Below are 57,671 nucleotides of genomic sequence, written 5' to 3' on the forward strand. Positions count from 1 at the left end.
TCACACCGCGATGCTGTTCGGGGACGCGAAGAAATCGGTCGGCGCGGTCACCGAGGAACTCAAAGCGCTGTAACCCGGCGACACTCTCGGCCCCGGTGCGGGCTCGGTCCGGACAACCGAGCCCGCACCGGGGCCGTGTCGCCTGTTACGGTCGGCCGATGGCGGATCTCGGTGTGAAACTGCTGCGGGCACGATGGTTCGTACGAGCGCCGATCTGGGCTTTCCGGGTTCGGCTGGGTTTCCTGTTCGGCGGGCGCCTGCTGCTGTTGGAGCACCGCGGCCGCACCTCCGGGCAGCCGCGGTACGTGGCATTGGAAACAGTGGACCGCCCGGACGCCGATACGGTGGTGATCGCTTCGGGATTCGGGGAGACCTCGCAGTGGTACCGGAATCTGCTGGCCGAACCGCGGTGCCGGGTCAGTATCGGTGCGCGCTACCAGGTGCCCGCGTCGGCCCGCACGCTGGACCCGGCGGCGGCGGAGGTGGTGCTGGACGCCTATCGGACCAGACATCCGAAGGCGTACCGGAAGCTGAGCGGGATCATCGAGGAAGCCACCGGTCGCGGTATCGATACTGTGCCGCTGGTCGAGTTGTCCCTGCGTTCCTGAGTCCGTCCGGCGCGCGCGGGCCACGGTTCGCGGAAAAGGGGTGGACGCCGCCATCGCGGTGGGCAGATCATGGTCGGCGATGCCCGAACGCAACGAACCCCTGCGCCTGATCGAATTCGACAGCACTGCCGCCGACCCTGCCGATGCTCTCCCGTGGTCGGCCGTTCTCGATTCCTATTCCACCCCGCGCGATCTGCTGGACATGCTGACGCTCAGCCTGTTCGGCCGTGGCGTGCAACCGTTCTACCGGAAGCGGCAACTGGAGCGGGTGCGGGCCGACGCGCCGCTGCGCCCGCCGGGTTCGGCGGTCGCGCGACAGGTGGTCGAGGCCGAGGCGCTGTCGATCCTCGTGTTCGGGGACGGCTGGGCACTGCGTGCCGATCGGTGGACGGATAAATCGGCCACGGTGGAAGTGACCGCGATCAGTGACGAACTGGCCGAACGTATAGTCGCGGAAGCGACTCGTGATGCCGAGGAGGCGGCGCCACCCGACCTGGCCTCGGTGAAGATGGGCTTCTGGCACCAGGGCGACCGCGGGGCCAACCGGCGGATTCTCACCGTCACCACACCGGAGTGGGCGGAGATCCGCGGGAACTACAGCAGAACCGTGACGAGTGCGCTGGACCGCCTGATGGCATTGCGCCCGGCCGATATCCGCGGTCGGCTGCTCTTGCTGCACGGTCCGCCGGGGACGGGCAAGACCACCGCGCTGCGGGCGCTCGCCAGATCATGGTCCGATTGGTGCCAGGCCGATTGTGTACTCGATCCCGAGATGCTGTTCGCCAAGCCCGGGTATCTGATGCGTGCGGCGATGGGAGCCGAGGGCGAGGACGAACAAGCCGACCGTTGGCGGCTACTGATCCTCGAGGATTGCGACGAGCTCATCCACGCGGAGGCGAAGACATCCTCGGGACAAGGTCTTTCCCGTTTGCTCAATCTCACCGACGGGATGCTCGGACAGAGCCGCGATGTGTTGGTGGCGATCAGCACCAACGAGGATCTGTCGCGGCTGCACCCCGCGGTCACCCGCCCCGGCCGCTGCCTGGCCCAGTTGGAGATCGGGAAGCTGTCGGCCGCCGAGGCGCGTACCTGGCTGGGCGATCACCCTGCCGCCGGGTCCGCCACGGAAGCGACTCTCGCGGAACTGGTCGCGCTCCGCGACGGCCGGGGAGATATCGCGGTCACGGCGGCCGCTCCCGATTCCGGTATGTACCTGTAGTTTCGCGAAATCGCTGTATCGCACGGTAGGAACGAGAGGAACCGGCCGGGGTGAGCCGCAATCCCCTGGAGAGAGCGCGAAACGCGAACTCTCTCCAGGGGGCGGTGCGGTTCACCCTCGGCCGGCAGGGCCTTCGGCCGGCCGATCAGATCTCGGGCGGCGCGACGTAGGTGAAGGCACCGGTCCCGGTGGCGCTGCCGCCGCTGGTGGTGACGACCACGTCGACCGCACCGGCGGCTCCCGCGGGCGTGACCACCGTGACCAATGTGTCGGATACGACGGTGAACGCCGCCGGCGCACCGCCGAAAGTAACCGACGCGGTGGTGGTCAGTGCCGTGCCGGGGATGGACACCGAGGTCCCACCGGCGGTCGGTCCGGCGGCAGGGGACGGTGTGCCGATTGTGGGCACGGCGACATAGGTGTAGGCGACACCGTTACTGGTGCCACCCGCGGTGGTGACCGTGATCTGCACCGTGCCGGTTCCGGCCGGCGCGACAGCGGTGATCTGGATGCCGGAGTTCACGGTGAAACTCGTTGCCGGGGTGGCGCCGAAGGTGACCGCGGTGGCTCCGCTGAGCCCGGCCCCGACGAGGGTCACCGTAGTGCCGCCCGCCACCGGCCCCGCGGTCGGACTGACGGAGATCAGCGCGGGGACCGCGATGTAGGTGTATATCAGACCGTTGCTGGTGCCTCCCGCAGTGGTGACGGTGACCAGTACGGTTCCCGTGCCGGCCGGGGCGGTGGCGGTGATCTGGGTGCCGGAGTTCACGGTGAAACTGGTGGCGGGGGTGGCGCCGAAGGAGACCGCGGTGGCTCCGGTGAGGTTGGTGCCGGTGAGGGTCACCGTGGTGCCGCCCGCCGCCGGTCCCGAACTCGGGCTGAGGGACGTCAGTGCCGGTGCCGCGACGTAGGTGTAGGACGCGCCGTTGCTGGTGCCACCGGGAGTGGTGACCGTGACCTGCACGGTTCCGGTGCCGGCCGGGGCGGTGGCGGTGATCTGGGTAGCGGAGTTCACGGTGAAACTCGTTGCCGGTGTGGCACCGAAGTTGACCGCGGTGGCTCCGGTGAGGTTGGTGCCGGTGAGGGTCACCGAGGTGCCGCCGGCGGTGGACCCTTGAGTGGGGCTGATGCTGGTCAGTGTCGGGACCGCGGCATAGGTGTAGGGCAGTCCGTTGCTGGTGCCTCCGGTGGTGGTGACGGTGACCTGTACCGTTCCGGTGCCGGGCGGGGCGATCGCGGTGATCTGGGTACTGGAGTCGGTTGTGAATGTGGTTGCCGTGGTGCCGAAACGCACTGCGGTGACAACACCGACGAATCCGGTGCCGGTGAGCGTGACGCTGTTGAGTCCGGCCGCGGGCCCCTGATTCGGGTTGACGGAGGTCAGCGTCGGGACCGCGACGTAGGTGTAGGACGCGCCGTTGCTGGTGCCACCGGGAGTGGTGACCGTGACCTGCACAGTGCCGGTTCCGGCCGGGGCGGTGGCGGTGATCTGGGTAGCGGAGTTCACGGTGAAAGCGGTGGCGGGGGTGGCGCCGAAGGAGACTGCGGTGGCTCCGGTGAGGTTGGTGCCGGTGAGGGTCACCGAGGTGCCGCCGGCGGTGGGCCCTTGAGTGGGGCTGATGCTGGTCAGTGTCGGGACCGCGACGTAGGTGTAGGACGCGCCGTTGCTGGTGCCACCCCCGGTGGTGACGGTGACCTGCACGGTTCCGGTGCCGGCCGGGGCGGTGGCGGTGATCTGGGTAGCGGAGTTCACGGTGAAAGCGGTGGCGGGGGTGGCGCCGAAGGAGACTGCGGTGGCTCCGGTGAGGTTGGTGCCGGTGAGGGTCACCGAGGTGCCGCCGGTCGTGGGTCCCTGGGTGGGGCTGATGCTGGTCAGTGTCGGGACCGCGGCATAGGTGTAGGGCAGTCCGTTGCTGGTGCCGGCCCCGGTGCTGACGGTGACCTGTACCGTTCCGGTGCCGGGCGGGGCGATCGCGGTGATCTGGGTACTGGAGTCGGTTGTGAATGTGGTTGCCGTGGTGCCGAAACGCACGGCCGTGACGATACCGACGAATCCGGTGCCGGTGAGCGTGACGTTGTTGAGTCCGGAAGTGGGGCCCGAAGTCGGCGCCAGGGAGGTCAGGGTGGGGGCCATGGAGTTTTGCTCCTTTCAGAGCGGGGCCGAAGAGCCCCCGTCCGGCCAGGAGCAGGGGCGGAATGATGTGCTCGGGGAAGCCGGTCCCGGGCAGAGCAGCAACGACTACCCTGCCCGGGATCGGCGGTACGGTCCGGGCCGTCGGCGGCCCGGATATCCGGTCAGATACCGGGTCCGGCGACGTAGGTGAACGCACCGACCGCGGTGGCGCTGCCGCCGCCGGTGGTGACCTCGATATCGACGGCGCCGACGGTTCCCGGCGGCGTGACCGCCACAAGAGTCGTGTCGGAGAGGGCGTTGAACGGCGCCAGGACACCGTCGAACGTGACCGACTCGGTGGTGGTCAGATCGGTGCCGGGGATAGTCACCGCGGTGCCGCCGGAGGCCGGACCGGAGGCAGGGCTCGGGGTACCGAGGGTGGGCGCGTCCACGTAGGTGTACGAAAGACCGTTGCTGGTCCCACCCGCGGTGGTGACGGTTACCCCGACCGGACCCTCTGCCGCGCCCGCAGGTACGACCACGGTCAGCACACCGTCGTTCACCACGGTCGGCGTCGCGGAATTGGCGCCGAAGGACACAGAAGTAGCTGTGGCCAGACCGGATCCGGTGAGCGTGACCGTATCGCCGCCGGCGGTGACCCCCGAGACGGGGGACAGGCCGGATTTGAACGGCGGGCCGATGTAGAAGAACGACAGTGGGTTGCTGGTCCCGCCCGGCGTGGTGACGGTGACCCCGACCGTGCCGGCCCCCGAGGGGGAGGTAGCCGTGACCGAGGTTGGCGTATTGGCTGTGATGGTGGCCGATTTGGTGCCGAAGCGTACGGCTGTGGCACCGCCGAGGTTCGTGCCGGTGATGGTGACGGAGGTACCGCCTGCGGTCGACCCCTGGTTCGGAGAGATGGGCATGACGCTGTCCTTCTGATAGATATGTTCGGTGGGCGCGACAAACCGAGACCGGACGGCCGATTCCGCCAGTCGAGTTGTCGCGCAGAAGTTGTGGTCTGATTCGCCCGTTGCCGGTTGTTCGGCTGTCGGCGGGCGCAGACGAGGACGCTGCCCTGGCCGGGCTCTCGTCCCGAACGTCACCGGGAAGTGCCGGCTCGGACGGTTTACACCACCCGAGTTCGATGGCTGCCACCACGAGAATGGTTTCGCCGATGGGATTGCCGGCGGCCGGTGGCGTGGTGCACCGTTGCCGGTGACGTAATTGCACTCCGTATAGGCGCGCCGCGTGTTTCGGCCGACCGCCTCTCGCAATTATGAGTGATCCATATTTCCCTTCGCATTAATGAGTCGGAAACAATCCACTCGCAAAGATACGTCTCCCGAACAACGAGTGCAACAGTGGATTTCGGTAGATCTGTCCAGGTCAAAGCGGCCGCGGAGGCTGGTGTGGATCGATTTATCGCCGATTCCGACGGAATTATCGCGAATTCCGACGGAATTATCGCGAATTCCGGCTACGTTTTCTCATGAATTCCGGGGATGTTTTCTCGCCAAGTTCGACGGAGGTGAAAAGGAGTACCGGTTCGTTTGTTTACGACGCTACCGGTCCGGGGCCTCCGGCTGCGCACGAGAGGTTTTCGCGACGAACAGATGGCGGGTGGTCGCCGGGCGGCAGATGAGCACGGCGCCTGCCACGGCGAGCCGGAACCCAGCGGGATCAGCGAGGAGTGTCGGTGGGTGCGCTCGGCCGGGAATGGGCCCGGCGATAGCTTCGGGATCCGGTCCGGACGATCGTGCCACCGAACGTGAGCCGGTCGATGATCGCGGCTCGCAGCCGAGGGTCGGGGAAGATCTCCGACCAGTTGGCGATATCGCGGTTGGACACGATCGCGACCGACTTCCTCTCTTCCCGTTCGGTCAGCACCTGGAACAGTAGTTCGGCACCGCGCCGGCCCAGCTCGGTGTAACCGAGCTCGTCTATACAGAGCAGATCGACGCCCCGGTAGCGGCCGATGGCCCGGGAGAGTCTTCGCCCGTCGGCGGCCTCTACCAGTTTGTTCACCATTCCGGCGGCCAAGGTGTACCTGACCCGGTAGCCGGCTCTCGCCGCTTCGGTACCCAGCGCGATCAGTAGATGGGACTTCCCGGTGCCGGAATCGCCGATCAGGCACAGCGGCAGACCGTTGCGGATCCAGTCGCATCCGGCGAGCGCATGGATCATCGCCGGATCGACGTTGGGATTGGCGCCGAAATCGAAGTCCTGCAGTGTTTTCCGGAGCGGGAACCCGGCTGCTCCGACCAGTCGTTCGGTTTGGCGGCGCGCGGTCGTCTGTTCTGTACGCAGCTGGGGTCTGCGTTCGCGGATGTAGGCGCTGACCCGCTGATACGACACGTCCGCCATGCCCTGCTCGGTCAGCAGACGCTGATAGATCCGGGTGGCCGTATGACGTTGCGTGGGAGGTCCGTCCAGGTCGGCGCGCAGTACATCGTCGATGAACGGCTTATAGGGGTCCAATTTCTGTGGCCGCGGCGGATACTCTTTACGCGGCTCGGGCAGCACCGACTCGGTCGCCCTGGCCACCGTGCGCCACCCGACGCCGTACTTGCGCTCGATGGCGCGTTTGGACAGGCCGGCCCGGAGGTCCTGCCGGATCGCGGCGTAGAGCTCGACTTTCGACATGTCCGACATCAGCACCCCTCCCCTCGCCCCCCACTTATTCCATATCTACATGATAGGCCCGTACTGTTACACCCTCCGTGGCCGCCGAATCGAAATCGACCGCACGGCCGTCGATTCCGGTGCGCAACCGCCGTCATAATTGATGAGCGTCGGCGGAGACGACCGGAGATTCCGACGGCCTCTCCCCACCCCACGGCGGCCGCGGCCGAGCGGCCGCGCCGGGGTATCGCACTTCCCGCACCGGGCGACCCGGACCTGTCACGGGCCCGGCACCGCGGCTATCGTTTGCCCAATGGATGCGTTGGCCGGGCTGCTGGAGGGCCCGAGGGCGCGTGGTGCCTTCCTGCTGCGGTCGTTGCTCAGCCCGCCGTGGTCGCTGCGCATCCAGGACGAATCCCCGCTCACCGTGGCGGCGGTGATCCGGGGGCACGCGTGGATCCTCACCGAGGACGGCGGCCGCCACCGGATCGGTGCCGGGGACGTGGCGGTTTTCCGGGGGCCGAGTCCGTACACCGTCGCCGACGACCCCGCCACCGAGCCGCAGATCCTGATCAATCCGGGCCAGGTCACCACCACGGTCGACGGTGAAGTGCTCTGCGAGACGATGAGCCTCGGTGTGCGGCAGTGGGGTAACGACCCTCAGGGGGAAACCGTGCTTGTCACGGGGTCCTACGAGCAGGCGGGCGCGGTGAGCCGGCGCCTGTTGCGCGCGCTGCCGCAGACGTTGCTGGTGCCGCGCGGACGTTCCGACGAGCGGGTGCTGAGCCTGCTGGTGGAAGAAACCGTCAAGGACCAGCCGGCGCAGAGCGCGGTGCTGGATCGGCTGCTGGATCTGCTGCTCATCGCGACGCTGCGCACCTGGTTCGCCGGGAACGAGGCTCCACCCTGGTACCACGCCTACGGCGATCCGCTGGTCGGCAAGGCGTTGCGGCTGTTACAGCACAACCCCGCGCACAGTTGGACCGTCGCCGATCTGGCCCGCGAAGTGGGAGTCTCCCGCGCGGCGCTGGCCAGGCGTTTCACCGAACTGGTCGGCCAACCACCGATGGCGTTCCTCACCGAATGGCGGTTGGATCTGGCCGCGGATCTGTTGCAGGGTAGCGAGGACACAGTGGAGACCATCGCCCGCCGGGTCGGGTACGGCAGCGCGTTCGCCCTGAGTACCGCGTTCAAACGTCAGTTCGGGGTGAGTCCCCGCGATCACCGACTGGGCGCCGTCGCGGTGCCCACGGCCGGCTGACCCCGGTATCGTCGGCCGGGTGACCCAGCAGTATCCGGTGCTCTGGCCGGTGCCCACCCGGTGGGCCGACAACGACCACTACGGCCACGTGAACAACGTGACCTACTACGCCTACTTCGATACGGCGGTCAACGCCTGGCTCATCGACGCGACCGGCACCGATATCCGGGAACTGCCCGCCATCGGGATCGTGGCGGAGACGTCCTGCCGCTTCCATGCCTCGCTGAGCTTCCCCGACCTGTTACGGGTGGGTCTGCGGATCGCCCGGCTGGGCCGGTCGAGCATCACCTACGACCTCGCGATCTACCGGGAGGCGGGCGACGAGCTGGAACTGGCGGCGACCGGCACGTTCGTTCACGTCTATGTGGATTCGGGAACTCGTAAGCCGGTGGAGATCCCCGAGGTGATCCGTAAGGCCGCTACGGCGCTGGTCACCGACACCACCGAGCAGTAGCGGCGAAGGCGGTCTGCGCCGAGCACTCGGGAAGCGTCCGGGTACCGGCCGCGCGGGGCCGATGGGTCGTCGAACGCTGCCGCGCCCACCTTTCAGCGGGCTCTCCCACCGGTCCTGCGCAGGGCGTACCGGCGCGGCTGAGGGCCGGTTTCCGCAGGGCCTCGAGGGGCTGCCGAATGTTCCGCACGTGGACTGGTGAATTCACCGATGAACAGGCGATAACCGTGTTACTGTCGTGCCGCTGGGCGGCTCGGAACAGGGGCGGGATCAGCGGGGCAGAGTGGCCGGGACACCCCTCGGTCGCACGGAAGGGCAGTACCTGTGCAGGTGATCGTCGATGGCGTTGCGGGCGAGGGATATCCGGCCCGGTGCGGTTCGCCGAGGCCGGTCGGGCACCTGCCGGGCGGCGGTAGGCGGACAGCTCGGCCCGCGCTTCCCAGGGCGGCAGCCGCCGGGGTTCCGGTACGCCGCAACGGGCGGAGCCCGTTGATGTGCCCGCGGCCTTCGCGCGTTCGCGGGCCGCGACGGCCGACGGTGTAGTTCGATAGAACGGAATAGCAGTATGGCAACGCGATTCGCTGTTTCCGGAGACTTCGGGAGTGAAACGACACGGTCGGCCGGTCGCTGGGCGGACCGGCCCGGACCGCGGCCGATGTGCAACCGTGCCACGGTCGTGGCGGCCACTGTGGCCGAAGCCGTGGACTCGCTGGGTGGTTGGATATTCGACCGGACGGCCGCCGGTTGCGAGACCCTCGTGCTCGTACCGGGTTCCGGGGATACCCGCGCTCTGGAGATCCTGGGAGCGACGGCGATCGACCTCGGCGATGCCTTGACCCATGCGGAATGGGCTACCGGCCTCGATGTACTCGCCGCCGCGGCGGATATGTATCTGGCCGATGCGCGGATCCGCGAGGCGTTCCGGGCACGCCGCGATCGCGCGGCGCAGCAGACCTATCTGTGGGGCCGGGGGCCCGCTGTCGAGTTCGGTGACGGATTCGCGCTGGTCAACACCTACCAGGTCAGCCTGGCGGGCCAGGCTTTCAAGCGAGCGGCACTGGATGCGGCCGGCGTCTCGCCCGGGCCGCATTCGGCGGCGGAGATGCTCTGGGCCGACCACGGGCATCGGTAGGCGCTCGCGTCGGCCGGAGCGGGAGTTCCGGGGTCCGGGCGGAACAGTCTCGCCATGGCGTCGTGTAGCGGGTTCTTCTGCCGCCGGTGCGCTACGGGGTGGTCCGGTCGGTGCCGGGGGCGGCCCGGCCGTCCTTGTTCGCACCCGGGTCGCTCGGCTCACCGATACCGGGACCGAACAGCGAGAACAGTGAGAAATCCAGTGTCGGTGTGCCCGATTGCGCGCCCGCGGCCGGTCGCTGTGTCGCCAGCCGGGTGTTGTCACTGGTCAACCGATGCATCACCCGTTCCAGTGAGGACAGGATCGTGGGCACGTCGGCTGTTCCGTCGACCAACCGGCCGACCATGGCATAGCACAGGTTGATCATGACCAGCGCGATATCGGTCACGTAGTCGCGATCCAGGCCCGCCAGCAGGTGGCCGGCGGCGGGGAGAACCGCTTCGAAGCCCTGACGATCCAGCCGGTGCCCGCCGGGGGTGGCGCGGGCACGGAAGAAGGCACGGGCCATCTGCGGACTCTGCTCCCAGGGCTGGAACACGCACCGGATGAGCCGCATCAACCCGTCGGCCAGTTCCTCTTGCGGGTGCTGTGTCAGTTCGACGTAGGAATGGGCGGCCATCCATGCTTCGACCGCTGCCAGAATCAGCTCGTCGCGGCTGCTGTGCAGGGCGTAGATCGTGGTGAGCGATACCCGGGCCCGTTTCGCGACGGTGCGTAACTGCACCGCGTCGTAGCCGTCGGATTCGATGATCTCGACCACGGAGTCGAGGATCCTCGCCGCCGCGTCCACCTCACCGGACCCATTCACCGGGTTATGGTAACCCGGCATTTCGGTCGGACCCGTGTGTATCCCTCGCGCACACCGGCCCAGCCGGAACCGGGCCCGGAGTCCGGCCCGTATGCGGCGTCGCCGGGGCCCGAGTGTTCGAACTCGTTGCGTGACATCGTCACCGGCCCCGCACGCTACGCACCGTCACTGCTGGGAGCCGGGGTTCTCCAGTGTGTTCTGGAAGCGGCGCATACCGCGGATCCAGCGGTCGTAGTCCGAACCCTTGTGCTGGTACATCGTCAGCACTTCCGGATGCGGGAGGATCAGGAACTGCCCGGCCGCGACTCCGGCGAGCACGGTATCGGCGACCTCTTCCGGGGTGAGTACAGCGCCCGCGGACTTCACGGCGTTGATCGCCAGCCGGCCGGCTTCCACATTGTCCGGCGGGATCATGCCCTCGCGCAGTAGCGCGGTGTCCACGCCCATGGGGCATACACAGCTGACCTGTATTCCTTTGTCGCCGTAGGTGATCGACAACCATTCCGCGAAGCCGACCGCAGCGTGTTTGGAGACCGAGTACGGCGCCGACCCGAGTTGTGTGAGCAGTCCGGCCGCCGATGCGGTGCTCACGAAATGACCGCCGCCGCGGGTCAGCCAGCCCGGGACGAGCAGCCGGGCGGCGCGGATATGCGCCATGGTGTTGACCTCCAGTGCCGCCGCCCACTGTGCGTCGGTGCTGTCGAGTCCGGCGCCACCGCCGATACCGGCATTGGCGAAGTACAGGTCGACGGGACCGAAGGCGGATTCCGCGGTATCGATCAGCCGCTGGATCACCGCGGGGTCGGCGGCGTCGCCGGCGGCGGATACCGCGGCCGCACCTATCTCCTCGGCCACGCGTTCCGCGCCGGCCGGATCCAGATCGGCCACGACGACCTTCGCGCCGTGGTCGGCCAGTCGCCGCGCCAGCGCCGCGCCGATACCGGATCCGCCACCGGTGACGACGGCGGTCCGGCCCGAGAAGGTGTCCGATACTGTGCCTGAGAGCTCCATGCCGGCACCTTAGCCGGTCTATGCGACATTTACCCAGATATGTCGCTTAATCGTCCTGTTCGCCGTGGGGCGCCCGGGTCGTCGGCCGGGACAGCTCGGCGAGCCGGCGCAGCAGCGGGGCGGTACGTGGGCCCACCGATTCCTGCATCACCAGGGCCATATTCGTGCGGACCACCCCGGGGATCTTCAGGATCTGCCCGGTGATCCGGTAGAGATCGTCGGCGTCGCGGGCCACCACCCGCACGGTGAGGTCGGTGGGGCCGGTCATCCCGCACACCTCGGTCACCTCCGGGATCTCCGCCAGTTCGTCGACCACCGCCTCGAGCCGGTGCTGGTCCACGACCACTGCCACGAAGGCCGACAGGCGGTAGCCCAGGGCGCGGAGTTCGACCCTGCGCTCGAAACTTCCCAGCACCCCGGTGGCCTCCCAGCGGGTGAGCCGCGCCTGCACAGTATTGCGCGACAGCCCGAGCCGGGCGGCCAGTTCGACACCGGTGGCCCGGGGGTTGGCGATGAGTTCCAGTAGTAGTCGCGCATCGGTGGCGTCCACTACCGCTTCGGTGGTCTCAGGACTGGTCATATGACGCAGTATGACAGCGGGTACCGGTCCGTAACCGTGCATTCTGCTCAGTTTCCGGATCGGGACTTGCGCAGATCGCTTAAGGGTGGATGCTATGTGTTACAGGCCACATCAGCGCGTGACCCGCGTGAGGAGGCGAGGCCGATGCCCGGCACAACCGAGTATCCGGTGCAGTTGATCCAGCCCGACGGCGCTCGGGTGCACCATCCCGAATATCAGGCCCTGGTCGCCGATATCGGTCCCGGCGAACTACGGCAGCTCTACGAGGACCTGGTGATCACCCGGCGTATCGATACCGAGGCGGTAGCGCTGGCCCGGCAGGGACAACTCGGGCTGTGGGCGCCGTGCCAGGGGCAGGAAGCCGCCCAGGTGGGTTCGGCCCACGCGCTGCGTCCCGACGATTACGTGTTCGGCAGCTACCGGGAGAGCGCCGTCGCCTACTGCCGAGGGGTGCGGCCCAGTGCCCTGACGGCCATGTGGCGGGGAGTAACGCATTCCGCGGGGGATCCGGCGGCGGTCAATATGGCCAACCCGGCGATCGTGGTCGGCGCCCAGGGACTGCACGCCACGGGTTATGCCTACGCCGCCCACCTCGACGGCGCCGAAATCGCGACCGTCGCCTATTTCGGCGACGGAGCCACCAGCCAGGGTGATGTCGCCGAGGCACTGACCTTCGCCGCGAGCTGGAGCGCGCCCGTGGTGTTCTTCTGCCAGAACAATCACTGGGCGATCAGCGAACCGGTCCAGTTGCAGAGCGCCACCCCGATCGCCCGGCGCGCGCTCGGATACGGGATCCCCGCGATACGGGTGGACGGCAACGATGTGCTGGCCGTGCTAGCCGTCACCAGGCAGGCCGTCGCGCGGGCCCGCGGCGGTGGCGGGCCCTCGTTCATCGAGGCCATCACCTACCGGATGGGACCCCATACGACCGCCGACGATCCCGGCCGCTACCGCACCGCCGCCGAAACCGAGGAGTGGGCGCGACGGGACCCGATCCTGCGGATGCGGCTGCTACTGGAAGCCGAAGGTCTGCTCGACGCCGAGTTCCGGCGGCGGGTGGACGAACGCGCCGACGAGGTGGCGCACCTGATGCGCACCGAAACCATCACCATGGCCGACCCCGAGCCGTCGGAACTGTTCGACCACGTCTACGCGACTCCGCACCGGGGCCTGGACGAACAGCGCGCCGACTACTCCGCGTACCTGGCCGCCGATCCGGCCGCTGCGCTCGTCACCATCGCGCCCACCCCGCGCGAGGAAGGAGTCCGCTCATGATCACCACCTTCGCCGCGGCGCTCAACGCCGGGCTGCGCACCGCGCTCGAGGATGATCCGAAAGTGGTGCTGATGGGCGAGGACATCGGCCGGCTCGGCGGCGTCTTCCGGGTCACCGACGCGCTGCAGAAGGATTTCGGCGACCGGCGCGTGATCGATACGCCGCTGGCCGAATCGGGCATCATCGGCACGGCGTTCGGGATGGCGCTGCGCGGCTACCGCCCGGTGTGCGAGATCCAGTTCGACGGTTTCGTCTATCCGGCGTTCGACCAGATCGTCTCCCAGGTCGCCAAGATCCACAATCGGACCCGGGGCGCGGTCCGGGCACCGCTGACCATTCGCATACCGTTCGGCGGCGGTATCGGATCGGTGGAGCACCACTCCGAATCGCCCGAGGCGTATTTCGCGCATACGGCCGGCCTGCGGGTGGTGTCGCCCAGCAACCCGGCCGATGCCTTCACCATGATCCGCCAGGCCATCGCGCTGGACGATCCGGTGATCTTCTTCGAACCCAAACGCCGGTACTGGGACAAGGCGGAATTCGATCCGAGCGCCGCACCGGAACTGCCGCTGGACCGGGCCCGGGTGTGCGTGCGCGGTACCGACGCCACCGTGGTCGCCTACGGGGGCACCGTCGCCACCGCACTGGCCGCCGCGAAGATGGGCGCCGAGGAAGGGATCTCGCTCGAAGTCGTGGATCTCCGGAGTCTGGCCCCGCTGGACGTGGATACCGTCGCGGAATCGGTGGACCGGACCGGCCGGCTGATCGTGGTGCACGAAGCGCAGCGCACCGGCGGTATCGGTGCCGAGCTCACCGCCCGGATCACCGAACGGTGTTTCTACCGTCTCGAGGCGCCGGTGCTGCGGGTCGCCGGGTTCGATATCCCCTACCCTCCGGCTAAGCTCGAGAAGCATCATCTGCCCGACCCGGACCGGATCCTGGAGGCGGTCGATCGAACGCTTGCCGCCTGAAGGTGTGATCCCACCCTGACGCCAGCCGGAGGTGCCCGAAACCGTGGACGAAGACGCCCGCGCCGACGAAGGTCGTGCCGCAGATACCGGCGAGATCCTGGAGTTCCGTCTCCCCGATCTCGGCGAAGGACTCACCGATGCCGAATTCCAGAACTGGTCGGTGGCGGTGGGCGACGAGGTCGCGCTGAATCAGACCATCGCCGAAGTGGAGACCGCGAAAGCTGTGGTCGCACTGCCGTCCCCGTTCGCCGGGACCGTGGTGGAACTGCTCGCCGAACCGGGGGAGACCATCGAGGTCGGTGCGCCGCTGCTCCGGATCCGCACGACCGCGACGGAATCGGGTTCCGGCAGGCGGCCGTCGGTACTGGTCGGGTACGGGCCCTCGGAGGAGCGGGTCAGCCGGCGGCGGCGCGGCGGGCAGCGCCCCGAGGATGCCGCGGCGCCGCCCGCGCAACCTTCTGCCGGCAACGGGGTGCCGTACGAGAGCGGAGTCATCGGGGGCGCGTCGAACAGTTCGGCACACCAGCCGGTGGAACAGGCGCCGGAGCGCGCCGGTGACACGGCCCGCGCGGCCGCGGCCGAATCGCAGCGGGTCGCGGCGACACCGGGTGCGCGAAAGCTGGCCCGGGAGTTGGGCATAGATCTCTGGTTCGTGGCCGGATCGGGGCCGGACGGCGCGGTCACCGTAGCCGATGTCCGTGGTGCGGTACCGGTTTCGGAGCCGGATATCCGCGACAGCAGTCCCGGGGACACGGTGGCTACCGAACCCGTCCCCGGGTCGGCCCGCGAGGAGCGGACGCCGATCGCGGGGATCCGGAAACGGACCGCCGATGCCATGGTGGCCAGCGCGCGCACGATCCCGCAGGCCGATACCTCGATCACGGTCGATGTCACGGCCTCGCTCGAACTGCTGGAACATCTACGCGCCACCAAGGCTTTCGAGGGGATCACCCCGACGCCGCTCGCGCTGGTAGCGAAGTCGGTGCTCGCCGCGGTGGCGGAATTCCCTGTCGTCAACACTTTCTGGGACGAGGCGAACGCGGAGATCGTCACCCGGCACTATGTCAACCTGGGTATCGCGGTGGCCACCGGGCGCGGGCTGCTGGTGCCGAACATCAAGGACGCGCAGACCCTGAGCCTGCGCGAATTGTGCCGCGAGATCAACTGGCTGGCCCAGACCGCGCGCGACGGCCGGTCGGGCCTGGCCGATCTGCGCGGTGGCACGTTCACCATCTCCAATGTCGGTATCTTCGGCGTGGAATCCGGTACGCCGCTGGTGAATCCGGGTGAGGCCGCGATTCTGTGCCTGGGTGCGGTGGTGAGGCGACCGTGGGTGTTCCGGGACGAACTGGCGATCCGCTCGGTGGCGACCCTGACCCTGAGTTTCGACCACCGGATGATCGACGGCGAAGCCGCGGCGCGTTTCCTGGCGGCCGTCGCCGGACTGCTGGAGGACCCGCTGACATTGCTCGCCCGTATCTGATACCGAAAATCGCCGGCCTATATCCGTGTACGCATGGACTTGGCCGACCCTCCCCGCGTACGGTTGCGAAATCTGTTCCAGACACTTGGACGAGGAGCTGCGTTGAACGCGGTATTGATCTCGGCTGAAGATCTCCGGGAATCAACAGAGAAGAATCTGCGCCTACTGGATGTGCGCTGGCAACTCGGCGACCCCGACGGGCCGCAGCACTATCAGAACGGTCATATCCCCGGGGCGGTGTTCGTCGACCTGGATACCGAGCTCGCGGCCCTGCCTTCACCCGCCCACGGCCGGCATCCGCTACCGAATCCGGACCAATTGCAGAGATGCGCTCGCAGCTGGGGTCTCTGCACAGGTGACCCGGTGGTCGTCTACGACGCGATCGGCGGTATGTCGGCCGCGCGGGCGTGGTGGCTGCTGCGCTGGGCGGGCATCGCCGACGTCCGGATCCTGGACGGCGGGCTACCGGCCTGGATCCGCGCCGGCGGCGAATCGGCCACCGGAGTGGAACCCGATCCGGCGGTGGGCGATATCGAATTGGCACCGGGCCGATTGCCGGTGATCGATGCGGACGCGGTCGCGCGGTGGGAGGGCGTACTGCTGGATGCTCGTGCGGCCGAGCGGTACCGCGGTGAGCAGGAGCACGTAGACCCGCGCGCCGGGCATATCCCCGGTGCCATCAGCGTGCCGACGAGCGATAATCTCGACCAGGACGGGTACTTTCTGCCCGCCGCCCTGCTGCGCGAACGCTTCGGGGAGATCGGCGAGGCCCCGGTCGCGGTGTACTGCGGATCGGGTGTCACGGCGGCGCACGCCATCGCCGCGCTCGCCGTGGTGGGTGTGCAGGCCGCCCTGTACCCGGGGTCGTGGTCGCAGTGGGCACACGATCCGAAACGGCCGGTCGCCACGGGCGTGCACGCCGGGTGATCATCCGCAGGCCGCGGCGATCCGGCGCAGTGCCATATGATCGGCCGCGGTGACCGGGAGCTGATAACGCAGCGCGACCGTGAGGTAGCGGCCCGCGTAGTAACAGTGGCCGGGCCGGGAGGGCGGTAACCAATCGGCGGGGGTGCTGTCGCTTTTATCGGTATTGGCCGCGTCATCGGTGGCCTGCAGGTTGTAGTCGATATCGTTGGCGAAGCGGATCCGCTGCGCGATCGGCCACTCGGACGCGCCGAAATCCCAGGCGGCGGCCAGCGGATAGATATGGTCGATCGGGATCCGCCGGGCGGTCTCCCTGCTGAACACGATCAGGGCCCCGGTGTAGGGATCGGCCAGTGTGCCGGACCGGACGACGCACCGATGAGTGCCGGGCCGGTAACCCACCCCGGTGAGCTGGCGGGCCAGCACATTGTTGCGGGTATCGCAGCCGTCCCGGCCGCCCGGACCGTCGTGGTCGTCGGACCAGGCGGGGCCGAACACACACCCCTGCCCGGCACCGCAGCCGCGCTCGTACCCGCCCGGATGCGGACGTCGCTCGACCACCCGGACCGCGCCGAGTAGTTGTTCTAGCCGGTCCCGCCCGGGACTACCCGGTGCGGGCCGCTGCCCGGCGACCGCCGCGCACCCGGTCCCCGAAGCCAGTAGCAGAAAGGCGGTACACAGAGCGGTAACCGCGTGAATCATCCCCCGTGTCAGCACGGCTACCGGTATACCGGACCCCTCCGACAGCTACCGGTGATTCGGATCTACAACCAGGCGCGGGCCAGCAGCTCGTCGTTGTCGACCCTGCTGTTGCGGGGTGGGAAACGCGTGGCGACCAGAGATTCGATATGTACCCCGTCGTGGCCGATCACCCAGGAACCGCCGATATCGGTGCATTCGGCGATCTTGGAGAATGCGGTGAGCAGGAAGGTGACCGCCTCCTCGGGCAGGGCGGTATGGGCCAGCCGCTGCGATTCCCCCGGCCGGGACAGGTCCAGCCAGACCCCGCACTGTCCGTCCAGCCGCATACCGACGATCTTGTCGGCATTGACGAAGGTGAACTTGCGCCGTTCCCACGGGGTGGTCGGCGTGTAGCTCTGCTCGAGAACCTGGAGCAGAATCGTCATACTGCTGCCCTCCGCTTTTCGATGGCACCGGGGTGCCGAGACGCCGCTGTGTGATGAGACCGCTGTTCGCGGGCCGGGATGCGCCGAGCGCCGCAAACGGCCACCGGAGGCAGCACGATCCGTCCGGCGGCGCTGCGCGCGGCGGGTACTGATATCAGCGGTGACCAGCGGATATTTCTCAGTATGTGCCGTTGTGGTGGATAAATCCAGATACAACGGCCGGTGAGCCGGTCCCGGTATCGCCTCCACCGGCGTGTGCCGGAAGATCCTGGGTGGGGGGACCGTGCGCGGGCTGTCGCACCCGGCTGATTTGATGGGGCCATGTTGCACGGACTGTGGTCGCCCGGTTCCGGGCTGCTGCTGTGGCGTGCCCCGGGTACCGGCGGTGTGGCCGAGCCGCCGGTACCCGGTCTGCTCGGCTCGGTGCTGAGCGAATCGCGGTTCCGGCACCGGGCCGAGGTGCTCGTGGTGGACGAGAAGGGTGCACGGCGGGAAACGGTGCGGGCGCACGCGCTCGCACCCGGGCCCGCCGCCGCCGCGTTGCGGCAGCGGTTGCCGGTCGGTGCCGTGGCCGGTGATCTGCGGTTCCTCGGTCATATCGCGCAGGGGATCGAACGCTGGGTGCGGGCCGGGGCGGTGGTTCCGGAACTGCGGCGCGAGGACGGCGAGTGGTGGGCCCGCTGGGCGCTGTCCGGTGGGGCGGGCCAGCGGGCCTGGCTCGCCGAACTCGGCGCGCTGCTGCCCCCGGCTCTGCGGGTCGCCGGTCCGGCGGCCGAGGTGCTCGACGATATGGTCACCGAACTCACCGATCCGATGGTCCGGGAACTGATCGCCGCCGATCCGCATCCACATCCACTGGTGCACGGTTTGCGTACGGACGTACCGGTGGAGACGGGAAGCCATCAGGCCGCCGAGGTGCTGCGGCAGTGGCGCGACACCCGCGCGACCGAAGAGGCGGGTCTGGTGCTGCGGCTGCGCGAACCCGAAGGGGAGTTCGCCGACGCCGCGGATGCCTCCGCGCTGTGGCGGCTGGAGGTCTGCCTGCGCGCCGACGGAACGGCACCGCGGCCGATCGCGGTTCCCGGCAGTGCCGACGAGGTGCGGACGGGTCTGGAATGGCTGGGGCGCGCGCAGCGTGCCTACCCGCGCCTGCGCGATGTTCCGGGCGATCCGCACAGTCTCGACCTGCTCTTGCCGACCGAGGTCGTGGCGGATCTGGTCGCCCACGGGGCACAGGCACTGTCGGCCGCGGGTATCCCGCTGCTGCTGCCCCGGGCCTGGAACATCACCGAGCCGAGTCTGCGCTTGCGCGTCGACGGCGCGGCGGTACCCGCCGCCGAGAGCACGGTCGGATTGGACGGTCTGGTCAGCTACCGCTGGGAACTGGCGCTCGGCGATACCGTGCTCTCGCTCGACGATATGCAGCGGTTGATCACCGCCCAATCGGACCTGGTGCGCCTGCGTGGGGAATGGGTGCAGGCCGATCACACCGTGCTCGCGGCCGCCGCGAAATTCGTGGCGCTGCATCACGGTGACAACGAGATCACCCTGTCCGATCTGATCGGCGAGATCAGCGCGAACCGGGTCGGGGGCGTACCGCTCACCGAGGTCACGGCGAGCGGGTGGCCCGCCGCGCTGTTCGACCCCGAACGCCCGGTGGATCCGGTGACCGTACCCGGCCGGCTGAAGGCCCAGTTGCGTCCCTATCAGGAACGTGGCCTGTCCTGGCTCGCGACCATGAACCGGCTCGGCTGCGGGGCGGTACTGGCCGACGATATGGGTTTGGGGAAAACGGTGCAGGTCCTGGCTCTGCTGCTGCACGAACGAGAGCGGGACACCGCGCCCGGCCCGACGATTCTGGTCTGCCCGATGTCGGTGGTCGGCAACTGGCAGCGGGAGGCCGAACGGTTCGCTCCCGATCTGCGGGTGCTCGTGCACCACGGCACCGGCCGCGCGCAGGGCCGCGATATGGACGCGGCGGTGGCCGGGGCGGATCTGGTGGTCACGACCTACGCGCTGCTGGCCCGCGATATCGCCGACCTGTCCCGGCAGCGGTGGGAGCGGGTGGTGCTCGACGAGGCTCAGCACATCAAGAACGCGGCGACCCGGCAGGCCCGGGCCGCGCGCGCACTGCCCGCCCGGCATCGGCTGGCACTCACCGGTACCCCGGTGGAGAACCGGCTGGAGGAACTCCGCTCGATCTTCGATTTCGCGGTGCCGAAGCTGCTGGGCAGCCCGCAGACCTTCCGCGCCCGGTTCGCGGTGCCGATCGAACGCGAGAACGACGAGAACGCGGTCACTCGCCTACGCACGGTGACCTCGCCGTTCCTGTTGCGCCGGGTGAAGACCGACCCCGCCGTCATCAGCGATCTGCCGGACAAACTCGAGATGACGGTCCGGGCGAACCTCACCGTCGAGCAGGCGGCGCTGTATCAGGCAGTGGTCGAGGATATGCTCGAAAAGCTGCGCGATGCCAAGGGAATGGCCCGTAAGGGCGCGGTCCTCGGCGCGCTCACCCGGCTGAAGCAGGTGTGCAATCATCCGGCCCATTTCCTCGGTGATTCCTCGGCGGTGCTCCGTCGTGGTGCGCACCGATCCGGCAAGCTCGCGCTGGTCGAGGATGTGCTCGACGCCGTCCTGGCCGAGGGGGAGAAGGCGCTGCTGTTCACCCAGTTCCGTGAATTCGGTGAGCTCATAGCGCCCTACCTCGCCGAACGGTTCGGCAACGAGATCCCGTTCCTGCACGGCGGGGTCACCAAGAAACGACGTGACGGGATGGTCGCGGCGTTCCAGGAGGCCGGGGGGCCGCCGATCATGCTGCTCTCGCTCAAAGCCGGCGGGACCGGACTGAATCTGACCGCCGCCAATCATGTGGTGCATCTGGACCGCTGGTGGAATCCGGCGGTGGAGAACCAGGCCACCGACCGCGCGTTCCGGATCGGGCAGCAGCGTGCCGTGCAGGTGCGCAAACTGGTCTGCGTCGACACGATCGAGGAGCGTATCGACGAGATGATCACCGGGAAGAGCGAGCTCGCCGATCTGGCGGTCGGGGTCGGCGAGAACTGGATCACCGAACTCGGGAACGACGATCTGGCCCAGTTGTTCACCCTCGGTGCCGAGGCGGTGGGTGAATAGTGCCCGACTTCAGTGAATTCGGCAAGCGCCGAGCGGTTTCCGGGGGCGTGAGTGCGCGCAGCCGGCGCGGCGCGTTCGCGCGGACCTTCTGGAGCAAGAGCTTCCTGGAGGTGGTGGAGCGGCTGGCCGAACCCGGCCGGCTGTCCCGCGGACGCACCTATGCCCGGGCGGGTCAGGTGGTGAGCTATCGGATCGAGCCCGGGGTGGTGGCCGCCGAGGTGCAGGGCAGCCAGCCCCGCCCGTTCGGTACGACCTGCGATATCCGCCGGTTGCGCGATGAGGAAGTGGATCTGCTCATCGAGGTGATCCGGGCATCGCCGGGCATGCTCGCCCGCGTGGTCTCCGGCGATCTGCCCCGCGAACTCGCACCCCATCTGCTCCCGGAGACCGCCGCCGATATCGACTTCGGCTGTACCTGCCCGGATCCCGGCTGGCCGTGCAAACACGCGGTCGCGGTGGCCTGCCTGCTGGCCGAACGCCTCGACGACCATCCGCGCGATCTGCTGACTCTGCGCGGGCTCAGCCTGGACACGCTGATCGGCGGGGTCGAGACCGCCACTGCGGACGGCGACGAATTCGCCGACCCGTACGGCGAGAAGCTGGAACTGCCCGCACTACCGGCGCCGCGGATCCGGCCCGCACCCGACGAACTGGACCCCGCGCTGCTGCGGCGGGCCCTGCGTATGCTGTCCGCGGACGAGTCGGAGGCGGCTGATGCCGGGCGGGCCCTGGTAGTCGTCTACTCGACCTTGACCGGTTCCGGGCAGTACCCGGTGTAACTCGCCTTCTCCCTTGCCGATTGGGGTGCCTATGTGCGGGCGGCAGGCATCCGTCGAAGGTGATTTCGGAAGTATTCAGATCCGCTTTCCAGTGGTTGGACCACTGCCTCTTGCAGAGATCGGGGCGGGGCCCGGCTCTCGAACTGCGGTGTCGCGCGGTTCCGGCCATGCCTCGCGCATCGCCTTGGCCGCGCGGTGAAGTTCTTCCTCGGAGATGCGCTCGATCGGCTTCCCCGGCGCCGGGTAGCAGCTCCGGTTCTCTTCCAGCCGGTGGGGCAAGTATTGCATGGTCTCTCCAGAATGGTGGCTCGTCCGGGCGATATGCGTCGGACGCATATGCGTGTGACGGGGTCGGAATACGGTGTTGATCACGCCGCTCGGGTCGGGCGGCCGTACGAGACAGATCGGGGTTGGTAATGACGGTTGCCAGCGCGCAACGACACAAGGTGATCGGGGATGTCCACCTGCTGCTCACCGATAGCCAGGGGCGCGTGCTGTTTGGCCGGCGGGCGAACACCGGCTACGAGGACGGCGCCTACCATCTACCGTCCGGACACCTGGAAGCCGGCGAGTCTGTTGTGGCCGCGCTGGTGCGCGAGGCGAAAGAGGAGATCGGGGTAACGATCGACCCGGCGGCCGTCGGCTTCGCCCACATCATGCACAACTCCGCCTCCGGCGGGCGGGTGGCGTTCTTCTTCCGGGTCGAGCTGTGGGAGGGCGAGCCGTCGAACATGGAGCCGGACAAATGCGATGACCTGGCCTGGTTCGACTTCGAAGCGCTGTCGGACCGGATGATCCCCTATTGTCGAGAGGCGTTGCACCACATCGCAGCCGACCGCCGGTTCTCGATATACGGCTGGTAGCGGCCTCACCGCGGGGGTGCCCATCGCCTCTCTCGACAGCACCCCGCGGTGGGTACCTCGCTCAGATCAGATGACGTTCCAGTCGGTGAGCGAGGTGACCAGCTCCTCGAACCGCTCCCCGGTCATGCGCTTCCGGTAGGCATCCTCGGGGGTCTCCTCTGCGGAGCCGTACTGCCACCACGCCTCCCCGGTCTTGTTGTCCATCACCAGGAACCGTTCCGCCTGCGCCGGGCCGCGCACGACGACCGACACAGTGCCGGGTTCGGCGACGACTGCATGGATTGCGCTGTGGTGCAGGGTGTAGCTCGCCCCGGGCTGTTCCTGGCGGACGAGCATCGGATCGAGGGTCCTCGGGTTGAGGTCGGCGTGCAGATCCACCGGATGATAGATCCGGTGTCGATACTCGCCCCGAAGGATGTGGCTGGCGTAGGTCCAGCGGTGATTCCTCAGAGTCTGCCCCGCGCGCTCGCATGCTCCCGAGACCGCCGCCGGGCGGGCACCGACCGTCGTGTATTCGAGCGTCGCCGGCGGTTGGGACGCCCGGAGTTTCCCTGGAGTCCATAGCGTATTCAGCGGGATGCGCTGTAATGCTCGGTGTTCGAACCCTGAGGAGGGTGTTGATGGATCCTTCCGGCTGTGTGGTGCTGGTGCCGGTGGGCGGGCAGATCGAGCCGGGGTGCGCGGAGGGTCTGCTGGAACTGGAGCGACGCGGGTATCCGGTCTGGCGGGTGCACGGATTCGCCGCGATCGATCAGGGTCGCAGCCAGATCGCCACCGACGCGCTGGCTCAGGGATACGACGAGCTGATGTGGATCGATTCGGATATACGATTCGACCCCGACGCCGTGGAAATGCTGCGGGCCCACGAACTGCCGCTGGTAACGGGGATCTACCCGAAGAAGGGTGTGCGGGAACTGGCGTGCAGTCTGTTGCCCGGAACCGAGCGAATCCATTTCGGCGAGGGCGGCGGACTGCTGGAGATCAGGTATGCGGCTTGCGGCTTTCTGCTGACCCGGCGCGAGGTCTACGAGAAGATGGCCGAGCACGAGCAGTTGCCGGTCTGCAACCGGCGATTCGGGCACGAAACTGTTCCGTATTTCTTGCCGCTGCTGCTACCCGAGGGCGAGGGCGAGCACTGGTACCTGGGGGAGGACTACGCGTTCTGCGAACGCGCTCGTCGCTGTGGGTTCGAGATCCAGGCCGATTCCCGTATCCGCCTGGAACATATCGGTAGTCACGGTTACACCTGGGAGGACGCCGGGAGCGCGCGGCACCGGTACGCGACCTACACCTTTCACATCACCTAGCGCTGCGAGATCCCCGATCACGTGGCGTGAGCCGCCGGGCGGCCTCGGCCGCACGACCGGGCAGTCGGTCATGATCGCCGGCGGCGCAGACGGCGGCCCGAGATCAGTCCAGCCCGTAGACCCGCTGGGCGTTGGCGCGGAACACCTTCTCCAAGGACTCTGTACTGCCGAGATGCTGCGTCAGTACCGTCGCCACAGCCGTCGCGCTGCCGGTGACGGAGGTGATCGGCCGGTCGACCGGGAAGTTCGATCCCCAGATGAGGCGCTCGACGCCGAAGACGTCCGTCGCGTGCCGCAGCAGCGGGCCGATCCGCTCGACGAGCCGGGGCACCGGTGTGGGCTCTCCGGGCCGGGGGACAGCATGGCCCAGGATCGGCATCATCAGACCGCTGACCTTGGCCACCACATTCGGAGATTCGGCCAGTTCGGCGATATCGGTGCGCCAGCGTTCGAATATCCCGGCGCGCTGTTCGGCGTCGTTGCCCGTGTGCTTCCCGATCGGTCCGAAGATCCCGGCCGGGGTGCCGAGATGGTTCAGTACGATCTTCGCTTCGGGATAGCGCCGGGCCAGGGCGGTGACGTCGGGAAGCTGATGGGAGTACACCCACGCCTCGAAGATCAGATCGCGGGCGACCAGTTCGGCGAAGCCGTCCAGGAACGCGGTGCTGCGCAGGGCACCCGGGTCGGTGGTGAAACCGCGGATCCCCGGATCGGGGTGGTGGGCGACCATACTGCGAATTCCGCGGACCAGAGGTGAGGCGGACAGATGGGCGTCGAGCAGTTCGGCGAATCCGGCGGCTCCCGGGAACGCGCTCGCGCTCACGGCGGCGAGGGCCGGGGTGTCCACACCGAAGGGCAATGCGGTGACCCAGCGGGTCTCCTCGACTTTCGGCCCGGTCCATTCGACCTCGATGTGTACCACCGATTCGACCGGCAGATCGCCGGCGTCGGTCCGGTAGTCGGCGGGGAGGTAGGGGGCCAGGTAGGCCGAGGGATCGCCGATGAACTCGCGGTCCTTGCGCGGTGCGAGGCGCACCGCGAGCGAGAGCGGAACCGGCACGATCCGCAGCAGTTTCGCTGTGCGGCTGAATTCGCGTGGATTGCCGAACGGGTCCCACTGGTGGATGTGCGCGTCGATGATCCGGATATCGCCGATGTTCATACGCTGCGGCACCTCCTGCGATCGGCTGCGGTCTGGTCGCCGAGCGTAGCGCGTGACCGGTGCTGGTGGGCCGGATCGGCTCGCGCCGGGCGTGGTCACGGTTACGGCGGCATACTGGGTCTGTGGGCGAACAGGATTCGGCGCCGCGGGCGCCGGTGCCGGGGGCCGATACGGTTCCCGGACGGGTCGTGACGGAGAAATCCGCCCCGGCCGCCGAGTCGCGCCCGGCCGCCGGCCCGGCGCCGGAACCGGGAGCCGATGAGGTCGCGGCTGCGGAACCGGATCGTGCGCCCGCCGCGCTCCGCGATCTGGTCGAGCGGGGTGTACTCGACGAAACCCAGCTGACCGCGGTGGTGACGGCCCTGAAGCACGAGCGGCCGCGGCCCACCCCGGCCCGGCTGCTGGCCGAGATCGCGGCCTATGCCGGTGCGGGCCTGCTGCTGAGCGGGCTGGTGCTGATCCTGGTGGAGTCCTGGGACGATATGGCGAAACTCGGCCGGTTCGTCCTGTTCGCGCTGGTCGCTCTCGGTTTGATCGTGGCCGGAGTGGCGACGGCGGGCGGCCGCTCGGTGCTGTTGCGCGCGGCGTGGCGTTCGGTGCCCGATACCGGGCATACCGCCCGGACCCGGCTCGCGGTGGTCCTGTTCGCGCTCGCCGCGGCGAGTGTGGCCGCGGCCGCGGGTTCGGTGTTCGACAACGGGGATGTGAGCGGCGATACCACCTGGGTCTACGCCGCGGGCGCGGGCTTGCTGGCGGCGGCCGCCGGTTATGCCGCGTTGCCGTCGCTGCTCGGCCTGCTGGTGTGTACCGGGTTCAGTGTGGCGCTGGTCGTGGGCCTGCTGGACGAGGTCTTCGAACTCGACGACGGCTGGGTCGGCGGCGGGGTGCTGGTGCTGGGTATCGCCTGGATCGGTCTCACGCGGGCCCGCGTGGTGCTCGAAGTATGGGCCGGGTATGTGGCAGGTGTGGTGCTGGCGGTGTCGGGGGCGCAGACGGTCGACGCGTTCGACGGAATGTGGCCGGCCTACGCGCTCACCGCCGTGGTCGCGGTGGTGTGCTTCGCGGTCTACGCGACCGACCGCTCGTGGGTGCTGGTCCTCGGTGGTGCCGCCGCGCTGACCCTGGCGGCGGTGGAGGCGGTCGCGGACTGGACCGGGGACTCCGCGGGTGCGTCCGGGGCGATCCTGGTGATCGGTGCGGTGGTGCTCGGGATCGGCAGCTATCTGCTGTCCCGGTCCACGAAAACCGCCGGTTAGCAGGTCGGAAGCGGAACTCGCACGGTTCGTGCGGCACATTTGTGGGTAGCTCTGGTTTCGGTTCGGGCCCGGGTGTATCGTTTTGCTTGGACGTCCAACTATTGGAAGCCCGCAAAATGATCTTCGTGTGACGGACGGCCGCAGCGCCGCGCCCGCCACCCCGACACGAGGCAGGAATCGCATGGTTCGAGAACTCACACATTTCATCGGCGGGCAGCACGTCCCCGGCACCTCCGGCCGGTTCGGTGATGTCTACGACCCGAATATCGGCCAGGTGCAGGCCCGGGTGCCGCTGGCGAGCCGCGCCGAGGTCGAGGCCGTCATCGCGAATGCCGAGGCGGCGCAGCCGGCCTGGGCCGCGACCAACCCGCAGCGGCGGGCCCGGGTACTGATGAAGTTCTTGACCCTGGTCAACGACGAGATCGACTCCCTGGCCGCGCTGCTGTCCAGCGAGCACGGCAAGACCATCGCCGATGCCAAGGGCGATATCCAGCGCGGCCTCGAGGTCATCGAATTCGCGGTCGGTATCCCGCACCTGCTCAAGGGTGAGTACACCGAGAGCGCGGGCACCGGCATCGATGTGTACTCGATGCGTCAGCCGCTGGGTGTGGTCGCCGGGATCACCCCGTTCAACTTCCCGGCCATGATTCCGCTGTGGAAGGCCGGTCCCGCACTGGCCACCGGCAACGCCTTCGTGCTCAAGCCCTCCGAACGCGACCCGTCGGTCCCGATGCGACTGGCCGAACTGTTCCTCGAGGCCGGTCTGCCCGCGGGTGTGTTCAACGTGGTCAACGGCGACAAGGAAGCTGTGGACACGATCCTGCACGATCCCCGGATCAAGGCAGTCGGATTCGTCGGGTCCACCCCGATCGCGCAGTACATCTACGAGACCGCCACCGCCAACGGTAAGCGCGCGCAGTGCTTCGGCGGCGCGAAGAACCACGCCATCGTCATGCCCGACGCCGATCTCGACGATGTCGCCGATCAGCTCATCGGTGCCGGCTACGGCTCGGCCGGTGAGCGCTGCATGGCGATATCGGTGGCCGTACCGGTGGGCGAGGAGACCGCGGACCGGCTGGTCGAGAAGCTCACCGAACGGGTGCACAAGCTCAATGTCGGCCGCTCCGACGATCCCGGCGCCGATTACGGCCCGCTGGTGGGTCTCGACGGTGTGGACCGTGTGCAGAAGTACGTCCAGCAGGGCATCGACGAGGGCGCCGAACTGGTGGTCGACGGTCGCGGCCTGACCGTGGACGGCGCGGAGGACGGTTACTTCGTCGGCGCGACCCTGTTCGACCGGGTGGGCAAGGAGATGTCGATCTACAAAGAGGAGATCTTCGGCCCGGTGCTCACGGTGGTGCGCGCCGCGGACTACGAGGAAGGCCTGCGGCTGGCCAACGACCACGAATACGGCAACGGTGTAGCGATCTTCACCCGCGACGGTGATACCGCGCGCGATTTCGCGGCCCGCGTACAGGTCGGCATGGTCGGTATCAATGTTCCGATCCCGGTGCCGATCGCGTACTACACCTTCGGCGGCTGGAAGCGGTCCGGGTTCGGCGATCTGAACCAGCACGGTCCGGATTCGATCCGCTTCTACACCAAGACCAAGACGGTCACCCAGCGCTGGCCCGCGGGATTGAAGGAGAGCAACAGCTTCGTCATCCCGACGATGGAATGACGATCGTGTTCACTCTCGACGACGATGAGCGGGCCATCCGCGATACCGCCCGGGAGTTCGCCGACGAATATCTGGCCCCGCATGCCGTGGAATGGGACCAGGAGCACCATTTCCCGGTGGATGTGCTGCGGAAATCGGGTGCGGTCGGGCTCGGCGGTATCTATGTGGACGAGGAGTTCGGTGGGTCCGGACTGCGCCGGTTGGACGCGGTGCGGATCTTCGAACAGCTCGCCACCGGGTGCCCCGCCGTGGCCGCCTATATCTCGATCCACAATATGGCGGCCTGGATGATCGACGCCTACGGTGACGACGAACAGCGCCGGCAGTGGCTGCCCGGGCTGACCGCGATGGACAAGCTCGCCAGCTACGCGCTCACCGAACCCGGAGTGGGCTCCGATGCCGCCGCCCTCACCACCCGGGCGGTGCGCGACGGCGACGACTACGTGATCAACGGGTCCAAGCAGTTCATCTCGGGCGCGGGTAGCAACGACCTGTACGTGATGATGGTCCGTACCCAGGACACCGGGGCGCGGGGTATCTCGACACTGGTCGTCCCCGCCGATACACCCGGTCTGGAAGTCGGACCCAACGAGAAGAAGATGGGCTGGAACGCCCAGCCCACCCGGGCGGTGATCCTCACCGACGCGCGGGTGCCGGTCGCCAACCGGCTCGGCGACGAGGGCGACGGGTTCCGGATCGCCATGAACGGGCTCAACGGCGGGCGGCTCAATATCGCCGCGTGTTCGGTGGGCGGGGGGCAGGCCGCGCTGGAGAAGACGGTGCCCTATCTCGCCCAGCGCACCGCGTTCGGCGCACCGCTGCTGGACAATCCGGCACTGCAGTTCCGGCTGGCCGATATGCGGACCGATCTGGAAGCGGCCCGGACCCTGCTGTGGCGGGCCGCGGCCGCGCTGGACTCGGACGCGCCCGACAAGGTCGAACTCTGCGCAATGGCCAAACGGTTCGCCACCGACGCCGGTTTCGAGGTCGCCAACGCCGCGCTGCAACTGCACGGCGGATACGGTTACCTGGCCGAATACGGCCTGGAGAAGATCGTCCGCGATCTGCGGGTGCACCAGATCCTGGAGGGCACCAACGAGATCATGCGGGTGGTCGTCGCCCGGTCGATGACAGCGTCCGTGGCGGGTGTGTCGTGATCGGCGGACGCCCGGCGGCGAGCGCGAAAGGATATGAATGAGCGACGAACCCGAAGTCCTGGTCTCCCAGCGCGGCGGCCTGGGCCTGATCACCCTGAACCGCCCCAAGGCCATCAACGCACTCAATCACGCGATGACGCTCACCATCACCGAGCAGTTGCGCGCCTGGGCTACCGACGCTTCGGTGTGGACGGTGGCCCTCACCGGTGCCGGTGAGCGGGGCCTGTGCGCGGGTGGCGATATCGTCGCCATCCACCACGACGCCAAGGAACAGCAGGCGGCGGGGCACGTCGGGTCGGCCGCGGATTCGGCCACCGGGAAGTTCTGGCGTGACGAGTACATCCTCAACGCGCTGATCGGCCGCTATCCGAAACCGTATGTCGCGGTGATGGACGGCATCGTGATGGGCGGCGGGGTCGGACTGTCCGCGCACGGCAGCCACCGGATCGTCACCGAACGGTCGAAGGTCGGGATGCCCGAGGTCGGTATCGGATTCATCCCCGATGTCGGCGGCACCTACCTGCTGTCGCGGGCGCCCGGTGAACTGGGTACCCATATCGCGCTCACCACCGCGCGGCTGGGGGCCGGCGACGCCATCGCCACCGGCTTCGCGGACTACTACGTACCCGCCGACCAGATCCCGGCGCTGCTGACCACCCTGGAGAGCGAGGCCGCGGATATCGCCATCGCGAAATTCGCTGCCGCGGCGCCGGAATCGACGCTGGTCGCGCAGCGCGACTGGATCGATTCCTGCTACAGCGCCGAGACGGTCGCGGAGATCGTCTCCCGGCTGCAGGCCCACGAGGCCGCGGAGGCGAACAAGGCCGCCGCCGACGTGCTGGGCAAATCACCGGTCGCGCTACAGGTGACGTTGCGGTCGCTGCGTTCGGCGCGGGGCGCCGACAGCCTGGAAGCGGTGCTGAACGAGGAATATCGGGTGTCGATCGCCTCGCTGGCCTCGCACGATCTGGTCGAGGGCATCCGCGCTCAGGTCGTCGACAAGGACCGCAACCCGCGGTGGTCGCCCGCCACCCTGTCCGATGTGACCACCGCGCAGGTCGACGGATATTTCGCCGAACTCGGTGCGCGGGAACTGGGTTCGACGATTCCGGAGGACAAACAATGAGCAAGACGATCGGCTTCCTCGGCCTCGGCCATATGGGCGGCCCGATGGCGGCCAATCTGGTCAAGGCCGGCTACGACGTGCACGCGTTCGACCCCTCGTCCGCGGCGCAGGAGCAGGCCCGCGCCGACGGGGTCGCCCTGGTGGACACCGGCGTGGCCGCGGCCACCGGGCGCGACATCGTGATCACCATGCTCACCAACGGCAAGCTGGTGCGTACTGTGTACGACGAACTGCTGTCGGTCGCGAACCCGGGCACGCTGTTCGTCGACTGTTCGACCATCGACGTGGCCGATGCCCGGGCCGCGGCCGAAGCCGCGGCGGCGGCCGGGCACCGGGCTCTGGACGCGCCGGTGTCCGGTGGTGTCTCCGGCGCGGCGGCCGGCACGCTGACCTTCATGGTGGGTGGCGCCGATACCGATTTCGCCGAGGCGCTGCCGGTGCTCGAGGTGATGGGCGCCAAGGTGGTGCACACCGGCGCGTCGGGAAACGGGCAGGCGGCCAAGATCTGCAACAACATGCTGCTCGGCATCTCCATGGTCGGGCTGTCGGAGGCGCTGGTCCTGGGTGAGAAACTGGGCCTGAGCCATCAGGCGTTCTTCGATGTCGTATCCACGGCCTCGGGGCAGAGCTGGGCGCTCACCACCTACTGCCCGGTGCCGGGTCCGGTGCCGACCAGCCCGGCCAACAACGACTACAAACCGGGGTTCGCCACCGCGCTGATGAACAAGGATCTCGGTCTCGCGGTCGAGGCGTTGCGCGCCAACGGCGTCGAGGGCCGGATCGGGCAGCTCGCGGCGGAGATCTACCGCGAATTCAACGAGGGTTCCGGCGACCGGGACTTCTCGGCCATCATCACCGATGTGCGCGGACGCAGCGGGGGCGCGAACCCCGCCGGGTGAGAACAGGGCGGACCGGCCGCCCGTAGTCCGATGATCCCGGGCCCACCACGACGAGGTGGGCCCGGGTTTCGTTTGCGCGGGCCACCTTCGTCACCCGGATGTTCCGCAAAAATTCGCCGCCGAGCAGGTCATTTCTGCCCAATTCTCTTGTGCGCCACTGTTGATTAACCCTCATGGGCTCTAATTTGCGCGAGCGGTTCTGCGAGGAGGTGGCGGTGATCAGCACAACGTCTGCCGCTCCCGCGCCTCGATGAGCCTCTATCTGCCGGAGGAGATGCGCTGGCTCGGCTGGGTCGCCGGTGCGGAGTGGCCGGACGGCGACGAGGACACAGTGTGGGCAGTCTCCCCTGCTTGGGAAGACGCCGGGAACGAGCTGCTCGGTCTGCTCGCCGCACTGGATGCAGCCAAAGAGGCCACCATGGCGGCCTACCCGGAGGGGGCCGCCCGCGCGGAGATGGGCGCCCAGTACGACCAGCTGCGCACGGGGGACGAGTCGCTCGAGGCGCTCGCCCAGCACATGCTGGAGACCTCGAACACGGTCTTCGATTTCGGTACCGAACTACAGTCCCAGAAACTCAACATCATCATCACGCTGTGCTGGCTCGCCATCGAAATCGCTTTGGCCTGGCTGTTCCCACCGACCGCACCCGCGGTCGAGGCGGCAGCGGTGGGCGCCAGCCGGATCACGATGCAGACGATCGCCAACGCCGCCGCACGCGTCATCCAGAATTTGGCCTCCAGACTGGGCGCCCCGAATATCCAGCGCAGTTTCTGGCGGAGCCTGCTGTCCGGGAAGCTGACCGTGCCGACGTCGCGGGCCTGGGGTGAGGTCGGTCAAGAGGTTCTGCAGGGCGCGGCGGAGGAAGGACTGATCAACGGGGCGATCCAGGCCGGGCAGCTCGCCGACGACAAGCGCCGCGAATTCAACGCGGAGGAATTCGGGTACAGCGTGGGCGCCGGCGGTTTCGCGGAGCCGATCGGTGGTGCGGTCGCCAAGGGTATGCACGGCGGTTTCCGCAACGGGTTCGGGTTCGGCAAAACCATCGGCGGCGTTTTCGACAACCTGCCGGGGCGGGCCGGCCAGAACATGGTGGTCGGCGCCGCCTCGGATGGCATCGCGGGGATTTTCGGCAGCCTGTTCGTCGCCGGGATATCCGGGCAGAGCCTGGAAGACTCGATCGACGGGATCGGCGTGGCGGGCGGGTTCATCCAGGGCGGCATAACCGGAGTCGCGGACCCGACGACCTTCAAGGGATTTCACTCCCACAGCAGCGGTGTCAGCGCCGCCGCGCTCGCCGCGATGAGCCACTTTCTCGACGGCCCGCGCTCCGGCGCGGTGCCCACCTACGGTGACGGGTCCGTTCCCGGCGAGAACGCTCCGGTCACCACCCGGGACCCGGGCGCGGACCCGGATTCGTTCCAGGAGAACCGCGACAACCGGCTGAACCCGGCGTTCTCGTCCGATGGCGAGGAATCGTCCCGGAATGGGGAGCGATCGCCGGGTGGCCCCTACACGTCCGGTGACAGGCAGGGAACAGGTGGCGGGCCGTTCTCGTTCGGTGGCCCGCAGGGCGTCGGCGGTGGGCCGTTCTTGTCCGAGAGCCCGCCGAGCGGCGGGCGCGAGGGGTTCTCCGGCGGTCCGTCGGCGTCGGGCAGCGAGGAGGCCGGAGGTCGGCAGAACGGGCACCGATCCGGGCCGGGGACCAACGGTCTGTCGTCGGAGGAGCGGGCCCTCGAGGCGCGGGGAGCGCGGCCGGAGTCGGTATCCGGGAGCGGGAACGCTGACGGGAACGGGAGCGGGAACGCTGACGGGAGCGGGAACGCTGACGGGAACGGGAACGCGGACGCCGACGGAAACGGGAAGGCCGACGGAAACGGGAACGCCGACGGGAACGCGAACGGTCGAGGTGACGGCGAGTCGTCACCGAGTACGCAGCCCACCGGTCAGCAGCGGTCGGAGAGTACGTCCCCGCCGGCGGGACCGGCCGAGCCGACCACGGCCACCGAAACCACCGGGCAGCAGACAGATCAACCGGCCGGCGATAAAGGCGAGGTCGGTGACCGGCCGAGCTCGGAGGTATCCGCTGATCGCAACGAGATCGGTGGGGACCAGCGGACCTCGGCGGACGAGACACCGGGGCGCGCGGGCGACAGCGACCACGGACAGGATCGGCCCGGGGCCGATCACAATGATCCGGCGGCGCGCACGGAGCGCGGCGACAGCGAACCGAGCGGTAACGATCTATCCGGGGACCGGGGTACACAGCAGCCGCCGGTAGCCCAGCCGGTCGCGCCGCCTCCGATGACTCAGCCCGTCACGCCGCCCGCACAGCCGCCGGTAACGCAGCCGTTGGCACCGCCCGCACAGTCCGCCGCCCCGGCTCCCGGCCAGCCGGGGGGCCCGTCGTCGCCCGCGCAGGGGCCGGTGAACTCGGCCGCGCCGGATTCGGCCGCCGAACAATCCAAACCGGGCGCGAAGCCGGGCACGGCGACCTCCACATCGCCGGTCGGCGGTCCGTCCTCGCAGGCCCCGCGCACGGTCGCGGACCATACCGGCCCGCAGCCGCAGCAGCGTCCAGTCGGCGGTCGTGAGTTCACACCGGAGAGCTCCGCCGGGCCGGGCCCCGCGGTCCCGTCGGGGACAGCGGAGGCGGTGATCTCGGTGGCACCGGTCTCCGAGCGCCCGCCGGTGCCAAACGATCCCACCGTTTCCGAGGACACTCCGGTACAGGCGGTTATCCCCGGGCCCGAACAGAATGCCTTCCCCCCGGGCCAGCGGCAGTCCGAGCCCCAGTCCCCGCCGCAATCCCCGCGGCCAGGCCCGGGTACGCAGGACAGCGATTCCGGGCCGGTCCGGCGGAGCTCTCCCGACTCGGACCAAGGGCAGGGATCGGAGGCGAAGCGGCCCCGCGGTGGAGAAATGTCGAGTCCGGCGCCGCGCCGTCTGTCCGAACCCCCGAGCCAGCCCGGACGCGAGACGCGGAATCCCGATCCCGCCTCGGGACCGGTCCCGGAGCCGACCCCGATCCCACTGCCGTTGCACGCGGGTCCGCAGAGTTCGTCGCGGCCCGAGAGCCCGGACCCGGCGGTACGGCAGGGTTCGGGGCCGCGGCGCGGGGACGGGACCGGCGACCGAACACGCGGGATGCCGCCACCGGACCCGGCCGAAATGTCATCGCGCCGGGTGGACCCGGCGGATGGCCCGCGCCGGTTCACGCCGACGGAGTTGCAGGTGATCCCGCAGCCGGCCACCGATCGGGTCGCCCGGACCTACGGGCCGATCGAAAAGGTTTCGTACCAAGGGGATCTGGAGGCCGCGCTGCGCGATCGCGATGGTTCCGGGTTCGTTCAGTTCGCGAATCCGGCGACGTTCACCGCGGTCGCAGGCGGGGAACCGTACGGGAAGAAGGTGAACGGTCCCGGGCCGCGGGCGCTCGGCCGGGACGAGAACTGCCAGGACGGGTCGCTGTCGCTGCTGGCGTCGTTCGCGGGTAAACCGCAGGTCGCGGCCCCGGTGATCGGGAAACTACCGACCGATCACTTCCGCAATACGAATGCGCAGGCGTCCCGGTTCCTGGGTGCGCGGAAAATGTCGTTCGACAACGGTTCGCGGACCGTCGCGCAGCAGTATCAGGCCGCGCACGCACATGTCGCCTCCTTGGGTACGGGGGCGATGGCGCATGTCGTGACGTTCTGGCACAAGACGAACTTCCTGGGGCTCAAGCAATACGAGAAGGACGGTTCACCGAAGTTCGACGGCGCGCATGCCACGACGATCGTGTTCCCGAAGGGGGCGAAGGGGCCCGTCTGGGTCGATGCGCAGACCGGCACGTTCAGCGACGGGCCGCCGAAGGGACTCGTCAACTATTCGGCCGGCGTCGAATTCACCATCGGTACACCGGAGCTCGTGCTCGCGGCGGCCGAGCACCGGCGTGAGCTCGAGGAGTCGGTGAGTGACGGCAAGGGCGGGTTCCTGGCCTACCAGGATCCGGGAGCTTTCACTGCGGTGCCGGATGGGCGGGCGTTCGGCGAGCTGATCGGGCTCGGTGGTGGATATCCCATGGGCGGCCAGATCAGCATCTACGAGGCGGGTCTCGCCGGGGCATCGACATTCGTCGGGTCCCCGGTCTTCGCCGTGCCCAGTTGGGAGCACCTGAACGAAGGTGGGCTCCCGCTCCCGGACCGGACGCTGAACCGGGGCGGCCATACCAGGGTCGCGAACTGGTTCGGCAAACCGCTGACGTCCCTGGATACCGGTAACCGGACACCCCAGCAGCAGTATCAGGCCGCCTACGACGAGGTCCTGAAATCGGGCCCCGGGACGGTAGGTTTCGCCGAGATCTCCCGGCCGTTGCGCGGTACCTCCGGCACCACTGAATCCGTCCGGCTGCTGGTCTATCCGGAAGGGCCGGGACGAACCGAGCCGGTGTGGTGGGATCCGATGACCGGTAGCAGGGTCTCGCATCAGCTGATGATGCAGAGCCCCGGCAGCGATATCGAGGTCTTCTTCGTCGCGGCGCACGGCTCTACCTTGGGCGCCGGTATACCCGCGGCCGGGGGGATATCGGCGGCGGGGCCACGCATCACCGAGATCGATACCGACGGAGCCGGTTCCGACCTCCAGTCGCAGGATGAGAACCCGGCTGAGCGGGCCCGCGAAGTACCCGCTCCGGGGCCTGATCTGCACACCGCGAAGGCGGATCCATCGGCTTCGTCCACCCCGGCTGCCGGAACCGCGCGGCCTTGGGTGACCGCGACGGACGGGAACTCGAATGCGGCCACGGGTCCGCTGTCCGATCTGTGGGACCGGCTCCGCCACCGCGAGGGCGATGGCCGGTCGGCGGGATTGCCGGGCAGCCGGCCGTCCCGGAGCACGCCGCCGGCCACAGTCCGGCGGTTCACCCCCGCCGAACTCGAGAACATTCCGCAACCGGCCGACGACCGTGCCGACCGGACCTGGGGGCCGATCGAAAAAGCCTCGTATCAGATGGATCTGGAGTCCGCACTGCGCGACCCCGGCGGCTCCGGGTTCGTTCAGTTCCAGGACCCGGCGACCTTCACCGCGGTAGTGGGCGGCGAACCGTTCGGAAAGAAGGTGAACGGGCCCGGGCCGCAGGCGCTCGGCCGGTGGGAGAACTGTCAGGACGGTTCGCTGTCGCTGCTGGCATCGTTCGTGGGTAAACCGCAGGTGGCGGCGCCACTGACCGGAATGTATCCGGTCGGTGCCTATGATCGCGGCGAGGGGCAGGCGTCCCGGTTCCTCGGCGCGCGGCCGATAACCTTCGACAACGGCGCACGGTCGGTCGCGCAGCAATACCATGCCGCGCACGCGCATATCACCGCCTTGGGGCCGGGGACGATGGCGTATGTCGTGACGAAGTGGCACCAGACGAACGACCGCGGGGTGCGGCAATACCACGCGGACGGTACGCCGGAGATCTTCGGCGGGCATGCCACGACGATCGTGTTCCCGGCGGGGAAGAAGGTTCCGGTCTGGGGCGACGCGCAGCACCACACCTTCACCTCCGGGCCCCCGCGGGAGCTCCTGGAACGTTCCGGGCACGTCGAATTCATCGTCGGGACCCCGGAGCTCGTGCTCGCTTCCGCCGAACATCGGCGTGACCTCGAAGCGGCGGTCAGTGATGGCAACGGCGGGTTCGTGGCTTACCGGAGCCCGGGGACCTTCACCGCTGTACCGGGTGGTCTGCCGTTCGGCGCGTTGATCAATCTGGGTGGTGGCTCGCCCGCCGGTGGCCGGATCGATCCCTACGAAACGGGTCTCGCCGGGGCCTCGACATTCATCGGTTTCCCGCGGTTCGCGGTGCCCAGCTGGGATCATCTGAACGAGTCGGGCCGACCGGCGCCGGATACGGTGCTGGACGAGGACGGGCGCACCGAGGTCGCAACGTGGTTCGGTAAACCGCTGCTGTCCCTGGCGGCCGGTGATCGGACCGTTGAGCAGCAGTACGAGGCAGCCTATGACGAGGTACTGAGCCTGGGGCCCGGCGCGGTGGGGTTCGTCGAGGTCTCCTGGTCGGCGCCGGATTCGCCCGCGTCGGTGCTGCTGCTGGTCTTCCCGGACACCGCACCGGCGTCCACCACCCCGGTGTGGTGGGATCCGCTGACCGGTGCCGAGCTCTCGCACGAGGCGGTGGTGGCCGGGAACGCGGCGCGGACCAGCGGGATCGCCTCGGTCGCGCGCACCGGTGCCAGTTTGATCGCCTCCCCCATCCCGGGGGTCGGCCCGCAGGTGACCCCGGATCCGGATGCGCGCAGACCGAGTTACCCCGAGTTCGAGATCCTGGGCGGTCCGGAACCCCGGATCATCGAGCTGTCCGACACGGCAGAATCCGATGCGGAGGAGTCGCGGCAGGAGACGGATTCCACCGGGGATCCGAGCAGTACCGATATCGCTGGTGCCGAAGGAGCGAGTAATGAGTATGCCGCTGCACAACGAGGACCAGGTACGGAACTACCTGCGGAAGGTCCTGCCCGGCGGCCGGACGTTCCGGATCGGCCGGATGCCGGTGGGCGCCTGGCTGGTCCAGCCCGAGACCACACCGGAGGATTGGGCGACGGGCGGGTCGATCGGGATGTCGAGTCTGGTGGTGAACGCGGAGACCGGCGTGATCCTGCAGTATCCGAGCTGGTCGGGTCCGATGATCACGGCGGAGTACACGGAGGCGATCGAGGCCGGCCGGAGACCGGAGGCACAACAGATCTATCCGAGACAGACACAGATCGAGTTGCTCCGGACCGCCGAGAGCCCGGATCGGATCGAGTATCGGGTCAACGTCCGATCGGAAATGAAACCTCCGGACCAGTTCGCGATGGTGATCGACAAACGGACGCGGATCCCGCAGCCGGCGAGCAGCGACGCGATGGTGGCCGCGGCCTGGGCGAGCTGGGTCCAGGAGCAGGACGGGAGTTGGCCGGAGATGGGGACGACGGAGTACTGACACCGGCCGCGAACCGAGGGCTCGCGGATTCCGATGGGCTGCCCGCACCGAATGAGTTCGGGGGGCCCTGGGCGGGCAGGCGATCGGATGCGGAGACGGGTTCGCCCTTCGGCTTCTGGGACCGGTTCCGCGCGAAGGTGAGAGCGGCACGGTCACGGCCGCAGGGTGTCCAGTCATCGCAGGATGCTCGGCCGGCGGTCCCGTATTCGAGTCCGGTCGAGCCGCAGAGCGTGCCGCTCTGGTCGCAGGGTGATCCGTTGCCGCAGGATGCTCGGCCGGCGGTCCCGTATTCGAGTCCGGTCGAATCGCAGAGCGTGCCGCTCTGGTCGCAGGGTGATCCGTTGCCGCAGGATGCTCGGCCGGCGGTCCCGTATTTGACTCCGGCCGAACTGCAGATCGTTCCGCAGCCCGCGAAAGATCGCGTCCGCCCGACCTTCGGGGCGATCGAAAGCAGCGAGTACCAGGCGAAACTGGAGCAGTCGCTGCGGCCCCGGGGTTCCACCGATTTCGCGCAGTTCCAGGACCCGGCCACGTTCACGGCGGTGCCGTTCGGCGTGCCGTACGGGAAAGCCGTCAATGGGCCCGGCCGGCGCCTCCCCGGTCGCGATCTCAACTGCGAGGACACCTCGATTTCGCTGCTGGCGTCCTTCGCCGGAAAACCACAGGTTGCCGCGCCACGGATCGGTCCGCACCCGAATAGCTGGGTCCGATACGGAAACCAGCAGGCCACGCGGTTCCTCGGCAGCCGGTATATCTCCTTCGACAGCGGGGGCCGGTCGATCAGCGAACAGTACGAGGCAGCGAATCGGCATATGGCCGCGCTGGGGCCGGGCGCCATGGCCTACGTCCTGATCGCCTGGCACAAAAAGGACCCCTCCGGGTATCGGAAGCTGTACCACGATGACGGCTCGCCGGTGATCGACGGCTCCCATGCCTCCGTAGTGGTGAACCCGGCGGGTGCCCACAGCCCGGTCTGGTACGAACCGCAGTCGGGCAGGCGCAGCGACCTCGAGGAGATGAAGGACAATACGGCGAAGGTCACCTTCGCCATCGGCACGCCCGAGACGATCGTGGCGGCCGCGCAGGCCCGGCAGGAACTCGAGCAGGCGCTGAGTGACGGGAAGGACGGTTTCGTCGCCTTCCGGCATCCGGGCTCCTATACTTCGGTCCCCGGTGGTAAACCGTTCGGCGAATTGATCGCCGTCGAGGGTGGTCCCGGCCCCGGTATACAGTTCAGCCCGTTCGAGACGGCATTGTCCGGTATCTCGAGTTTCATCGGCCGGCCGGTTATCGCCGTACCCAACTGGAGCGACCTGAACGAGGGCGGGCAGCCCACGTCCCCCGAAAGCTTGATCGATAGCGGTGCCGCCGCGACGCAAACCGTGTTCGGAACGTCGTTCACCCAGATCGGGGCGGGCGAACAGAAGTCCACTCGGCACTTCTCCGAGGCGTACGACCAGGTGCAGGCGCTGGGGCCCGGGTCGGTGGGTCTCGCGTTCATGCTGCAGTTCAGCACCTCGCACTCCACCGCACTGCTCGTGGTCTATCCGGAACCGGCGGACGGCACCAGCACGAGCGAACCGGTGTGGTGGGACCCCGTGACCGGGAAAACATTCACCGACAGTTCGCAACTCGTCGACTACGTTGTTCCGGACGGCGATCTGCACTTCATCAAGGCCACCGGCCCGGAACTGCTCGCGGCTTCCGTCGCCACCAACGGATCGGGGCCCGCGGGGACGAGTCGCGTCGTACCACAGATCGACGATGCGGCGGGGCTGCCGGACGGCGATCAGCGCGGTGACGATAGCCGCGATGGTGGCCGCGGCCTGGACGACTCGGGTCCAGGAGCAGGACGGGAACCGGCCGGAGACGAGGACGACGGAGTACTGACACCGGCCGCGGATCGGGGGCTCGCGGATTCGGCGGGGCTGCCCGCACCGGCCACCGGTGCGTCCGGGGGGCCCTGGGCGGGCGGCCGACCGGACCCGGAGACAGGTTCACCGTTCCGCTTCTGGGACCGGTTCCGCGCCAAGGCGAGTTCGGCACGGTCGCAGGATGCCCAGTCGTCGCAGCGCACCCAGCCCGCGATACGGAATTTCACCCCGGCCGAACTGCAGATCGTTCCGCAGCCCGCGAAAGATCGCTTCCACCGGACCTTCGGTGCGATCGAAAGCCGCGAGCATCAAGCGAAGGTGCAGCTGTCGTTGCGTCCGGTGGGGTCCACCGATTTCGCGCAGTTCCAGAACCCGGCCGTGTTCACGGCGATACCGGGCGATGTGCCCTACGGGAAAGCCATCAACGGGCCCGGTCACCGCAGCCCCGGTCGCCACCACAACTGCGAGGACACCGCGATTTCGCTACTGGCGTCCTTCATCGGAAAGCCACAGGTCGCCGCGCCGCGGGTCGGCCCGAAGCCGAACAGTTACCTCCTACAGGGAAACCAGCAGGCGACGCGGTTCCTCGGTAGCCGGTATATCTCGTTCGACAACGGTCGGCGGTCGATCAGCAAGCAGTACGATGCGGCGCATCAGCATATCGCCGCGTTGGGGCCGGGTGCCATGGCCTACGTCATGATCGGCTGGCACAGAACGGACTCCACCGGAAGCCGCAAGCTGTACCACAAAGACGGTTCGCCGATGTTCGCCGGCGGCCACGCCACCGTGGTGGTGTACCCGGCGGGTGCCGATAACCCGGTCTGGTACGAACCGCAGTTGGGCAAGCGGACCTACCTCGAGGATCTGAAATACGAATCGGCATCGGTCAAGTTCGCCATCGGCACGACCGAAACCATCATGGCGGCCGCGCAGACCCGGCAGAACCTCGAACAGGCGGTGAGTGACGGGAAGGGCGGTTTCGTCTCCTATCAGCATCCGGGCTCGTATACGTCGGTACCCGGTGGCAAGCCGTTCGGCGAATTGATCGCCGTCCGCGGTGGCCCCGGGCCCGGCCAGATCAGCCCATCGGATGCGGCATTGGCCGGTGTGTCGACTTTCATCGGTCAGCCGCTCATCGCCGTACCCAACTGGGACCACCTGAACGAGGGCGGGCAGCCCACTACCCCCGCGGAATTGACCCGCAGCGGCGGCGCGGCGACGCAACAGACGTTCGGCAGCTCGTTCGCCGAGCTCGGGGCGGGTGAACAGAAGTCCACCCGGCACTTCTCCGAGGCGTACCACCAGGTCGAGTCGCTGGGTCCCGGGTCGGTGGGTCTCGTGCTCATGCTCGAGCCCAGCACCGAGCAGACCAAGACCCTGCTGCTGGTCTACCCCGAACCGGTGGACGGCACCAGCACGAGCGAACCGGTGTGGTGGGACGCCGTGACCGGGAAAACATTCACCGACAGTTCGGAACTGACCGGCTACATCTTCCCCGACGGCGAGATGTACTTCATCAAGGCCACCGGCCCGGACCTGATCGCGGCGTCCATCGCCACCACCGGGTCGTGGCCGATGGGGACGAATCACGCCCTACTACGGCCTGACGACCGGCGCGACGGCAGCCCGGACGGTCCGGCACCGGCACCGGCATCGAAAACGGAGTCGGAAACGGCGTCGGAACCGGCACTGACACCGGAAACGGCACCGGTACCGGTTCGGGACGGGACCGAGGACGGGACCGAGGACGGGACCGAGGACGGGGACCACCGAACGCCGGTACCGCGGACGGAAACCGCGGCCACGGAAACCACCGCACTGCCCGCACCCCGCCCGGACACCGAAGGGTCCACCCGGGGCCTGGCCGCCGCGACGGGCGGGGACCGGGACAGCGGGATGTTCTCGGGTTCGCTGCAGCGTGCGGCCGGGCCGGCGCGATTGCTGAGTGCGCAGTTCTCGCAGAGTGCGCGGTCGGCCGCGGCGCGGCGGTTCACCCCCGCCGAGTTACAAGCTGTTCCGCAACCCGCCGCGGACCGTTTCCGTCCGACCTTCGGCCCGGTCGAACGCCCTTCATATCAGACCGCGCTGGAGCAGTCGCTGAGCCGCGACGGCGGATCCGATTTCGCGCAGTTCCAGAACCCGGCCACCTTCACGACGGTGCGGGGCGGGGCGCCGTTCGGGAAACTCATCAACGGACCGGATCATCGCCTGCCCGGCCGGGAGCGCAACTGCGAGGACACCTCGATTTCGCTGCTGGCGTCCTTCGCCGGTAAACCGCAGGTCGCCGCGCCCCGGGTCGGCCCGAAACCGAAGAACCCCCTGCACTCCGGGGACTTGCAGGCGACGCGGTTCCTCGGCAGCCGGTACATATCCTTCGACGACGGTAACCGGTCGATCAGCGAACAGTACGACGCGGCGCATCGTCGTATCGCCGCGCTGGGACCGGGCGCCATGGCCTACGTCTCGTTCGATTGGCACAAAACCGATGCCGGGAACCAGAAGCAGTACAACGAGGACGGTTCACCGGTGCGGGATGGGGGCCACGCTTCCGTGGTCGTGTATCCGGCGGGCGAGAAGGACCCGGTGTGGTACGAACCGCAACTGGGCAAGCCCAGTGATCTCGCGCATCTGAAGGAGTACACCGCCGAGGTCGAGTTCTGTATCAGCACACCCGACCTCATGGTGGCCGCCGCGGAGACGCGGCACAAACTCGAACAAGCGCTGAGTGACGGCGCGGGTGGTTTCGTCACCTACCGGCACCCGGGAACGCACACCTCGGTGCCCGGTGGTACGCCGTTCGGCGGATTGATCGGCCTCAGCGGCGAACCGGGATCCGGGGGACGGGTCAGCCCGTTCGAATCGGCACTGGCGGGTGCGTCGAGTTTCCTGGGCCAGCCCCTTATCGCCGTACCGAATTGGGATCATCTGAACGAGGACGGGCAGCCCACTGCGCCCGATATCTCGATCCGGGGCGGCGCCACCATCGCGGCACAGTGGTTCGGCACCTCGTTCACCAACCTGTCCGCGGGCGACCGGACGCTCTACGAACAGTTCGCCGATGCCCACGACCAGATACGGGAGCTGGGGCCCGGGTCGGTGGGCCTCGCTTATATATACGGGGACGAGGGCCGCCACATTCGGTGCCTGCTGCTGGTCCACCCGGAGCCGGCGGACGGTGCGAGCACGAGCGAGCCGGTGTGGTGGGACACGGTGACCGGGGAGACATACCCGGACCACTCGGCCATGGCCCATTACGTCACGCCCGACAGCGAGTTCCATTTCATCAAGGCCACCGGGCCGGATCTGATCGCCGCCTCCCGGGCCACCGCGGGCCCGGCGACCCACGGCATGCTTCGCGAATCGCCCCGGCCCGATTCGGCGGCGATCTCGCCGGAGCCGATGCCGGCCCGATCCGAGCAGAGCGCGCGACAGTCCGCGCCGGAGTCGGCCGGAGACAGCGCCAAGCGGGCGTTGCCGGAGCCGGAAGCGGCCTCGGATGTGTCGGCGTCGAAAAAGCAACGAACGGAGGATTCGGCGGAGTCGCCGGCGGATCAGCAGCCGCAGCCGGTCACTGCGCTCCGGCCGCAGCCCGATCTGCCCGATCCGCCGATGCGCTTGCGCGATCCGGCCGCGACCCGGGTTTACGGCCCGGGGCAGCTCGCGCCGGTGGAGAGTCCGGACCTGCAGCAGGCCGTGGCGGACGCGCTGCGCGATTCCAACGGAAACTTCGTCGAATACGCCGATCCGCGTACCCATCCGGCCGGGGGACGACCGTACGGTGAACTGATCAATGCCGGTGGTCGAGCGGTTCCGGGCCGGAACAACAACTGCCTCGACTGTGTGCTGGCCGGCCTGTCCAGTTTCCTCGGGTCGCCGCAGGTCGCCGCACCGCGCTATCCCGATATCGTGAACGGCGCGGTGGACACCGTGGGTGCCGAGCGTGGGGGTAACCACCGCCTGGCGCATATGCTGCGGACCGATTTCCGGAACTTCGACGACGGAAACCGCTCGGTGCCCGACCAACTCGCGGCCGTCCACCAATACATATCGGATCTCGGCGCAGGGACCGCGGCGGTCGTCCGAACCACCTGGCAGGCGACCGATCCCGCTACTCGTCGGCCACTGTTCCAGGGCGGGGCACCGGTGCCCGGCGCCGGGCACACTGTCCTGGTCGTCTATCCGCAGGGCGCGGACGGGCCGGTGTGGTGGGACCCGCAATCGGGCAAATGGTCCGAGCAGCCGCTGAAAGCGCTGCAGAGAGCGATGGAAATCGAGTTCGTTCCCGTACCGCCGGGACGGACCGTGCTCGACAGTCCCGCGGCCGCCCCCCGGCCGGCACCGGCTTTTCCGCAGTCGCGGCCGGAGCCGGGGCCGCCGCCGGCCGTCGCGCCGGTGCACCACCGCCCGGAACCGCCGGTCCGGCTGGCGGACCCGGCGCAGAGCCGGCGCTGGGGTTCGCGCCAGCTGGATCAGCTCGAGCATCCCGGTTTCCAGAAGGCGCTCGAGGACGCGTTGCGCGATAGCGACGGGAACTTCGTGACCGGTGCCGATCCGCGAACTCACCCCACGCCGGAGAGCCCGTACGGGACCATGGTGAACGGTGGCGGACCGGCCCTGCCCGGACGTGCTACGAACAAGGTCGACGCGGCGATCTCGGGGTTGTCGTCGTATCTGGGCCGGCCGCAGGTCGCCGTGCCACGCCATCCAGACCTGGGATACGGCCTCTACAACCGCAAGGACGAATTCCGCGGTAACAACCGGATCTACGAATGGCTGCAGACCCGGCCGGACAGCTTCGATCCCTCATTACCGCTGCCGCGGCAGTTCGACGCGCTGCACCAGTGGGTATCCCACCTCGGCCCGGGCGCCGCGGCAGTGGTTTTCACCGCGACTCCGCAGGTGGATCCGCACACCGGGTTCCCGGCCCGCGACGCCTGGATGAATATCGTCATGGGCCCCGCCGAGCCCTCCCTGCTGGTCCTCTTCCCGGAGACGGCGCAGACGCCGGTGTGGTGGGATCCGGTCACCGGTGAAACCTGGGAAGGGCCGCCGGACCTTCCTTCCGCGGCCGTCTGGTCCGGCTTCGTCGCGATACCACCGGGACGGAGTATCGAGCCCACCCCGCCGGCGCAGCCGAGCCCCGCGAGCACATCGTCAGCCCGTCCCGCATTGTCCGGGACCATTACCGATGGCAGCACCGAGTCGCGGCGAGAACCGGATTCGGGACGGGAATCCGGTCCGCGAACCCCGGTGCCCCGGCACGACTCGGCGGGCGGCTTCGGATACCGGGGGACGCGGTACCCCGGCCTCTCGGCGGCGGAGCAGGGGCAGACACCCCGGGATCGGCCGCGATCACCGGCTGCGCCGAGCCCGGCCGGCGTGGCACCGAATATGGGGATGCCGAATCCGCTGACCCCGCCGTCGGCTCACCCTGGAACCCCGGCCGGTCAACCGGTGTCTCCGGCGCCGCCGTGGCGGGGTGAACCCGCGCCGGCGATGCGCGTGGGGGATCCGTCGAAAACCCGGGTGTTCGGGCCGCGGCAGCTGGCTCCGCTGGAAAGCCCTGCCCTGCAGCCGGAGCTGGAACAGGCGCTGCGGGGCCCGGACGGAAACTTCGTGCGGTATGCCGACCCGCGGATCCTGCTCCACGATGGCACACCGCTGGGCGAGATGATCAATCCGGGCGGGCCGAGCCGGCCCGGGCGTAACAACAACTGCGGTGAATGCGTATTGGCGGCGTTGTCGACGTTCCTGGGTCGCCCGCTGGTGGCGGCACCGCGCTACCCCGATATCCGCAACGGTGTGGTCGACCCGACCCTCGGTGAACTGAACACCCAGGAACGAGCGGTCCACATGCTTCGGACCGAATTCGACGATTATGCCGACGGCACCCGGTCGATACCGCAGCAGCTCGCCGCCATGGAACAGTGGATAACTCACCTGGGCCCGGGTTCGGCGGCGATGGTGACGAACGTTTGGCACGCGTGGGATCCGGCCACCGGTACACCGCTGTTCGAAGCCGACGGGTCGCCCACACGGGGCGGCGGGCATGCCATCGCGCTCGTCTATCCACTCGGCGCGCACTATCCCGTGTGGTGGGATCCGCAGTCCGGCTACATGTCCGAGATCCCGCCCGCCAACCTGGTCAGCGACTCGGTCGCTGTCGAATTCCTGCCGATCCCGCCGGGGCGCACCGTGGCGGGCGAGCCACCGAGCGGGAATCCGCCACTGCTCCTGCCCGCGCCGGTATCCCGGCCGATGCCGCCGATGCAGCCCCGCCGGACCTTGCCGTCCCCGCCGATGCTGCTCGCGAATCCCGCTACCGGCCGCCGAATCGGTCAGGATTATCTCGGCCAGCTCGAACATCCGGGCTTCCAGCAGGCGCTGGAGAACGCGCTGCGTGACAACTTCGGCAACTTCGTGGCCGGGGCCGATCCGCGGTCCTACCCGACACGCGAATTCCCCTATGGCGCCATGGTCAACGCCGGGGGTCCGACGAACCCGACCCGCCGTTACAACAAGGTCGATGCCGGGTTGTCCGCACTGTCGTCGTTCTTCGGCCGGCCACAGGTTGCCGCGCCGCGCTACCCCGATGCCGGTCTCCTACAGCGGAAACCCGCGGATGAAGCGGGCGGTCTCCAGCGACTGCAGTCCTGGGCGAAGACCAACCTGAACTACTTCGGTACCGCGGCGGTTCCGGTGGGGCAGCAGCTGGCTGCCCTGCACGAGTGGGTCGGCTATCGCGGTCCCGGCGCCGCCGCGCTGGCCGTCGTCGATATCGGGACGGTCGATCCCAGTACCGGAATACCGGTCTCGACGTTCGACGACGGCATGGAGATCCTGGCCGTGGTCCACCCGATCGCGGCGCCGGGTCAGGTTGCGCCGGGCCCGGTGTGGTGGAACCCGGTTACCGGCGAAATGTGGGATGCCCCACCGGTACAGTCGCTGCGCGACGCGGTGGGGCTCCGATTCCTGGACATCCCGCCGGGCCGGTTCATCGACACCGGCACGACGGCACAGCCGGTGCCGGGCCCGCAGGTCCGGCCCGTGGGCGACCCGCTACCGGAGCCGCCCCCGCAGCTGGAACATCCGGCGGAGCGCCGTGATCCCGCCTTCTTCGCACCGGTCGACCCTGGGGCGCAGCGGGCGCTGGAGGACGCGTTACGCGACAGCGGCGGTAACTATGTGGTCGCCGCCGACCCCTGGTCGTATCCGACTCCCGAGAACCCGTTCGGGGCGCTGCTCACCGCCGGTACTTCCCCGGAGACCGCGGGATACGGGAACAATATGTTCGAGCTGGCGCTGTCGGGTCTGTCGTCGTTCTTCGGAACGCCGCTCGTCGCCGCGCCGCGGTTGCCGTCGGTCCCGCCCGACAACAGCCTCACCGATCCGGCCGAGGGTTTCGGTCGCCTGCAGGATTGGCTCGCGATCACCCCGGGCTATTTCGATTTCGGCCCCCGGCAGGTCGCGCAGCAGTTCGCCGCGCTGCACGATTGGGTCGCGCACCTGGGTCCCGGTTCCGCGGCGGTGGTCATCACCGCAACGGTCCAGGTCGACCCGCAGACCGGGACATACGACCGGGGCCTGCCGGACGACCAGTTGGTGTTCTCGGCTGCCGAGGTCACGCTGGTCGTTTTCCCGAAGGGGGCGCAGGGTCCGGCGTGGTGGAACCCGCTGACCAACGAGAAGTGGACTACACCACCGGCGCAGCTGATCCAGCGCACGCACGACCTCAACTTCGCCGCGATACCGCCCGGCCGGACCGTCGCGCCCGCGCCCACCGCTACCCCGGGACAGGAGGCGGGCGATCCGGCGGTGATCGAACTCGACGAAAATGCTGCCGACACCTCGGATCGGGCCACGACGCCGGCCGGACAGCGCGGCGCCAGCGGTCACGCCCCGGCCACGCCGGCCGTGACAGGCGGGCGGGACGTAGCCGACGATATGGGCCACGGAACACGGCCGCGGACCACCGATCTGACGGGTACGCCCTTCCACCTGCGCGAACGTATCCGCAAGTTGCTGAATTCGGAGACCACCCGGCCCACCCGGACCGTGCCCGCCGCACCGACCGCGCAGGCCGTACCCTCGGTGCCGGCCGCACAGTCCGCCACCGTGCGGCGACCGACTCCCGACGAGCTGGCCGTGATTCCGCAGCTTTCCGCCGACCGCGTCGGCCGGACCTTCGGGGTGATCGAGAAGCCTACGTATCAGACCGATCTCGAGCACGCTTCCCGCGACAGCGACGGGAAGTTCGCGCAGTTCCAGAACCCGGCAACCTTTACGGCGGTGCCGGGTGGCAAGCCGGTTCTGAATCTCGTGAACGGGCCCGGTATCAAAGCCCCGGGACGCGGTGTGAACTGCCAGGACACGTCGCTGTCGCTTTTGGCCGGGTTCATGGGTAAACCTCAGGTCGCGGCGCCGAAGATCGGGTCGCATCCCGGCTTCTACCAGAACGGGACCAAGCAGGCGGCGCGGTTCCTCGGTAGTCGGGAGATCTCCTTCGCCAAGGGGTCCCGGTCGATCGGCGCGCAGTACGAGGCCGCGCACGAACACATCAAAGCCCTGGGCCCCGGCACGATGGCCTACGTCGCCACTCTGTGGCACAAGGAGAATTTCCTCGGTTTCAAGAAGTACAACAGGGACGGATCGGCGAAATTCGACTCCGGGCACGCCACCGTGGTCGTGTATCCGGAGGGGGGAACGGGCCCGGTCTGGCTCGACGGGCAGACCGGGAAAGCGAGCGACGGGCCACCCAAGGATTTTCTGAAATACGCGGCATACGCGACGTTCTGGATCGGCACGCCCGATCTCGTCGTGGCGGCGGCCCGGCAACGTCGTGATCTCGAGGCGTCGCTGAGCGACGGCAAGGGCGGTTTCGTCGCCTACAAGAGCCCCGGCTTCTATACCGCCGTACCCGGCGGCAAGCCTTTCGGTGAACTGATCAACCTCGGTGGCGCGTTCCCGGCAGGGGCCCGGATCTCCTTCTACGAGTCGGCGATCGCGGGTGCCGCTGCCTTCGTCGGACACCCGCATATCGCCGTACCGAGCTGGAACCATCTGAACGAAGGCGGGCAGCCCGTTTCGGACGCCGTGCTGTACAGCAGTGGTCGCGGCCAGATGAACGACTATTTCGGCGCACCACTGACCTCGCTGGCCGAGGGGAACCGGACGCCCGAGCAGCAATTCGACGCGGCCTACGACCGGGTGTCGAAACTCGGTCCCGGTTCGGTGGGCTTCGTCGAGACGTCGCGACCGGTGGCCGGTTCGAACAGGCCGATCAAATCGGGGTTGCTGCTGGTCTACCCGGAATCGACGACAGGACTGCCGACTCGGCCGCAGTGGTGGGATACAACGACGGGACAGACGTACTCGCATTCGACGGTCCTGGCCGTGCACGCCCCCCGGGTCAGCGAGATCTCCTTCGTCGCCGGCACCGGCGCGGACCTGGCCGACCGGATCGGGTCGGCGAAGCCGGCGAGCGGTGACACGGGCTCCGGTGCCCCGCCACGCGGCCCGCGCGGGATGTTCTCCGGGCCACCGGACCCGGCTCCCGACAGCGCCGCGGAACCTGCCGGTGATTCCGAGTTCGCGCGACAGCCACCACCCGGATCCTTGTCACCCAGGGTCGTCGAACTGGACGACGACTCTGTCGAAGCCGACCACAGCCCCACCGAAGACATGGGGACGGAGAATCTTTCGCTGACGGCCGCGCTGAGTGACGGCGAGGGCGATTTCCTCATCTTCGCCCACCCGGGCGTGCACACCTCGGTGCCCGGTGGGCCGCCGTACGGTGGTCTCATCAACCCGGGCGGCGCGGACGGTAGCGTGCTCACCCGCTACGAAGCGGGTATCCACGCGATCTCGTCGTTCTACGGTGATCCACAGCAGGCCGATCCGACGCGGACCCCGCTGGGCCCGGACGGCCGGCCGGCCTCCGCGCGGGAACAGCGAGCGGCCGGACAGGAGCTGGTGGCCGCCTGGTTCGGCCGCCCGTTGCAGTCGCTCGACAACGGAGATTCCGGCCCCCGGCAAACCGAGGAGCTGTACCGCACCCTGGCCTCCGGCGAATTCGGAACGGGATCGGTGGCCTTCGCCGAATTCACCGTGTACAGAACCGGCGACACGGGCGCCCGGATGCTCGACCGTACCGGCGCCCCCCGGGTCGCCGGTACGTTCACCCTGGTACTCGTGCGTCCGGTCGACGCGGCCGATCCGACGAGTGCGACGGATCCGGTGTGGTGGGATCCGATCCACGGCACCACCTACGACAATCCGCTGGACATCGGAGAGGTCGCGTCGCTGTCCGATGCCCAGATCGACACCCTGTCGGTGTCCTTCGCCGCGGCCACGGCGACCGAATTCCTGGGTGGCGAGGAGAACAGCGCGCCGCCGGTTCTCCCGGCCGAGGCGCCGCCCGCGCCGCGGCTCACACCGGCGGAGCTGGACCTCGTTCCGGCGCGTACGGCCCTGCGGAACCCCCGCGAATCCGGTCCGGTCGAAACCCCGCGGTACCAGTCGTCGCTGGAGGCCGCGCTCCGGGCCCAGGACGGCAACGGGTTCGCAGCGTTCCGGAATCCGGCGACCTTCACCGCGGTCGAGGGCGGTGAACCGTACGGACGGCTGATCAACGGTCCGGGCGTCGTCAATGTCGGCCGGGTGACGAACTGTGACGACTGCACGCTGTCGCTGTTCTCGGGTTTCCTCGGCAAACCGGAGGTCGCGGCCCCGGCGAAACCGGTGCGAGCACTCGATAGGGAGGGCAAGAACCGGGCCGAGGCGCAGCGGTTCCTCGGTGCGCGGCTGGTTTCCTTCGCCGATGGCACCCGGTCGATCGAAGAGCAGTTCCAGATGGCGCGCGCCAAGGTCGCCGAACTCGGGCCCGGCGCGATGGCCTACGTCAGCAATTCGTGGCACGACGAGGACGCCGACGGAAACAAGATCTACGACGCCGACGGGGTCCCGGAGATCCGTAGCGCCCACGCCACCGGCTTCGTCTATCCGGTGGATGCGGACGGACCGGTGTGGTTCGACGCACAGCGCTGGAATTTCGGCGACCTCCCCGACGCCTCGTTCATCGACAAAACCGCCGACGTGCGGTTCGTATTCGCCACCCCGGATTCGGTGGTCGCGGCCGCCGAGCAGCGGCAGCGACTGGAAACGGCGATGAGTGACGGTGCGGGCGGCTTCGTCGTCTTCGCACATCCGGGCACGTACTCGGCGGTACCGGGTGGTGTGCCGTACGGCACGCTGACCGCGTTGGGTGGGCCGGGCGGTTCCGGTCGGCAGTTCAGTTTCTACGAGACCGCGCTCGCCGGTGCCGCCACCTTCCTGGGCAAGCCCCGGTTCGCTGTACCGAGCTGGGACAACTTGACCGCGGGCGGTGAGCCGGCCTCGGTCAGTACCCTGCTGGCCGGTGGTCGGGACCGGGTGCGGCGATGGTTCGGCGGACCGTTGCAGCCGCTCGGCGACGACGGCGGCCGGCCGGTCGACGAACAATTCGACCAGGTGCACCGGACGCTGACATCCGGGAAGTTCGGTCCGGGCTCGGTGGCTTTCGTCGAGTTGTCGGTGACGGTGCCCGACCGCAACGGCGCACCGATCGACGTGGCCGCGGGTGGTCTCCTGCTCGTCCGCCCGCGGGATGCCACGGAACCCGTGTGGTGGGATCCGGAGAGCGGCGCGACCTACGAGCACCAGCGGCTGGTCGAGACATACGGGTCCGCCGTCACGAAGCTGTCGTTCGTCGCCGCGACCGCGGACGAACTGACGCTCGGAACTCTCACGGCCTACGAGGAGGAAAGCCCCGTACTGGTCCAGGACGCGTACGAAGTGGCCTTCACCGCGGCGCTCGGTGACGGGGCGGGCGGATCCGTCGCATTCCGGCACCCCGGTACGTACTCGTCGCTGCCCGGCGGTCCGGCCTACGGGACCTTTATTCCGTTCGGTATCGTGCCGCCGCGCGGGCAGGAGAGTCCCGGCTACGAGTACGTCAACGGTTACCGGTCGGCACTGGCGGCCACCGCGGCGTTCACCGGTACGCCGATGCTGATCGAACCGAGCGACGGACACCTCGACGACGACGGCAATCCCGTACCCCTGGCCGAATTGAACCGGAGCGGACGTGAACGCGTGCAGAACTGGTTCGGCGGCTCGCTGCGTACCGTCGGCGACGAGGCCGGCACCGGGGACCAGCGATACGACCATATCCACCGGACGCTGATGTCGGATGAATTCGGTCCGGGATCCATGGCCTACGTCGAAGTGACGGGCATGCCGAAAACGGGCGCCGACGGTCGGCCGCTGGACGACCCGGACGGCGCACCCGGCGCCGATATCCTCAGTCTGCTATTGGTGTATCCGGCGGAGCCGGACAGCCGGCCGGTCTGGTGGGATGCGCTGCACGGCGAATTCTACGACCACGGGGCGCTACCGGAGATCTTCACCACCGGGGTGGACCGGGTCGCGTTCGTCCCGGCCACGGGAGCACAGTTGAACAGTGGTGCAGAACCCACGGTGAACACCGGGGAGCAGAGCCCACCGGTGTCTCCACCGCCGCGGCAGGAAACCCCGCCACCGCTGTTGCCGCCGCGGCCGCAGGTGGTGCCGGACCCGGATCGGCCGGCCACCGCGCTGTCGTCGGCCGGTACCGATCCCGGTCCCGACATCCCGCCGCCGGACTCGGATCACCGGCTGCCGGATGGGTCGTATCGGTGGGGGGTCCGTGGGCACGGCCGTCCGCAGCGTCGGCGTCCCCTCGAATGGAAGTTGCCGACCGATTTCCGGGCGGCGGAGCCCACCGTCGAGTCCTGGTTGCCGCCGGGTGCGGTACCGGCCGAGGACGAGGATTCATCGGGTACCGGCGAGACTCCGGAGGATTCGCCGGACACCGGCATCGACGGTGCCGAACCCGAGCCGGAACTGCCGGCAGTGGATATTCCGTTCACCCTGAACGGTCCCGATTCCGGCTCGGCCTGAACGAGACATACGAGAAGCGGAGAGAAGGCGATATGGCGCAACGATTGGAAACCCGGGATCAGGTGCGGCGTTACCTGGCCCAGGCATTCGGTCCGGACAGTGGATTCGATGTGTATCCGTGCGAATTCGGGTGGGTGTGCCGGAAGGTGCTCACCGATGCGGAGCAGGCCGCCGACGCCGGCTTCGGCCAGGGCAACTTCGTGGTGAACCGAAGCACCGGAGTGATCACCGCACACGGCAGCCTGCACCCGATGATGGTCGGCGAAATGTACGACGACGATATTCGCGCGGGCGAACCGGTACAGGGCTACCAGGTATATCCGCCGACGTGGGAGATCGCTGTCGACCGGGCCCAGGAGACCGCCGACGAGATCGCGTACCGCGTCCGCGGACGTTCACTGACCGAGCCGCCCGAAGAAGCCCCGGTGGACCACGTACTGACCATCGACAAGCGCACATTCCGGTACCGCACTGATTCCGACGAGATACACGTGACCTGTACGCAGGCCGTCATCTGGGCCGAGGAGCTCTTGCGTCGCGACGGGGCGTGGCCGGCCGCCGGTATCGTGCGCGCCTGAAGCGGCCGCCGCGCTCGGTCCGGGCGGATACGAGCTCGGTAGGCAGAGGGGTCGCGGGGTTATTGCGTCGAATTTGCCGCCGCGCCACTGCCAGTTCAGTCCGATGCGCTGCAATGGAACTGGTGTCGACCGTCAGGGAGGTAGCGGTGAGTGAGCTGGGTCGGACGGTCGCGACCTACCCGGTATGACTCTATATCTGCCGGAGGGACTGCGCTGGCTGGGCTGGATAGCCGGAGCGGAGTGGCCGGACGGTGACGAGGACAGGGCGTGGGATGTCGCCGCGGCCTGGGAGGAAGCGAGCAAGGAGCTCACCGCGCTGCTGGCCAAGATAGACGAGGCCAAACAGACAACCATGAACGCGTATCCGGAGGGTGCGGCCCGCACGGAGATGGGCGCACGGTACGACACCTTCCGCAGCGGCGATCACTCCCTCGAGGCGATCGCGAACATGATGATGACGCAGTACGACTCGACGTTCGATATGGGCACCGAGTTGCAGGCCACCAAGCTCACCATCATCCTGACCCTGTGCTGGCTGGCGATCGAGATCGCCTGGGCCTGGCTCTTCCCGCCCACCGCCCCCGCGGTGGAGGCCGCCGCGATCGTTTCCACCCGCTCGGCGCTCAAGATCATCCAGGACGCGGTGCAGAAGACGATCGCGAATATCGCCGGCCGGTTGGGTGCGTCGACCGCGGTGAAACGACATTTCTGGAAAGAACTCGCAAAAGGCAATCTGGTATGGCCGACCGCGAAGGGCTGGGGTGTGTACGGCGCCCGCGCGGTCGAGGGCGCGGTTGTGCCCATGGCGATCAACGGCAGCATCCAGGCCGGCCAGATCGCCGACGGTAAACGGCACGAATTCAACGGCAAGGAGTTCGGTCTCGGGGCCCTCGGCGGTGCCGCCGGCGCGATCCCGGCGCGTGAATTCGGCCGGTATTTCGGCGAACTCGTCGACCACGCCCTCAGCAAAGTCCCCAACAAACTGGTGTACAACGCCGCCACGGGCACGTTCCGCGGAATGTTCATCGGCGCCACCGCGGATGCCTTCGGCGCCGTCTTCGGCAATCTCGCCACCGCGCTGGCCGCCGGTGGAGACTTCGCGGCCTTCTCCAATGCGCCGGGCTGGGTGGGCAACATCGCTCAAGGCGGCATTGTCGGCGGCGTTCGTGGCGGCGCGGCCTTCAACAGCTATATCCCCAAGACCGCCGACGGATTCACCGATGCGTCGGCGTTCCGATCCGATTACTGGTTCCGGGGTCAGCTGTGGCGCTTCGAGAGATATCAGGGGGACGGTCTGTTCGCGCCGGCGACCACGCCCGCATCGACCACTGGCGGGGGAGATGAGGGCGGTCACGACGGCGGTGGTGGTGATCGCGGCGGTGATGGTGACCGGGATGGGTTCGGTGGTGACCGTGGTGGTCTAGGTGGTGACCGTGGTGGTCTAGGTGGTGATCGTGGTGGGTTCGGTGGTGACCGTGGTGGCTTTGGTGGCGATCGTGGTGGTCTAGGTGGTGATCGTGGTGGGTTCGGTGGTGACCGTGGTGGGTTTGGTGGTGATCGTGGTGGGTTCGGTGGTGACCGTGGTGGGTTCGGTGGTGACCGTGGTGGGTTCGGTGGCGATCGTGGTGGGTTCGGTGGCGATCGTGGTGGGTTCGGTGGTGACCGTGGTGGGTTTGGTGGCGATCGTGGTGGGTTCGGTGGTGACCGTGGTGGGTTCGGTGGCGATCGTGGTGGGTTCGGTGGTGATCGTGGTGGGTTTGGTGGCGATCGTGGTGGTCTAGGTGGTGACCGTGGTGGGTTCGGTGGCGATCGTGGTGGTCTAGGTGGTGACCGTGGTGGCTTCGGTGGCGATCGTGGTGGGTTCGGTGGTGACCGTGGTGGGTTTGGTGGCGATCGTGGTGGTCTAGGTGGTGATCGTGGTGGGTTCGGTGGCGATCGTGGTGGGTTCGGTGGTGACCGTGGTGGGTTCGGTGGTGACCGAGGCGAGGCGCAGTGGAACGGCGGGCAGTACGGTGGCCCGATCGGTGATCAGGGGGGATTTCGGTCCGATTCGAACCATATGCCGCAGAGTTCGTGGTTCTCCTCGGATTCGGATACCTCGTCTGTTGCGGGCGATGCATCGCCCGAAGGAACCTGGACGCCGGGGCAGGGTTCTTTCGTCGACGGCGCCTCGGTACCGGGCGACGACAGCACGATGACGGCGGGTGGCCCGGGACCGGCGCTGCAGGACGGGGGATTCGGCGGTCAGTTCGGTCCGCTGGGGCACAACGACGGTTTCGGGGGGCAGTTCGGAGACAGAGCCGATTCGATGTCGGATATCTACGATGCGCCGCTGTCCGATTCGGAGCCGGGTACCCCGCGGGCGGATTCCCCGATACTGCAGCCCGGCCATCCGCAGCCGTCTACCCAGCCGATTCAACAGCCGCCGCCCCAGTCGCCGCAGTCGAACCCGGTGCCGCCACCGCAGCAGTCCGCCGCGCAGTCTTCGCCCGGGGCCCAGCAGCAGGCATCGCAATCGTCGTCCACCAACCAGCCTCCTCGGCAGCCGCCGGCGGATATCCCGCGGCCGGCGCCCCCGGCGGGTCTGTCGAACGACGGCCGGCTGCAGGAGCAGCAGTGGTTCGGTGATTCGGATTCGGATACCTATTCGCAGTTCGGGCAGCAGTCGTCGACCGACGGTTCGCGGGATCCGATTCCGGAATTCCCGCTGCCGCCGGGGCGGGAATGGGATGAGGAGTCGATATCCGACGGCTCGGTGGATTCGGGGTTGCTCTCGCAGTTCCCGGTCCCGCCGGGAGGGGCTCCGCACGGGCCACCGCATCGAGAGCCGCCACCGCTGATGGCACCGCGTCCGGAGCGCGGGACCGGGTTCATCGGGGGTTCGGAATCCGGCCGGGTCTCGCCGCTGTCCCGACCCGGGTCGCCGCTGTCCCGACCCGTATCGCCACTGTCGGATTCCGACGATTCGGTATCCCTGTCGGACTTCCCGCTCCCTCCGCCTCCGCCGGGTGGTGATGGGGTGCCGCCGGCGCCGTTGCGTCCGCCTCCGCCTCCGCCGGGTGGTGATGGGGTGCCGCCGGCGCCGTTGCGTCCGCCTCCGCCTCCGCCGGGTGGTGATGACGTACCGCTCGGGCCCGTGCGTCCACCAGGGGCTCCGCCGCCGGTGCCGGGGCCGCTGCCACTGTGGCGCCTCCAGGATCTGGAGCGCGGTTCCCGCGAGGCGTACGAGGCGTACCGGGACGCGTACGCGAACCGGGCGAACAACCCGATTCACGACGAACACGGCGAGGGCAAGGATGTGCGCGGTAAACCGCGGCCCCAGCGCTGGCCGATGCGGGTTCCGTACCCGATCCTGGATTTCCAGGGGCCGGATGTGCCCACCGACGGCTGGTTGCCGGACGGTGCCGTGCCGCCGCCCGGCGATCCGGATGGTCCGGATGACCATCCACAGCCACCGCCTGTCATCCATCCGGACGCTGTGGTGGACCCCTCGGCGACCATCGGTCCGGGAGCGGAGATCCGGGCCGGCGCGGTCGTGGGTAAGGACGCCGAGGTGCACGAGGGCGCGATCGTCCATCCCGGGGCACGGGTGCAGGAGGGGGCCGTGGTCGGGAAGGACGCTGTGGTCCACGAGGGCGCCGTTGTCCAGTCCGGGGCCGTGGTGGGCGCGGGGGCCGTGGTGCACGAAGGTGCGGTGATCCTGCCCGGCGCGGTGGTACCGGACGGCACGGTGGTGCAGCCCGGGGAAGTATTCGGCGGCGATCCGGGGAACGAATCCGCGGGCGTGGACGTGCCGTTCACAATGAAGTGAAGCGGCGGAGAGAAGAGAAGGAGATCGAATCATGGTGGATCGTGTAGAGGTCGACCCCGACCAGCTGGAGCGGGCCTCGGTGGTGACCCAGGAACTCTCCGATTCCGTGCAGGGAGTCGGCGATCGGCTCCGCAGCCGGCTCGAAGGGCTCGAGGACGAGTCGAACGGCCAGCCGTGGGGCGATGACACGTTCGGCTCCAAGTTCGTCAACGGCGAGGACAACAACGGTTACGGCACCTCGAAACCGAATCTGCTCGACGGCGTCGACGGGATCTCGGGGACGTTCAATTCCTTCGCCGTCGGGCAGCGTGATGCCGTGAACGAGTTGCGTTCGATGGACGAACAGTTCTGAGGTCCGCGCGAAATGCGGCAGCGCGCCGAATTCTCTTGCGCGCCACTCGGAATTCAGAGTGCTGCGCTGTAATCCAGGGACGTGACTTTGTAGTTGTGTGTGGGCTCACGCCCGGCTGGAAGGACTGAGGTAGCGCCGTGGTGAACGAACGTCTGCAGGAAGATAT

The 57,671-nt window shown here is 68.4% G+C and carries 33 protein-coding genes (1 of these 33 running past the window's edge); 23 read left to right on the forward strand and 10 right to left on the reverse strand.

Translation table 11 applies throughout. The features are described 5' to 3' along the window. Positions 1-158 precede the first annotated feature (158 nt). Together IEY68_RS28630 and IEY68_RS28635 are read left to right on the forward strand one after the other, a co-directional pair. A complete protein-coding gene (locus IEY68_RS28630) occupies positions 159-608 on the forward strand; it encodes a nitroreductase family deazaflavin-dependent oxidoreductase (protein WP_058854540.1) in 450 nt (149 codons plus the stop codon). Positions 609-648: 40 nt separating this feature from the next. Continuing rightward, a complete protein-coding gene (locus IEY68_RS28635) occupies positions 649-1,827 on the forward strand; it encodes a DUF5925 domain-containing protein (RefSeq protein ID WP_229719093.1) in 1,179 nt (392 codons plus the stop codon). A 145-nt stretch (positions 1,828-1,972) separates the two neighbouring features. On the opposite strand, the gene IEY68_RS28640 is transcribed toward IEY68_RS28635, so the two are convergent. The 3 genes from IEY68_RS28640 to istB form a co-directional block, all read right to left on the reverse strand. After that, positions 1,973-3,961, reverse strand: coding sequence for a beta strand repeat-containing protein (locus tag IEY68_RS28640; RefSeq protein ID WP_189094540.1), 1,989 nt, complete (start codon positions 3,959-3,961; stop codon positions 1,973-1,975). Positions 3,962-4,122: 161 nt separating this feature from the next. Beyond that, positions 4,123-4,866 carry an IPT/TIG domain-containing protein gene (locus IEY68_RS28645; RefSeq protein WP_058853898.1) on the reverse strand — a complete coding sequence of 248 codons (744 nt, stop codon included), beginning with the start codon at positions 4,864-4,866 and terminating at the stop codon, positions 4,123-4,125. A gap of 757 nt (positions 4,867-5,623) precedes the next feature. Further along, positions 5,624-6,595 (reverse strand): IS21-like element helper ATPase IstB, encoded by a 972-nt coding sequence (istB, locus tag IEY68_RS36980; protein ID WP_308434997.1) that lies wholly within the window; start codon positions 6,593-6,595, stop codon positions 5,624-5,626. Positions 6,596-6,878: 283 nt separating this feature from the next. On the opposite strand from istB, the gene IEY68_RS28655 reads away from it, so the two are divergent. The 3 genes from IEY68_RS28655 (at position 6,879) to IEY68_RS28665 (ending at position 9,409) form a co-directional block, all read left to right on the forward strand. Then, positions 6,879-7,826, forward strand: a complete 948-nt coding sequence (locus tag IEY68_RS28655; protein ID WP_058853897.1) for an AraC family transcriptional regulator — start codon at positions 6,879-6,881, stop codon at positions 7,824-7,826. Positions 7,827-7,845: 19 nt separating this feature from the next. Then, positions 7,846-8,280 (forward strand): acyl-CoA thioesterase, encoded by a 435-nt coding sequence (locus IEY68_RS28660; protein WP_229719094.1) that lies wholly within the window; start codon positions 7,846-7,848, stop codon positions 8,278-8,280. A 562-nt stretch (positions 8,281-8,842) separates the two neighbouring features. Continuing rightward, positions 8,843-9,409, forward strand: a complete 567-nt coding sequence (locus IEY68_RS28665) for a hypothetical protein (protein WP_058853896.1) — start codon at positions 8,843-8,845, stop codon at positions 9,407-9,409. A gap of 91 nt (positions 9,410-9,500) precedes the next feature. Here IEY68_RS28665 and IEY68_RS28670 read toward each other — a convergent pair whose 3' ends face one another. From IEY68_RS28670 to IEY68_RS28680, 3 genes are all read right to left on the reverse strand, one after another. After that, positions 9,501-10,217: a TetR/AcrR family transcriptional regulator gene (locus tag IEY68_RS28670; RefSeq protein WP_229719095.1), complete on the reverse strand. Its 717-nt coding sequence runs from the start codon at positions 10,215-10,217 to the stop codon at positions 9,501-9,503. 165 nt (positions 10,218-10,382) lie between these two features. Further along, complete coding sequence (locus IEY68_RS28675) at positions 10,383-11,228, reverse strand: SDR family oxidoreductase (RefSeq protein WP_058853895.1); 846 nt, start codon at positions 11,226-11,228, stop codon at positions 10,383-10,385. 46 nt (positions 11,229-11,274) lie between these two features. Further along, positions 11,275-11,808, reverse strand: coding sequence for an Lrp/AsnC family transcriptional regulator (locus IEY68_RS28680; protein ID WP_058853902.1), 534 nt, complete (start codon positions 11,806-11,808; stop codon positions 11,275-11,277). Positions 11,809-11,952: 144 nt separating this feature from the next. Here IEY68_RS28680 and pdhA point away from each other — a divergent pair, with 144 nt between their 5' ends. From pdhA to IEY68_RS28700, 4 genes are all read left to right on the forward strand, one after another. Beyond that, positions 11,953-13,083 (forward strand): pyruvate dehydrogenase (acetyl-transferring) E1 component subunit alpha, encoded by a 1,131-nt coding sequence (gene pdhA / locus IEY68_RS28685; RefSeq protein WP_058853894.1) that lies wholly within the window; start codon positions 11,953-11,955, stop codon positions 13,081-13,083. Beyond that, entirely contained in the window at positions 13,080-14,054 is a 975-nt protein-coding gene (locus tag IEY68_RS28690; protein ID WP_058853893.1) for an alpha-ketoacid dehydrogenase subunit beta, read from the forward strand. Before pdhA ends, IEY68_RS28690 begins: the two co-directional genes overlap by 4 nt. A gap of 43 nt (positions 14,055-14,097) precedes the next feature. Then, positions 14,098-15,537, forward strand: coding sequence for a dihydrolipoamide acetyltransferase family protein (locus IEY68_RS28695; protein WP_058853901.1), 1,440 nt, complete (start codon positions 14,098-14,100; stop codon positions 15,535-15,537). A gap of 102 nt (positions 15,538-15,639) precedes the next feature. Then, positions 15,640-16,464: a sulfurtransferase gene (locus IEY68_RS28700; RefSeq protein ID WP_063000230.1), complete on the forward strand. Its 825-nt coding sequence runs from the start codon at positions 15,640-15,642 to the stop codon at positions 16,462-16,464. Here IEY68_RS28700 and IEY68_RS28705 read toward each other — a convergent pair whose 3' ends face one another. Both IEY68_RS28705 and IEY68_RS28710 read right to left on the reverse strand, forming a co-directional pair. Continuing rightward, a complete protein-coding gene (locus IEY68_RS28705) occupies positions 16,465-17,163 on the reverse strand; it encodes an HNH endonuclease family protein (RefSeq protein WP_058853892.1) in 699 nt (232 codons plus the stop codon). It abuts the gene before it with no gap. 62 nt (positions 17,164-17,225) lie between these two features. Beyond that, positions 17,226-17,588 (reverse strand): hypothetical protein, encoded by a 363-nt coding sequence (locus IEY68_RS28710; protein ID WP_058853891.1) that lies wholly within the window; start codon positions 17,586-17,588, stop codon positions 17,226-17,228. Between the two features lie 321 nt (positions 17,589-17,909). Here IEY68_RS28710 and IEY68_RS28715 point away from each other — a divergent pair, with 321 nt between their 5' ends. The 3 genes from IEY68_RS28715 to IEY68_RS28725 all read left to right on the forward strand — a co-directional run bounded on the left by IEY68_RS28715 (position 17,910) and on the right by IEY68_RS28725 (position 22,365). Next, positions 17,910-20,723: a DEAD/DEAH box helicase gene (locus tag IEY68_RS28715; RefSeq protein WP_058853890.1), complete on the forward strand. Its 2,814-nt coding sequence runs from the start codon at positions 17,910-17,912 to the stop codon at positions 20,721-20,723. Positions 20,724-20,770: 47 nt separating this feature from the next. Next, positions 20,771-21,502 (forward strand): SWIM zinc finger family protein, encoded by a 732-nt coding sequence (locus tag IEY68_RS28720; RefSeq protein WP_229719097.1) that lies wholly within the window; start codon positions 20,771-20,773, stop codon positions 21,500-21,502. A gap of 416 nt (positions 21,503-21,918) precedes the next feature. Further along, entirely contained in the window at positions 21,919-22,365 is a 447-nt protein-coding gene (locus tag IEY68_RS28725; protein WP_058853888.1) for an NUDIX hydrolase, read from the forward strand. Between the two features lie 66 nt (positions 22,366-22,431). Here the strand turns inward: IEY68_RS28725 and IEY68_RS28730 are convergent, their stop codons facing one another. Continuing rightward, positions 22,432-22,743: a hypothetical protein gene (locus IEY68_RS28730; RefSeq protein WP_058853887.1), complete on the reverse strand. Its 312-nt coding sequence runs from the start codon at positions 22,741-22,743 to the stop codon at positions 22,432-22,434. Positions 22,744-22,985: 242 nt separating this feature from the next. Here IEY68_RS28730 and IEY68_RS28735 point away from each other — a divergent pair, with 242 nt between their 5' ends. Continuing rightward, entirely contained in the window at positions 22,986-23,672 is a 687-nt protein-coding gene (locus IEY68_RS28735; RefSeq protein ID WP_058853886.1) for a hypothetical protein, read from the forward strand. A gap of 103 nt (positions 23,673-23,775) precedes the next feature. Here IEY68_RS28735 and IEY68_RS28740 read toward each other — a convergent pair whose 3' ends face one another. Further along, the gene (locus IEY68_RS28740) at positions 23,776-24,834 is read right to left on the reverse strand and encodes an amidohydrolase family protein (RefSeq protein ID WP_058853885.1); all 1,059 of its coding nucleotides are present in this window, start codon (positions 24,832-24,834) and stop codon (positions 23,776-23,778) included. Between the two features lie 122 nt (positions 24,835-24,956). On the opposite strand from IEY68_RS28740, the gene IEY68_RS28745 reads away from it, so the two are divergent. The 10 genes from IEY68_RS28745 to IEY68_RS28790 all read left to right on the forward strand — a co-directional run. Continuing rightward, entirely contained in the window at positions 24,957-26,090 is a 1,134-nt protein-coding gene (locus IEY68_RS28745) for a DUF2157 domain-containing protein (protein ID WP_058853884.1), read from the forward strand. A gap of 181 nt (positions 26,091-26,271) precedes the next feature. After that, entirely contained in the window at positions 26,272-27,771 is a 1,500-nt protein-coding gene (locus IEY68_RS28750; RefSeq protein ID WP_058853883.1) for a CoA-acylating methylmalonate-semialdehyde dehydrogenase, read from the forward strand. A 5-nt stretch (positions 27,772-27,776) separates the two neighbouring features. Further along, on the forward strand, positions 27,777-28,928 hold the full coding sequence (locus IEY68_RS28755; RefSeq protein WP_058853899.1) for an acyl-CoA dehydrogenase family protein: 1,152 nt from the start codon (positions 27,777-27,779) through the stop codon (positions 28,926-28,928). Positions 28,929-28,965: 37 nt separating this feature from the next. Continuing rightward, positions 28,966-30,054 carry an enoyl-CoA hydratase/isomerase family protein gene (locus tag IEY68_RS28760; RefSeq protein ID WP_058853882.1) on the forward strand — a complete coding sequence of 363 codons (1,089 nt, stop codon included), beginning with the start codon at positions 28,966-28,968 and terminating at the stop codon, positions 30,052-30,054. Further along, positions 30,051-30,953: a 3-hydroxyisobutyrate dehydrogenase gene (gene mmsB / locus IEY68_RS28765; protein ID WP_058853881.1), complete on the forward strand. Its 903-nt coding sequence runs from the start codon at positions 30,051-30,053 to the stop codon at positions 30,951-30,953. The genes IEY68_RS28760 and mmsB overlap by 4 nt, the downstream gene beginning before the upstream one ends. Positions 30,954-31,203: 250 nt before the next feature. Further along, on the forward strand, positions 31,204-52,764 hold the full coding sequence (locus IEY68_RS28770; protein WP_063000228.1) for a toxin glutamine deamidase domain-containing protein: 21,561 nt from the start codon (positions 31,204-31,206) through the stop codon (positions 52,762-52,764). 32 nt (positions 52,765-52,796) lie between these two features. After that, positions 52,797-53,342 carry a hypothetical protein gene (locus IEY68_RS28775; RefSeq protein WP_058852962.1) on the forward strand — a complete coding sequence of 182 codons (546 nt, stop codon included), beginning with the start codon at positions 52,797-52,799 and terminating at the stop codon, positions 53,340-53,342. Between the two features lie 184 nt (positions 53,343-53,526). Next, complete coding sequence (locus IEY68_RS28780) at positions 53,527-57,153, forward strand: WXG100-like domain-containing protein (RefSeq protein ID WP_189094541.1); 3,627 nt, start codon at positions 53,527-53,529, stop codon at positions 57,151-57,153. A gap of 31 nt (positions 57,154-57,184) precedes the next feature. Beyond that, positions 57,185-57,505, forward strand: coding sequence for a hypothetical protein (locus tag IEY68_RS28785; RefSeq protein WP_058854903.1), 321 nt, complete (start codon positions 57,185-57,187; stop codon positions 57,503-57,505). A 137-nt stretch (positions 57,506-57,642) separates the two neighbouring features. Then, a protein-coding gene (locus tag IEY68_RS28790; RefSeq protein WP_058854902.1) for a YbaB/EbfC family nucleoid-associated protein crosses the window boundary here: on the forward strand, positions 57,643-57,671 show its beginning. 451 nt of this gene lie beyond the right edge of the window; 29 of the gene's 480 nt are visible here — the first part of the coding sequence; the start codon lies at positions 57,643-57,645; its stop codon lies off the right edge, out of view.

The sequence above is a fragment of the Nocardia jinanensis genome (assembly GCF_014645735.1).
Taxonomy (GTDB): domain Bacteria; phylum Actinomycetota; class Actinomycetes; order Mycobacteriales; family Mycobacteriaceae; genus Nocardia; species Nocardia jinanensis.

Coding starts and splice junctions, on each gene's coding strand:
- IEY68_RS28735 (WP_058853886.1), top strand. CDS start 22,986: ATGGATCCTTCCGGCTGTGTGGTGCTGGTGCCGGTGGGCGGGCAGATC.
- IEY68_RS28655 (WP_058853897.1), top strand. CDS start 6,879: ATGGATGCGTTGGCCGGGCTGCTGGAGGGCCCGAGGGCGCGTGGTGCC.
- IEY68_RS28740 (WP_058853885.1), bottom strand. CDS start 24,834: ATGAACATCGGCGATATCCGGATCATCGACGCGCACATCCACCAGTGG.
- IEY68_RS28715 (WP_058853890.1), top strand. CDS start 17,910: ATGTTGCACGGACTGTGGTCGCCCGGTTCCGGGCTGCTGCTGTGGCGT.
- pdhA (WP_058853894.1), top strand. CDS start 11,953: ATGCCCGGCACAACCGAGTATCCGGTGCAGTTGATCCAGCCCGACGGC.
- IEY68_RS28770 (WP_063000228.1), top strand. CDS start 31,204: ATGAGCCTCTATCTGCCGGAGGAGATGCGCTGGCTCGGCTGGGTCGCC.
- IEY68_RS28750 (WP_058853883.1), top strand. CDS start 26,272: ATGGTTCGAGAACTCACACATTTCATCGGCGGGCAGCACGTCCCCGGC.
- IEY68_RS28630 (WP_058854540.1), top strand. CDS start 159: ATGGCGGATCTCGGTGTGAAACTGCTGCGGGCACGATGGTTCGTACGA.
- mmsB (WP_058853881.1), top strand. CDS start 30,051: ATGAGCAAGACGATCGGCTTCCTCGGCCTCGGCCATATGGGCGGCCCG.
- IEY68_RS28645 (WP_058853898.1), bottom strand. CDS start 4,866: ATGCCCATCTCTCCGAACCAGGGGTCGACCGCAGGCGGTACCTCCGTC.
- IEY68_RS28725 (WP_058853888.1), top strand. CDS start 21,919: ATGACGGTTGCCAGCGCGCAACGACACAAGGTGATCGGGGATGTCCAC.
- IEY68_RS28665 (WP_058853896.1), top strand. CDS start 8,843: ATGGCAACGCGATTCGCTGTTTCCGGAGACTTCGGGAGTGAAACGACA.
- IEY68_RS28760 (WP_058853882.1), top strand. CDS start 28,966: ATGAGCGACGAACCCGAAGTCCTGGTCTCCCAGCGCGGCGGCCTGGGC.
- IEY68_RS28675 (WP_058853895.1), bottom strand. CDS start 11,228: ATGGAGCTCTCAGGCACAGTATCGGACACCTTCTCGGGCCGGACCGCC.
- IEY68_RS28705 (WP_058853892.1), bottom strand. CDS start 17,163: ATGATTCACGCGGTTACCGCTCTGTGTACCGCCTTTCTGCTACTGGCT.
- IEY68_RS28780 (WP_189094541.1), top strand. CDS start 53,527: ATGACTCTATATCTGCCGGAGGGACTGCGCTGGCTGGGCTGGATAGCC.
- IEY68_RS28785 (WP_058854903.1), top strand. CDS start 57,185: ATGGTGGATCGTGTAGAGGTCGACCCCGACCAGCTGGAGCGGGCCTCG.
- IEY68_RS28680 (WP_058853902.1), bottom strand. CDS start 11,808: ATGACCAGTCCTGAGACCACCGAAGCGGTAGTGGACGCCACCGATGCG.
- IEY68_RS28775 (WP_058852962.1), top strand. CDS start 52,797: ATGGCGCAACGATTGGAAACCCGGGATCAGGTGCGGCGTTACCTGGCC.
- istB (WP_308434997.1), bottom strand. CDS start 6,595: ATGTCGGACATGTCGAAAGTCGAGCTCTACGCCGCGATCCGGCAGGAC.
- IEY68_RS28690 (WP_058853893.1), top strand. CDS start 13,080: ATGATCACCACCTTCGCCGCGGCGCTCAACGCCGGGCTGCGCACCGCG.
- IEY68_RS28640 (WP_189094540.1), bottom strand. CDS start 3,961: ATGGCCCCCACCCTGACCTCCCTGGCGCCGACTTCGGGCCCCACTTCC.
- IEY68_RS28710 (WP_058853891.1), bottom strand. CDS start 17,588: ATGACGATTCTGCTCCAGGTTCTCGAGCAGAGCTACACGCCGACCACC.